Source organism: Kitasatospora sp. NPDC087314 (genome assembly GCF_044744365.1).
In the GTDB taxonomy this organism is placed as follows: Bacteria; Actinomycetota; Actinomycetes; order Streptomycetales; family Streptomycetaceae; genus Kitasatospora.
Genome location: NZ_JBIUYE010000002.1, coordinates 234,149 through 290,811 on the forward strand (window position 1 = coordinate 234,149; position 56,663 = coordinate 290,811).

The 56,663-nt window shown below is 73.4% G+C and carries 46 protein-coding genes (2 of these 46 running past the window's edge); 15 read left to right on the forward strand and 31 right to left on the reverse strand.

Annotation, left to right across the window (positions count from 1 at the left end):
* The 3 genes from ACIO5E_RS04900 to ACIO5E_RS04910 form a co-directional block, all read right to left on the reverse strand.
* Positions 1–585: the 5' portion of a DUF4865 family protein gene (locus ACIO5E_RS04900; protein WP_400663883.1), read on the reverse strand. The gene continues 12 nt to the left of window position 1, outside the view; 585 of the gene's 597 nt are visible here — the first part of the coding sequence; it begins with the start codon at positions 583–585; its stop codon lies beyond the left edge, outside the window.
* Positions 586–704: 119 nt separating this feature from the next.
* On the reverse strand, positions 705–1,271 hold the full coding sequence (locus ACIO5E_RS04905) for a TetR family transcriptional regulator C-terminal domain-containing protein (RefSeq protein WP_400663884.1): 567 nt from the start codon (positions 1,269–1,271) through the stop codon (positions 705–707).
* Positions 1,272–1,478: 207 nt separating this feature from the next.
* On the reverse strand, positions 1,479–2,498 hold the full coding sequence (locus ACIO5E_RS04910; RefSeq protein WP_400663886.1) for an LLM class flavin-dependent oxidoreductase: 1,020 nt from the start codon (positions 2,496–2,498) through the stop codon (positions 1,479–1,481).
* Positions 2,499–2,943: 445 nt separating this feature from the next.
* Here ACIO5E_RS04910 and ACIO5E_RS04915 point away from each other — a divergent pair, with 445 nt between their 5' ends.
* Positions 2,944–3,933: an aldo/keto reductase gene (locus tag ACIO5E_RS04915; protein WP_400663887.1), complete on the forward strand. Its 990-nt coding sequence runs from the start codon at positions 2,944–2,946 to the stop codon at positions 3,931–3,933.
* Between the two features lie 132 nt (positions 3,934–4,065).
* Here ACIO5E_RS04915 and ACIO5E_RS04920 read toward each other — a convergent pair whose 3' ends face one another.
* The 6 genes from ACIO5E_RS04920 to ACIO5E_RS04945 form a co-directional block, all read right to left on the reverse strand.
* Positions 4,066–5,139 (reverse strand): LLM class flavin-dependent oxidoreductase, encoded by a 1,074-nt coding sequence (locus ACIO5E_RS04920; protein ID WP_400663889.1) that lies wholly within the window; start codon positions 5,137–5,139, stop codon positions 4,066–4,068.
* Positions 5,140–5,142: 3 nt separating this feature from the next.
* Positions 5,143–6,048, reverse strand: coding sequence for an ABC transporter substrate-binding protein (locus ACIO5E_RS04925; protein ID WP_400663891.1), 906 nt, complete (start codon positions 6,046–6,048; stop codon positions 5,143–5,145).
* Between the two features lie 63 nt (positions 6,049–6,111).
* Positions 6,112–6,858: an ABC transporter ATP-binding protein gene (locus ACIO5E_RS04930; RefSeq protein ID WP_400663893.1), complete on the reverse strand. Its 747-nt coding sequence runs from the start codon at positions 6,856–6,858 to the stop codon at positions 6,112–6,114.
* Entirely contained in the window at positions 6,855–7,721 is an 867-nt protein-coding gene (locus tag ACIO5E_RS04935; RefSeq protein ID WP_400663894.1) for an ABC transporter permease, read from the reverse strand. The genes ACIO5E_RS04930 and ACIO5E_RS04935 overlap by 4 nt, the downstream gene beginning before the upstream one ends.
* Positions 7,718–8,746: an NrtA/SsuA/CpmA family ABC transporter substrate-binding protein gene (locus ACIO5E_RS04940; protein WP_400663895.1), complete on the reverse strand. Its 1,029-nt coding sequence runs from the start codon at positions 8,744–8,746 to the stop codon at positions 7,718–7,720. The genes ACIO5E_RS04935 and ACIO5E_RS04940 overlap by 4 nt, the downstream gene beginning before the upstream one ends.
* 208 nt (positions 8,747–8,954) lie before the next feature.
* On the reverse strand, positions 8,955–9,977 hold the full coding sequence (locus ACIO5E_RS04945; protein WP_400663897.1) for an ABC transporter substrate-binding protein: 1,023 nt from the start codon (positions 9,975–9,977) through the stop codon (positions 8,955–8,957).
* 433 nt (positions 9,978–10,410) lie between these two features.
* Here ACIO5E_RS04945 and ACIO5E_RS04950 point away from each other — a divergent pair, with 433 nt between their 5' ends.
* Positions 10,411–11,193 (forward strand): IclR family transcriptional regulator, encoded by a 783-nt coding sequence (locus ACIO5E_RS04950; RefSeq protein ID WP_400663899.1) that lies wholly within the window; start codon positions 10,411–10,413, stop codon positions 11,191–11,193.
* A 94-nt stretch (positions 11,194–11,287) separates the two neighbouring features.
* On the opposite strand, the gene ACIO5E_RS04955 is transcribed toward ACIO5E_RS04950, so the two are convergent.
* From ACIO5E_RS04955 to ACIO5E_RS04975, 5 genes are all read right to left on the reverse strand, one after another.
* Positions 11,288–12,145 carry a winged helix-turn-helix domain-containing protein gene (locus tag ACIO5E_RS04955; protein WP_400663901.1) on the reverse strand — a complete coding sequence of 286 codons (858 nt, stop codon included), beginning with the start codon at positions 12,143–12,145 and terminating at the stop codon, positions 11,288–11,290.
* A 961-nt stretch (positions 12,146–13,106) separates the two neighbouring features.
* Positions 13,107–13,733 carry a GTP-binding protein gene (locus ACIO5E_RS04960; protein ID WP_400663903.1) on the reverse strand — a complete coding sequence of 209 codons (627 nt, stop codon included), beginning with the start codon at positions 13,731–13,733 and terminating at the stop codon, positions 13,107–13,109.
* On the reverse strand, positions 13,723–14,154 hold the full coding sequence (locus ACIO5E_RS04965; RefSeq protein ID WP_400663905.1) for a DUF742 domain-containing protein: 432 nt from the start codon (positions 14,152–14,154) through the stop codon (positions 13,723–13,725). The genes ACIO5E_RS04960 and ACIO5E_RS04965 overlap by 11 nt, the downstream gene beginning before the upstream one ends.
* Positions 14,155–14,351: 197 nt before the next feature.
* A complete protein-coding gene (locus ACIO5E_RS04970) occupies positions 14,352–14,771 on the reverse strand; it encodes a roadblock/LC7 domain-containing protein (RefSeq protein ID WP_063349983.1) in 420 nt (139 codons plus the stop codon).
* Positions 14,768–17,611 (reverse strand): nitrate- and nitrite sensing domain-containing protein, encoded by a 2,844-nt coding sequence (locus ACIO5E_RS04975; RefSeq protein ID WP_400663907.1) that lies wholly within the window; start codon positions 17,609–17,611, stop codon positions 14,768–14,770. The genes ACIO5E_RS04970 and ACIO5E_RS04975 overlap by 4 nt, the downstream gene beginning before the upstream one ends.
* 516 nt (positions 17,612–18,127) lie before the next feature.
* Here ACIO5E_RS04975 and ACIO5E_RS04980 point away from each other — a divergent pair.
* From ACIO5E_RS04980 to ACIO5E_RS04990, 3 genes are all read left to right on the forward strand, one after another.
* A complete protein-coding gene (locus ACIO5E_RS04980) occupies positions 18,128–20,020 on the forward strand; it encodes an AMP-dependent synthetase/ligase (protein WP_400663908.1) in 1,893 nt (630 codons plus the stop codon).
* A 301-nt stretch (positions 20,021–20,321) separates the two neighbouring features.
* A complete protein-coding gene (locus ACIO5E_RS04985) occupies positions 20,322–21,473 on the forward strand; it encodes a polysaccharide deacetylase family protein (RefSeq protein WP_400663910.1) in 1,152 nt (383 codons plus the stop codon).
* 433 nt (positions 21,474–21,906) lie between these two features.
* A complete protein-coding gene (locus tag ACIO5E_RS04990; protein ID WP_400663912.1) occupies positions 21,907–22,869 on the forward strand; it encodes a nitroreductase/quinone reductase family protein in 963 nt (320 codons plus the stop codon).
* Positions 22,870–23,021: 152 nt separating this feature from the next.
* On the opposite strand, the gene ACIO5E_RS04995 is transcribed toward ACIO5E_RS04990, so the two are convergent.
* From ACIO5E_RS04995 to ACIO5E_RS05005, 3 genes are all read right to left on the reverse strand, one after another.
* Positions 23,022–23,816 (reverse strand): SGNH/GDSL hydrolase family protein, encoded by a 795-nt coding sequence (locus ACIO5E_RS04995; RefSeq protein WP_400663913.1) that lies wholly within the window; start codon positions 23,814–23,816, stop codon positions 23,022–23,024.
* Between the two features lie 513 nt (positions 23,817–24,329).
* Positions 24,330–24,998, reverse strand: a complete 669-nt coding sequence (locus ACIO5E_RS05000; protein ID WP_400663915.1) for a hypothetical protein — start codon at positions 24,996–24,998, stop codon at positions 24,330–24,332.
* A 204-nt stretch (positions 24,999–25,202) separates the two neighbouring features.
* Positions 25,203–26,102 carry a hypothetical protein gene (locus tag ACIO5E_RS05005; RefSeq protein ID WP_400663917.1) on the reverse strand — a complete coding sequence of 300 codons (900 nt, stop codon included), beginning with the start codon at positions 26,100–26,102 and terminating at the stop codon, positions 25,203–25,205.
* A 497-nt stretch (positions 26,103–26,599) separates the two neighbouring features.
* On the opposite strand from ACIO5E_RS05005, the gene ACIO5E_RS05010 reads away from it, so the two are divergent.
* Together ACIO5E_RS05010 and ACIO5E_RS05015 are read left to right on the forward strand one after the other, a co-directional pair.
* Entirely contained in the window at positions 26,600–27,769 is a 1,170-nt protein-coding gene (locus ACIO5E_RS05010; protein ID WP_400663919.1) for an exonuclease SbcCD subunit D, read from the forward strand.
* Entirely contained in the window at positions 27,766–30,801 is a 3,036-nt protein-coding gene (locus tag ACIO5E_RS05015; RefSeq protein WP_400663921.1) for an AAA family ATPase, read from the forward strand. Before ACIO5E_RS05010 ends, ACIO5E_RS05015 begins: the two co-directional genes overlap by 4 nt.
* Positions 30,802–30,859: 58 nt before the next feature.
* Here ACIO5E_RS05015 and ACIO5E_RS05020 read toward each other — a convergent pair whose 3' ends face one another.
* On the reverse strand, positions 30,860–31,078 hold the full coding sequence (locus tag ACIO5E_RS05020; protein ID WP_400663922.1) for a hypothetical protein: 219 nt from the start codon (positions 31,076–31,078) through the stop codon (positions 30,860–30,862).
* Between the two features lie 56 nt (positions 31,079–31,134).
* The gene (locus tag ACIO5E_RS05025; protein ID WP_400663924.1) at positions 31,135–32,163 is read right to left on the reverse strand and encodes a TetR/AcrR family transcriptional regulator C-terminal domain-containing protein; all 1,029 of its coding nucleotides are present in this window, start codon (positions 32,161–32,163) and stop codon (positions 31,135–31,137) included.
* A gap of 211 nt (positions 32,164–32,374) precedes the next feature.
* Between ACIO5E_RS05025 and ACIO5E_RS05030 the strand changes: the two genes are divergently transcribed.
* Together ACIO5E_RS05030 and ACIO5E_RS05035 are read left to right on the forward strand one after the other, a co-directional pair.
* Entirely contained in the window at positions 32,375–33,508 is a 1,134-nt protein-coding gene (locus ACIO5E_RS05030) for an FAD-dependent monooxygenase (protein WP_400663925.1), read from the forward strand.
* Between the two features lie 81 nt (positions 33,509–33,589).
* Positions 33,590–34,165 carry a DUF1990 family protein gene (locus ACIO5E_RS05035; protein ID WP_400663928.1) on the forward strand — a complete coding sequence of 192 codons (576 nt, stop codon included), beginning with the start codon at positions 33,590–33,592 and terminating at the stop codon, positions 34,163–34,165.
* A gap of 31 nt (positions 34,166–34,196) precedes the next feature.
* Here the strand turns inward: ACIO5E_RS05035 and ACIO5E_RS05040 are convergent, their stop codons facing one another.
* Both ACIO5E_RS05040 and ACIO5E_RS05045 read right to left on the reverse strand, forming a co-directional pair.
* Positions 34,197–34,643 (reverse strand): YjbQ family protein, encoded by a 447-nt coding sequence (locus ACIO5E_RS05040; RefSeq protein WP_400663930.1) that lies wholly within the window; start codon positions 34,641–34,643, stop codon positions 34,197–34,199.
* A 202-nt stretch (positions 34,644–34,845) separates the two neighbouring features.
* Positions 34,846–35,112: a hypothetical protein gene (locus ACIO5E_RS05045; RefSeq protein WP_280681189.1), complete on the reverse strand. Its 267-nt coding sequence runs from the start codon at positions 35,110–35,112 to the stop codon at positions 34,846–34,848.
* 749 nt (positions 35,113–35,861) lie between these two features.
* Here ACIO5E_RS05045 and ACIO5E_RS05050 point away from each other — a divergent pair.
* Complete coding sequence (locus ACIO5E_RS05050; RefSeq protein WP_400663931.1) at positions 35,862–38,060, forward strand: CDP-glycerol glycerophosphotransferase family protein; 2,199 nt, start codon at positions 35,862–35,864, stop codon at positions 38,058–38,060.
* Positions 38,061–38,194: 134 nt separating this feature from the next.
* On the opposite strand, the gene ACIO5E_RS05055 is transcribed toward ACIO5E_RS05050, so the two are convergent.
* Positions 38,195–38,407: an EF-hand domain-containing protein gene (locus ACIO5E_RS05055; RefSeq protein WP_280681185.1), complete on the reverse strand. Its 213-nt coding sequence runs from the start codon at positions 38,405–38,407 to the stop codon at positions 38,195–38,197.
* 175 nt (positions 38,408–38,582) lie between these two features.
* Between ACIO5E_RS05055 and ACIO5E_RS05060 the strand changes: the two genes are divergently transcribed.
* Entirely contained in the window at positions 38,583–39,251 is a 669-nt protein-coding gene (locus ACIO5E_RS05060) for a lysophospholipid acyltransferase family protein (RefSeq protein ID WP_400663933.1), read from the forward strand.
* 52 nt (positions 39,252–39,303) lie between these two features.
* Here ACIO5E_RS05060 and ACIO5E_RS05065 read toward each other — a convergent pair whose 3' ends face one another.
* From ACIO5E_RS05065 to ACIO5E_RS05080, 4 genes are all read right to left on the reverse strand, one after another.
* Positions 39,304–41,145: an ABC transporter ATP-binding protein gene (locus tag ACIO5E_RS05065; protein ID WP_400663935.1), complete on the reverse strand. Its 1,842-nt coding sequence runs from the start codon at positions 41,143–41,145 to the stop codon at positions 39,304–39,306.
* Positions 41,146–41,357: 212 nt separating this feature from the next.
* Positions 41,358–42,131: an SDR family NAD(P)-dependent oxidoreductase gene (locus ACIO5E_RS05070; protein WP_400663936.1), complete on the reverse strand. Its 774-nt coding sequence runs from the start codon at positions 42,129–42,131 to the stop codon at positions 41,358–41,360.
* A 126-nt stretch (positions 42,132–42,257) separates the two neighbouring features.
* Positions 42,258–42,938, reverse strand: coding sequence for an alpha/beta fold hydrolase (locus tag ACIO5E_RS05075; protein WP_400664426.1), 681 nt, complete (start codon positions 42,936–42,938; stop codon positions 42,258–42,260).
* A 73-nt stretch (positions 42,939–43,011) separates the two neighbouring features.
* Entirely contained in the window at positions 43,012–43,608 is a 597-nt protein-coding gene (locus ACIO5E_RS05080; protein WP_400664428.1) for a LysE family translocator, read from the reverse strand.
* Between the two features lie 211 nt (positions 43,609–43,819).
* On the opposite strand from ACIO5E_RS05080, the gene ACIO5E_RS05085 reads away from it, so the two are divergent.
* Complete coding sequence (locus ACIO5E_RS05085) at positions 43,820–45,184, forward strand: PLP-dependent aminotransferase family protein (protein WP_400663938.1); 1,365 nt, start codon at positions 43,820–43,822, stop codon at positions 45,182–45,184.
* Positions 45,185–45,328: 144 nt separating this feature from the next.
* Here the strand turns inward: ACIO5E_RS05085 and ACIO5E_RS05090 are convergent, their stop codons facing one another.
* Genes ACIO5E_RS05090 through ACIO5E_RS05100 form a run of 3 tightly spaced genes read right to left on the reverse strand, consistent with a single transcriptional unit; the run spans position 45,329 to position 48,773 of the window.
* Positions 45,329–46,234, reverse strand: a complete 906-nt coding sequence (locus tag ACIO5E_RS05090) for an SDR family oxidoreductase (protein ID WP_280681174.1) — start codon at positions 46,232–46,234, stop codon at positions 45,329–45,331.
* Complete coding sequence (locus ACIO5E_RS05095; RefSeq protein WP_400663940.1) at positions 46,231–47,211, reverse strand: alpha/beta fold hydrolase; 981 nt, start codon at positions 47,209–47,211, stop codon at positions 46,231–46,233. The genes ACIO5E_RS05090 and ACIO5E_RS05095 overlap by 4 nt, the downstream gene beginning before the upstream one ends.
* The gene (locus tag ACIO5E_RS05100; protein ID WP_400663942.1) at positions 47,208–48,773 is read right to left on the reverse strand and encodes a flavin-containing monooxygenase; all 1,566 of its coding nucleotides are present in this window, start codon (positions 48,771–48,773) and stop codon (positions 47,208–47,210) included. The genes ACIO5E_RS05095 and ACIO5E_RS05100 overlap by 4 nt, the downstream gene beginning before the upstream one ends.
* Before the next feature lie 188 nt (positions 48,774–48,961).
* Between ACIO5E_RS05100 and ACIO5E_RS05105 the strand changes: the two genes are divergently transcribed.
* The 3 genes from ACIO5E_RS05105 (at position 48,962) to ACIO5E_RS05115 (ending at position 51,822) form a co-directional block, all read left to right on the forward strand.
* Positions 48,962–49,750: a MerR family transcriptional regulator gene (locus ACIO5E_RS05105; protein WP_400663944.1), complete on the forward strand. Its 789-nt coding sequence runs from the start codon at positions 48,962–48,964 to the stop codon at positions 49,748–49,750.
* Between the two features lie 58 nt (positions 49,751–49,808).
* Positions 49,809–50,804 carry an ABC transporter substrate-binding protein gene (locus ACIO5E_RS05110; protein WP_400663946.1) on the forward strand — a complete coding sequence of 332 codons (996 nt, stop codon included), beginning with the start codon at positions 49,809–49,811 and terminating at the stop codon, positions 50,802–50,804.
* Between the two features lie 301 nt (positions 50,805–51,105).
* The gene (locus tag ACIO5E_RS05115) at positions 51,106–51,822 is read left to right on the forward strand and encodes a hypothetical protein (protein WP_400663948.1); all 717 of its coding nucleotides are present in this window, start codon (positions 51,106–51,108) and stop codon (positions 51,820–51,822) included.
* On the opposite strand, the gene ACIO5E_RS05120 is transcribed toward ACIO5E_RS05115, so the two are convergent.
* Positions 51,815–53,452: a M4 family metallopeptidase gene (locus ACIO5E_RS05120; protein WP_400663949.1), complete on the reverse strand. Its 1,638-nt coding sequence runs from the start codon at positions 53,450–53,452 to the stop codon at positions 51,815–51,817. The two genes, ACIO5E_RS05115 and ACIO5E_RS05120, sit on opposite strands and share 8 nt — an antisense overlap.
* 695 nt (positions 53,453–54,147) lie before the next feature.
* A protein-coding gene (locus ACIO5E_RS05125) for an ABC transporter permease (protein WP_400663950.1) crosses the window boundary here: on the reverse strand, positions 54,148–56,663 show its 3' portion. Its footprint extends 58 nt past the window's final position; 2,516 of the gene's 2,574 nt are visible here — the last part of the coding sequence; its start codon lies beyond the right edge, outside the window; it ends in the stop codon at positions 54,148–54,150.

Here is a 56,663-nt window from a genome sequence, read left to right on the forward strand (position 1 = left end):
GCCGCTGGGCAGCCGGTCGAGTTCGGGACGGGACAGGTGCAGCACCTGGTAGCGGGTGCCGGGCGCGTCATCCGGGGCCGGGCCCTGCCAGAGGGCGAACCGGAGCAGCTCCCAGCGGTACGGGTCCACCGCGACGGCCGCAGTGTGCAGGGCGGGGTGCACCGGGAACCCGGCGAGGGCCTGCTCGACCGCCTCGGCGGGATCGGCGTCCTCGGGGAGCCGGACGGTGTGGCGGGTGGCGGTGGTCGCGGGAGCGTCCGGCGCAGCGCCCCGGGCCGGACCGCTGCCGTGGGCCAGACCGGCGCCGAGCCAGTGCCGGACGGCAGGGCGGCCGAAGTCCGCGCTCAAGCCGCGAAAGCCCGAGCCCCAGAGGAAGCCGTTCATGCCCTCGGCGGTCCGCCAGAGGTAGAACGGCGCGTACTGGTTGACGGGCGACCCCTCGTGGCCGCGCTCGCGGACCAGGTACGCCTTGAGCCCGAGGCCGGGGTAGGCGTCCAGGAGACGGCCCTTGTCGGCGACGCGTTTGCGGATGATCCCCATGTCGTAGGCGGCGGGGAGGGTGATCTCGTACTGCATGGCGTGCACGGCGGGTCTCCTCGGTGGTCGGATCCTCGGGAGGTCGGGCGGCGCGCGGTAAGGCGCAGTGCAGCGCGATACGGCGCAGGTCCGGCGCGGGACGGCGCTGGATGGCGCGGTCCGGCGCGTCAGGCCGTACGGTGCGCGGCGAGCAGGCCGAGGGCGCCGCGCACGGCCTGTTCGAAGGGCTCGGCCCGGCCGGCCGCGCGGGCCAGGACGTAGCCGCCCTGGACGACGGCGACCACGGCCGCGGCGGTGTCGACCGGGTCGACTCCAGGCACGAGTTCGCCGGCGGCCTGACCCTCGGCCACCAGTTCGGCGATCCGGTCGCGCAGCCAGTCGAAGGTCTCCTCGACGGGGGCGCGCAGCCCGGGGTCGGCGATGACGTCCGGGTCCTGGGCCATCCGGCCGATCCGGCAGCCGCGCAGCACGTCGCGGTCACGGAGCAGATAGGCGGCGATGCGGTCGTACGCCGTGCCGGGGGCGGACAGGTCGGCCGCGGCCACGCCTCTCAGCTGCTCGGCGCTGCGGCGCAGGGCGGTGGCGGCGAGGTCGGACTTGCCGGTGAAGTGGTGGTACATGCTGCCCTGGCCGACACCGGCGCGCTGCTGGATGGCCTTGGGGCTGGTGCCGACGTAGCCGCGCTCCCAGAGGAGTGCCTGGGTGCTCTCGATGAGGCGGTCCTGGGTGGTCATACGGATCACTGTACATACCAGTAGGTACAGAAGGCCAGGGGTCACCCGGCTTCGACCGGGGCGCGGGGTGGGCCGACCCCGCCCGGGGGGACGGCCAAGGGCCGTGCGCCGCCCCCCGGCGGCCACGGCCCTTGCCCGCTCGTCTCCCCCTCCCCACCGGCCGCCACTCCACCGCGACCGGTGGCGCGCGTCACGTCGGGCGGGCGCTCACGGCAGCTCGCGCCGGACCACCGGGGCGACCTCGGCGGCGAACAGCTCCAACTGCTCCCGCTGCGCCCCCTCCGTCAACGCGTCGACTCCGATGCCGACCACCTCGTTGCCGAAGGCCTCGTGATAGCGGTGGATCTTCTCGACCACCTGCTGCGGGCTCCCGACCAGGGCCGACCCGTGCTCCAGCGCGTCCTCCAATGACGTGAACGGGGACTTGTTGTGCCGGCCGGCCGCCGAGTCGAACATCGCGTTCCAGTACGGACGGAAGCCCTCGACCGCGTCCTGCGAACGCTTGGCGACGTACAGCCCGCCGAAACTCGCGCCCACCCGGGCGTCCCTCGGGTCGCGGCCGTAGTGCACCCAGCGTTCGCGGTAGTGCTCCACCAGGGAGCGGTACTTGGCCAGCGGGTGGAAGGAGTTGGCGGAGAAGAGCGGATCGCCGTAGCGGGCGGCGAGGTCGGTCGACTGCGTACTGGTCGCGCTGCCGTGCCACACCGGAATCGGATCCTGGAGCGGGCGCGGAGAGACGGCCGCGTCCTTGAGCGGCGGACGTGTCGAGCCCTCCCAGGTCACCCGCTCCTCACTCCAAAGCCGCCGCAGCAGCTCGTAGTTCTCGGCGAGCGCGTCCCACTGGCGCTCCTCGGGGAGGCCGAACAGGTCGAAGTGGCGCGGGTCGTTGCCCTTGCCGATGATCAACTCGATCCGACCACCGGAGAGTTGGTCGAGCAGGGCGTAGTCCTCCGCGACCCGGACCGGGTCCAGGATGCTCAACACCGTCACCGTGGTGAACAGTCGGATGGCGGAGGTGCGGGCCGCGATCGCGCTGAGCAGCACCGGCGGCGCCGGGGAGAGGAACGGCGCACCGTGCCGCTCCCCCACGCCGTAGCCGTCGTAGCCGAGTTGCTCGGCCGCGACCGCCTGGTCGATGACGTTCCGCAGCTTCTCCTGCGGGGTGCGCTGGACGCCGGTCACGGGATCGGGGCCGTTGGCGACGAGGGACGAGACGGTGAACCGCACGGCGGTCTCCTTGGGGGGCGCTCGATGGGATCTCGGCACGGAACCCCGGCCCGCGAGGCGCGGACACGGCTGCCGAGGGGCGGGACGGCGGCCCGCGGGGAGCGCCGCGCTACGGGCTGCGCTCCTGCGGGCGGCACCGGGAGGGGATCGCGGCGGAGCGGCTCTGGGGCGGCGTCAGCGCGAGGTGCTGCGGCGGTGGCGACAACAGCGGGGCGCGGCGGCGGTGACGGCGGTCGGGATTCCAGCGGTGCCGGAGGTTGTGACGGCGGCAATGACGGCGGCGGTACCGGCGGTCGCGGTCGTGGTGACAGCCCGGACGGTCATCGCGCCTGCCCCTTCGCCTCGCAGTTCGCCTCGCACGCGTACGATCCTCCGCGAGCATAGGCACCGGTCAGAAACGGGGCAAGGGCTTGATCCACCGGCGGTGGCTGGCAAGATGTCCGGCATGAGCTACCTCGCCGCGGATGACCGCTATGCCTCGATGACCTACCGGAAGGCCGGCCGCAGCGGCGTTCAGCTGCCGGCCGTCTCGCTCGGTCTCTGGCACAACTTCGGTGACGCCCAGCCGCTGGAGGTCCAGCGCGCGGTGCTGCGCCGCGCCTTCGACCGGGGCATCACCCACTTCGACCTCGCGAACAACTACGGCCCGCCGTACGGCAGCGCCGAGCGCAACTTCGGCTACCTGTTCGCCCAGGATTTCCGCCCGTACCGCGACGAGCTGTTCATCGCCAGCAAGGCCGGCTGGGACATGTGGCCCGGCCCGTACGGCAACGGCGGCAGCCGCAAGTACCTGCTGGCCAGCCTGGACCAGTCGCTGGGCCGGATGGGGCTGGACTACGTCGACGTCTTCTACTCCCACCGCTACGACCCGGACACCCCGCTCGAGGAGACGATGGGCGCGCTGGACAGCGCGGTCCGCTCGGGCAAGGCGCTGTACGCGGCGATCTCCAACTACCCGGCGGAGCAGCACCGGGAGGCGGTGGCGATCCTGCGCGAGCTGGGCACGCCGGTGCTGCTGAACCAGTCCGCGTACTCGATCCTCAACCGGTACGTCGAGGAGGGCGTGCTGGACGCGGTGGGCGAGACCCAGACCAGCCTGATCGCCTACTCGCCGCTCGCCCAGGGACTGCTGACGGACCGCTACCTGTCGGGCGAGGTGCCGGCCGGCTCGCGGATGTCGGTCGGGCGGTTCCTGACCGAGGAGGCGCTCACCGGACCGAAGCTGGAGCAGCTGCGGGCGCTCAACAAGGTCGCCGAGCGCCGCGGTCAGACCCTGGCCCAGCTCGCGCTGTGCTGGGTGCTGCGCGATCCGCGGGTGGTCTCGGTGATCATCGGCGCGAGCAGCGTCGCCCAGCTGGACCAGAACATCGACGCGCTCGTGGGCGGCCCGCTGACCGAGGAGGAGCTGGCGGAGATCGACCGGCTCAGCCGCTGAGCGGGGAGCGCCGGAGGCGGGTGGACGGCTGACAAATGACAGCTGACAGATTTCATCATCTGTCAGCTGTCATTTGTTAGCTGTTAGCTGTTAGCTGTCAGCCGGTAATGGTCAGCCGGCGGCCGGTGGCCGTCAGCGGCGGATGCCCAGGGCGGGCAGAACCGTCTCTGCCACGCGGTGAGCCTCCTCCAGCAAAGGGTTGCCGGAGAGGATGAAGGTGTCGACGCCCAGCGACTCGAACTCCTGCAGCCGCTCGATCACCTGGGCCGTGGAGCCGACCACCGCCGTACCTGGGCCGGGACGGAACAGGCTCATCCCCGGCCAGAGGTTCGGGTAGGCCTCCAGCTCCCGGGCCCGCGCGGGCACCTTGCCGCCGTGCTGGCGGAACTGCCGCTGCCAGCCGACCCCGTCCTCCCCCTTGGCGCCGCCCAGCTGCCGGGCGTACGTGGCCTCGCTGGTGACGTCGAGCAGGCGGTCGGCGGCCGCCCAGGCCTCGTCCTCGGTGTCACGGACGATCAGGTGCAGCCGAAGCCCGATCCGCAGGCTCCGGCCGTGGGCGGCGGCCCGATTCCGGACCAGGTCCAGCTTCTCCTTGAGCAGGTGCGGCGGCTCGCCCCAGGTCAGGTAGACGTCCACGTGCTCGGCGGCCATCTCGATGCCGGCCGCCGAACTTCCGCCGAACCAGAGCGGGATACCGCCCGGCTGGACCGGCGCCAGCTCCCGCAGGCTCGCACCGGCGTTCTTCAGCTCGTAGAACTCGCCCTTGTGGTCGAAGACTTCGCCGGCCGTCAGGCGCTTGATGATCGACCAGTACTCGGCGCTGAGCCGGTAGCGGTCGTCGTGCTCGACGTCCAGGCCGTACTCGCGCAGTTGCGCGGTCGAGCCGTTGACCACGTTGAACCGCAGCCGGCCGCCGTGCAGACGATCGAAGCTGAGCGCCATCTTCGCCAGCAAGGTCGGCGAGACCAACCCGGGGTGGACGGCCAGCAGCGGCTTGAACTCCGGGGTGGTGGCCGCCGCCAGCGCGCTGCCGAGCGTCCACACGTCGTACAGGTCGGTCGCGAGCAGGGCGCCGCCGTAGCCCAACCGCTCGACGCTGCCCGCCAGTTGCTGAAGGTAGCGGAGGTCCACCGGGCGTCGGCCGGCCGGCTCCCACGGGTAGTGGCCCTCGCGCGGGATGATGTACCAGAGGACTTCGGAGGCCACGGCTCAGACCGCCTTGGCGAGCGCGGCGGCCACCGAGGCCTCCAGCTCGGGCAGATGGGCGTCGGCGACGGTCAGCGCCCGGTCGATGAACCCGACCCCGCGGAAGATGTCCGCGGCCTCCTGCTGCTCGGCGATGAACCCGGCGGTGGCGGGCTCCAGTTGCCACGGCAGTGCCTCCAGCGCGGTCTGCCAGTCGCCGGCCGAGCCGCCCAGCTGCTCCGCCGCGATCGCGGCCGCCTCGGCCGGGTGGGCGGCCACCCAGGCGTCCGCCCGGCGCAGCGCGGTGGCGATCGCGGCGACCACCTCGGGGCGCCCGGTCGCGAAGTCGCGGCGGGTGAAGAACACCGAGCGGTCGGCGACGACGTCGCCGGTGCGGATCAGCTCGCGAAAGCCGCCGCTGCGGCGGGCGGCGGCGAGTTCGGCGCCCTGGGCGATCCACCCCGCGATCTCACCGTCGCGCAGGCGCTGCGCCTGGTCCTCCTCGGCCGCCGGGCGCACCGGAGTGATGTCCTCGGCATACGAAAGTCCCTGCGTGTGCAGGGCCTTGGCGAGCAGGTGGGTCTGCCAGGATCCGATGCCGAGCACGACGGTGCCGCCCTTGAGGTCCGCCACCGTCCGAACCGGGCCGGTGTCCAGCACCAGCAGGGCGCCGTGGTCGGGGCGGGGCGCGGAGACCGCCGCGTACACCAGGTCGTGGCCGGCCGCCTGGGCGGTGACCGGCGGGGTCGAACCCGTGCCGCCGAAGTCGATGGTGCCGTCGGCGAGCAGCGCGCCGGTGCGGGTGCCGTCGGAGTAGTGGTGGAAGGCGCCGGTCTCGCCGAGCGGGACCAACTCCTCGTCCAGGTAGGGCAGGCGGGCGAGGTAGTAGAGCGAGGGGTTGCTGGCGTGGACGCCGAGGGTCACGGTCATCTATTCAACTCCGTTGGTGCGGGCGGTGGTTGCTTCGGAAGGGATCGGTGGGCGGCGGACGGATCAGTGGACGCCGAGGTCGCCGAGCAGTCGGCGGCGCAGGTCGGCGAAGGCCGGGTCGGCGGGGTCGCGGGGGTGGTCGACGGTGACCGGTTCGTCGCGCACGAGCAGGCCGTCGCGCAGGACGGCGACGCGGTCGGCGAGCCGGACGGCCTCCTCCACGTCGTGGGTGACCAGGAGCACGGCGGGACGGTGGCGGCGGACCAGGTCGCCGACCAGGTCCTGCATGCGCAGTCGGGTGAGCGCGTCCAGCGCGGCGAACGGCTCGTCGAGCAGCAGCAGTTGGGGTTCGCTGACGAGCGCCCGAGCGAGGGCGACACGCTGCGCCTCGCCGCCCGAGAGAGTGGCCGGCCAGGCGTCCGCGTGCTTCTCCAGGCCGACCTCGGCGAGCGCCTGGAGTCCGGTCTCCCGGGTCGCGGCGCCGCGCGGCAGGCCGACCGTGACGTTGGCCAGCACCCGCTTGGACGGGACGAGTCGGGGCTCCTGGAAGACCACCGTACGGACCGGCGGAACGAGCACCGTGCCCTCGTCGGCCTGGTCGAGCGCGCCGAGGATGCGCAGCAGGGTGGTCTTGCCGGTGCCGCTGGCGCCCAACAGGGCGACGAACTCGCCTCGGGCGATGGAGAGATCGACGCCGTCGAGGACGGCCCGGGCGCCGAACACCCGGCGCAGGCCGCGTAGATGGACCGCCGGGGTGGTGTCCGTGGACGTAGCGGTCGTGGACGTGGCGGTCGTGGACGTGGTGCTCATCGGGCTGCTCCCTGGACGGCCTGGCGCCACGGCATCAGGAGGCGTTCCAGGACCCGGACGACGGCGTCGGCGGTGAGGCCGAGCAGTCCGTAGATCAGGATGCAGACGGCGAGGATGTCGGTGCGCGAGTAGTTCTGCGCCTGGGCCATCAAGTACCCGATCCCCTCGGTGGAGTTGATCTCCTCGGCGGCGATCAGGGCGATCACGCTGAGCGTCATGGACAGGCGCAGCCCCGACAGCAGGGCGGGCAGCGCGCCGGGCAGGACGACGGTGCGCACGATGGCCCAGCGGCCGAGCCCGAAGCTGCGCATCGCCTCGACCAGCTTGCGGTCGGTGTTGCGGACGCCGCCGGAGGTGGACACGTACATCGGGAAGCTGGTGGCGACGCCGATCAGGGCGACCTTCGCGGTCTCGGTGATACCGAACCACACCATGAACAACGGCACCAGCGCCAGGAACGGGACGGTGCGCAGTACCTGGATCGCGGAGTCGAGCAGCTCCTCGCCGAGCCTGGTGAAGCCGGTGACCACGCCGAGCACCAGCCCGGTGGTGGCGCCGAAGAACAGGCCGAGGCCGGCCCGGGTGAGGGAGACGCCGAGGGCGTCGGTGAGCTGGCCATTGCCCCACAACTCGCCGACGGCTTCGGCGACCTGGGCGGGCGAGGCGAGGACGTCCTGGGTGAGGGCGCCGGTGGCGGAGGCGAGTGCCCAGCCGCCGAGCAGGGCGAGCGGGCCCAGGGTGCGCAGGATCACGGCGAGGGCGCGCGGGCGGGGCCTGGACCGTCTGGTGTGCGGGGTGACCAGTCCGGCGTCGAGGGCGGCTCGGGTGTCGTCGGTGGTGCGTTCGGGGGCGGCCGTGGTCACTTGGCACCGTCCCCGAGCTTGTTGATGTCGATCAGGTAGGGCTTGACGTCCACGAGCTGCTTGGTGACCTTCTGATCGGCGAAGAACCGGGCGACGGTGCCGAAGCGGGCGGTGTCGGCGTCGGTGATGGCGTCCGCGGCGGCGCCCTGCCCACTGACGTTCACCGCGATGTCCTTCTCGGCGGGGGTGACGGCGGTCGGACCGGAGTCGGTGAAGACGTTGAGGTAGGCGGCCGGGTCGGCCTTCTCCTTGAGGCCGTTCTCGCGCAGGTAGGTGTAGAAGGTCTTGACCACCTCGGGGTGCTTGTCGGCGAAGCCGTTGCGCACGGCCCAGACGGCGTAGTTGTCGGAGCCGACCTCCTTGCCGTTGACCAGGAAGTGAGCCCCGGCGTTGGCGATGGCGGGCGTGGAGAAGGTGTTCCAGGTCGCCCAGGCGTCCACCTGGCCGGAGTTGAAGACGCCGGCCGTCTGATCGGCGCGCAGGTAGACCCGTTCGACCTTGTCGGCCGGGACGCCGTTCTTCTCCAGTGCCTTGAGCAGCAGGTACTCGGCGGTACCCCCCTGGGCCACGGCGACCTTGCGGCCGACCAGGTCCTGGACGGTCTTGATGGGCGAGTCGTTCTTCACCAGGATCCCCTCGCCGACGCCGTCGGGCGCGGTCTGGGCGAACAGCTTGAAGCCGGGCTTCTGGGCGAGCGCGGCCAAGGCCGAGGTGATCGAGCCCTGGGCGACGTCCAGTTGGTCGGCGGAGAGGGCCTGCGCGGCGGGGGCGAACGGGCCGGCGCTGCCGGTCCAGGCGACCTTGGCGTGGACGGCGGCTAGGGCCTTGTCCAGCGATCCGTCCTTCTTGCCACGGGCGAGGAACCCGTTGTTCCCGGGGTCCGGCAGGCGGAGCACCACGTCGGCCTTACCGCCGGCCCCGCCGTCGGCGGAGTCCTTGGCCCCGTCGGTGGACGAGCCGCAGGCGGCCAGTGCGGTGGAGGCGAGCAGCGCGGTGGCGGCGAGGGCGAGGCGGGAGGTGTTCACGGTGGTCTCCAAACGAAGGACAGGTGACAGCTGACAACTTTCAAAATCTGTTATCTGAAATCTGAAATCTGTCCGCTGAAATCTGTTAGTTGTGGTCTGTCGGCCGGCTGGAGGCGCAGGGCCGCCGCAAGCCGGACCAGGTGCCGCGAGCAGGCGGAGCCGGACACCGGGAGCAGGCCGGGCCGGGCACCGCCGACCGGCCCGGTGCTCAGCCGCCAGCCGTGGCGCGGCGCCGTTCGCGGAGCAGCTCGTGGGCGGCGCGCAGCGGCTCCGGGTCGGCCCAGGTGCGGATGTCGACCGGGGCGGCGAGGAATCCCCGCTCTCCGAGGAATCGTTCCTGCTGCGCCAGCAGTGCCAGGCGCTCCGCCGAGAGGTCCAGGTGCAGCGTGCGGTGACTGCCCGGTGCGTACGCCCCGGCCACGCCCTCGGCGCCCGCGCCGGTCTCGGCCTGCAGGATCCGCACCACCTCCGCCGGGTGCTCGGCCGCCCAGCCGGCGGCCTCCAGCAGCACAACGAGGAAGCGGGCGACCAGTTCCGGCTGCTCGTCCAGCAGCCGCTGGTGGACGGTGACCGGTCGGGGTGTCCCGTTGTTGACCCGGAACCGGCGTTCCGGCGCGGCGTCCAGTTCCACGGCCACCTCCGCCCCGATCCGGCGGGCCGCCTCGACGGCCAGCGCCCCCTTCACGTACACGGCATCCACCACGCCGTCCCGCAGCGCGGCCAGTTCGGCGGCCCACTGCCCGCCGCCGGGGGCGCCGGGGACGTCGACCAGTTCGGCGTCGTCCAGGGTGAGTCCGGCGAGGCTCAGGGCGCCGCGGAAGCCGGCCAGGGCCATGGCCCTCCAGAAGTCGATGCCGATCTCATGATGTGGGATCGCCAGCCGCAGACCGCGCAGCTGGTCGGGCCCGGTCACGCCGCTGCCGGCCCGGACCAGGACCACCTGGCGCTCCTCGATCCAGGTGAGGCCGATCAGCCGGGTCTCCTCGCCCCGCGAACGGGCCCACAGCGCCGGAACGTTGCCGCCCTCGCGGAACAGGCCGGTGAGCGCGTGGGTGTAGTGATGGTCGGCGGCCACCTCCGGCGGGGCGTCCTGGAGCGAGCGGACGGCGATCCCGTCTGCGGCGAACTCGCGTGCGAGCCACCCCTGGTCGGCGGCGATCCCGGTGGCGGTGGGCACCGGGCAGCGGGTGAACCAGAGGGTGTCGGGGACACTGGGGGAACGGCTGGGCACGGTGCGGTCCTCTACGGAGGGCTTCGGCGGGCGCCGGAAGGCTGCGGGGCTGGGCACGCCACACGGGTCACGGGGCCCGGGACGTCGGGGAGTTGAGCGATGCGGACACGCCGGAACGTACGGCGCGAGGGGAGCGTCAGCGACAACACGCGCAGGAGGCGAGGCACCGGTGGGTCGTCACGGCGTCGCTCCTTCCTGCGGGTTGCGGGTTGGGGGTTGCGGCGGTGCGCCGGACGGGCTCGTCCGGCGCGATGTGAGGAGCGTTCCACGCCGGACGAGTCGGGGGCAAGGTTTTGCCACATGGTGGGATCACTTGTTCATCAACGCCATTCCATTGCAACGTCGTCGACATAATCCCGCAGCACTCGCTGCCCTACGCTGAGACTCCTCACCGGTGGTCCAGCCGGATTCCCGAACCGAAACGCGAGGTGCCATGGCCGAGGCCGCCACCGCCGTCCAGAGCCCGCCGGCCGGTGCGCAGGCCGTCCAGCGCGCGCTGGGGCTGCTGCACTGTTTCCACGACAACGGCCCCGACCTGAGCGCCTCCGACCTGGCCCGCCGAATGGACCTCTCGGTCTCCACCGCGCACCGGCTGGCCCGGACGCTGGTCAGCGCCGGTTTCCTGGAGCAGGACGAGCAGACCGCGCGCTACCGGCTCGGCCCGGCGGTCGCCGAACTCGGCCAACTCACCTTCCATCAGCGCGGGCTGCACCTCGCCGCACCCGAGCTGGACCGGCTGTCCCGACGTACCGGCGCGACCGCCGACCTCGCGATCCGCAGCGGTCCGCACGCGGTGATCCTGGTGGGGGCCTCCGTCCGCCCGGACACCGGTCTCGGCTTGCGCCGGCCGCTGCACTCCACGGCGCTCGGCAAGGTGCTGCTGGCCTGGCCGCGCCCGGGCGAGCCGACGGTGTCGGCGCTCGGTCCGCTGCCGTCGTTCACCGACCGGACGATCACCGAACCGGCGCTGCTCGACGAGGAGTTGGCGAAGGTCCGGTCCGCCGGGCACGCGCTCAACGACGGCGAGTCGGCCGCCGGGGTGCGGACGGTGGCCGTGCCCGTCCTGGACGGCGCGGGGCAGGCCCGGTTCGCGCTCGCGGTGCGCTCGACCCCGGCACACCTGACCGACGACCGCCTGGACTGGTTCCTCGGCCACGCCCGCGCCTGCGCCGACGCACTCACCGTCCTGCTGCTGCCTCCCGATCAACGCGCATGACCGACCGTCAAATCCGACCGTCAAACCAGCGCAGCGGACCGCCCGTTCCACGAGAGAACGGGCGGTCCGCTGAGACCGGGCGGCCGAGGGCCGATCAGCTGGCCGGGGTGTACTTGTAGCCGACCCGGCGGACCGTCACGATGGTGTCGCGGTAGGCCGGTCCGAGCTTGCGGCGCAGCCGGGCGACGTGCACGTCGACCGTGCGGCCGTCGCCGACGTGCCCGTAGCCCCACACCGCCGAGACCAGGTGGTCCCGGGTGTGCACCCGCTGCGGGTGTTCGGTGAGGTGCGCGAGCAGCTCGAACTCCAGGTACGTGAGGTCGAGCAGCCGCCCGTCGACGTAGGCGTTGCGCCGCTCGGTGTCGACGGCGATCCCGCGCCCGGCCGGGCGGACCGGACGGACGCCGACGGGCGCGGGCACACCGCCCGGCACACCAGCGGGCGCACCGCCGGGCACGCCCGAGGGTCCGCCGAGGGAGGAGCCAGTGGAGGCACCGCTGGCCACCGCCGCCGGAGCGGCCGCCACCACCGGGCTGTCGGCCGGCACGAGCACCAGGTACCCGACCATCGGACTCCCGGTGGAGCCGCCGAACTGCGTGCCGTACTGGGCGAGTAGACCCTGCGGCAGCGCGCCCTGCGGCAAGGCGGCGACGACGGTCGCCCCCTCGGGCAGCGCGGCGAGCAGGGCCTGCGGAGCCGGCGGGAGGAGCGCCCCCGGCTGGGGCACGACTCCCGCGCCCGCCGGACGGGACGGGACCGCGTGGGAGGGCCGGACCGGAGCGCCGGGCCATCGTTCCGCGGCCGGCGCGCCGTGCGAGTGCGGGGAGGCGGAGGAGCCCGGAGCGCCGGCGGTGCCGGGGCCGGCCGGGATGACGCCGGGGACCGAGCGGACCGCGCGCAGGTGCGGGGTCGCGGTGGGCAGGGGCAGGGTGGCGGTGGAAGAGGAAGACATGGTGTGCCGCTCATTTCGCGCGTGACGGACGGGGTGGAGTCGTCTGCGCGTCGACCGGGCGTGCTGCGGGGCTGATCCGGAATCAGCCTGCGGAGGGCCGGGACGCGCTGGGCGAGCCCGGACACGTCTGATCGAACAGGTGCGGCTGCCGGGACGGCCAGAACGGCTCAAGGTCGAGGCGACCCTGGTGGCTGTCCCCGGCGCGGTTCGCGCGCCCGTTCCACCCCCTGGCCAGTCCACCGGCGCACACCGCGGAGGCCGCCCCGGTCGTGCGGGGACGGCCGGCGATGCCGGGGGCGGGGCTGGTGCAGGCGATGTTCACTGGTGGTCTCTCCGCGAGGCGGGGCCGGATGGGCGGTCGCGGGCGCGCCGGATGGGGCGACTCCGCTACGGCCCGGTCGACGGGATTGACGGTGCGTCGGACGGCGGCCTGGTGGGCCGGGAGCGTCGGGGACGAACCGGGAAGGGGCCGGCCGGTCAGCGACAACAGGCGCTGCAGATCAGCGCCTGGTCGATGTAGCGGCGGACGGTGAGTACCGGCGTGACGGGGGCGGGATCGGTGGTGGCGCGTCGCTGGCCGACGGTCATCCTGCTGCCCTCCCCCTGGTTCTGTGCGACGGCGCGCCGTCGTCGGTGCGCGCCTGCGTGAACGGAACGTTTCCGGCCCTCCCGACGGCATGGCCGGGCGGCCTTCGTGCCCAGAGCCTTCCACGCCGCGCCGGTCTAGGCAACCTTCAGCGCGCCGAACGTCCGGGATGCGGACAGTCGAATGAGACGTCGGTCGGGTCAAAGGCTCTGTGGAGCCTCTGCGCGGGTGCAGTGCCCGGCCGATGCGCGACCATTCGCGGCCGGGTACGGCCCGAGCGCAGCCGGGGTACGGCCGGGGACGACCGGCGCACGGCCGGGGTACGGTCGGCGCACGACCGGCGCATGACTCGGGCGGAGGCCGGACAATACTCCGTCAGGTCCGGGCCGGGGCGCGGTTGCGACGGGCGGCGGCGTGCTCGACGAGTGCGACCAGGAGGTCCTTCCCGTCCTCCCGCAGGCGCGCGTCGCACAGCAGTACGGGGATGTCCGGGTCGAGGTCGAGGGCGTCCCGGACCTCGTCCGGGGCGAACCGCTCGGTGCCGTCGAAGCAGTTCACCGCGACCACGAACGGGATGCCGCGCTGTTCGAAGAAGTCGACCGAGGGGAAGCAGTCGGCCAGCCGCCGGGTGTCCGCGAGCACCAGCGCGCCGAGCGCGCCACGCGCCAACTCGTCCCAGACGAACCAGAACCGGTCCTGCCCGGGCGTGCCGAACAGGTAGAGCGCGAGTCCGGGCCGCAGGTCGATCCGGCCGAAGTCCATCGCCACGGTGGTGGTCCGCTTCGTTTCCACGCCCGAGGTGTCGTCGACCGGGCGGCCCAGTTCGCTGAGCTCCTCCTCGGTGCGCAGCGGCCGGATCTCGCTCACCGAGCCGACCAGCGTGGTCTTGCCCGCGCCGAAGCCGCCCGCCACCAGGATCTTCACCGCGACGGCCGGACCGCCGCGCCAGCGCGGGTCGTTGGCGCGGCCGCCCGGGGTAGCGCCGTCATGGTCAGAGCGCACGGAGTCCATTGATCACGTCTCGCAGCAGGCGCTCGTCCGGCAGCTCGGCGAGCGGAACGGGTCGGGTGACGCTGATCAGCTCGGCGTCGTAGAGGTCGCCGAGCAGCACCCGGACGACGCTGACCGGCAGGTCGGTGTAGGAGCCCAGTTCGGCGACGGACAGCGGCTCGCGGCGGCACCAGGCCAGGATGGTCTGGTGCTCCGGGTCGAGGACGTGCGCGGGCACGGCCCCCGCGTTCGGCCCGGGCTCGGCGGCGGTGATCAGCGAGATCAGGTCGAACAGGCCCTCCTCGACCGGCCGGGTGCGGCCGCGGGTCATCGAGTAGAGCCGCACCACCGGGCCGGCCTCGTCGTCGAACCAGCGGTCGTCGACCGGGGCGCGCGGGCGGAACGAGTCGGCCTCGGGAGCGTCCTGACCCATCTGTTCCGTCCCCGACACCGCCGACACTCCCGACACGCCCGATGCCGCCGACGACTCCGAGCCCCCCGAAGCCCCCGGCGCGTCCGCACCGACCGACGCCTCGGATCCGGACGGCGCGGACGGCGTGGGCAGCCCGGAGGGCCCGTCCGGCCCGGGCCGCCCCGCCGCCTCCGCCTTCGGATCCGTCATCGGACCGCTCATCTCCCCGGCGGGGCGGCTTCGGTGCGCGGCTCGGCGGCCAGGTGCTCGCCGACCCGCTTGACCAGCAGCGCCATCTCGTAGGCGATCTGGCCGATGTCCGCCTCGGCCTCGCTCAGGACGGCCAGGCAGCTGCCGTCGCCGGCGGCCGTGATGAACAGGAACGCCTCATCCAGCTCCACCATGGTCTGGCGGACCCCGCCGACCTTGAAGTGCCCGCCGGCGCCCTTGGCCAGGCTGTGGAACCCGGCCGCGACGGCGGCGAGGTGCTCGGCGTCCTCGCGGTCGAGGTCTCGGGAGGCGCCGGTGGCCAGGCCGTCGCTGGAGAGGATCACCGCGTGCCGCAGGGCCGCGACGCGTCCCACCAGGTCGTCGAGGAGCCAGTTGAGGTCCCCGGACGGCTGCGTCGAAGTGGTCATGAATCAGTTCCTTCCGCTGAAGCGGGTGGTGCGGGTGGTGCAGATGCTGCAGGTGGTACGGGTGCCGGGTTCAGCCGGACCGGCTGGCCGGGCGGCACCCGGCGGGCGAGCGACGCCCGGGCACCGTCCGACGGCGCGGGCAGCGCCGCCGGGGCGGGGGCCGGGCTGATCGCCCGCCGGGACGGGTCCGGCGGCTGCCAGGCGGGTACGGCGGCGGGCCGGGCGCTCGCCGGGGCCGCCGCCGGGGCGGCGCCGCGCCCGCGGGTGAAACCGCGCTGGAAGGAGGCGAAGGTGGCCCGCGCCTCCTCGGGCGAGCGCTCGCGCGCCCGCTCCGCGTCCCGGGCCTCCCGGGCGGCCACGGCGGCCCGGCCCTCGGGCCCGGTGTCCGCACGCTCCCGGAGGCGTTCCTTCAACTGCTCCTTGAGCTGCGGTGCGAGGTTCGCCTGCCGGACCCGCCGGGGCAGGCCGCCCGGGGTCCGCGGGGCGGCGTCCACCGGCGCGTCCGTGGGCGCGTCCACGAAGGCGGCCTCGGCGCCCGCCGACTCGTCGCGGCGGTGCCGCCCCGTCCCCGGCGCGGCCTCGCCGTTCCGGGACGGCGAGGAGGGCGCGGACGGCGCCGGCACCAGCACCGGCCCGCCCTTGGTCCGCGCGGCCCGTCGCGGCAGCCCGCCGGCCGTCCGGCCCGGTTCGGGCGCGGACGGCCGGGGACCGCCGCTGCCCTGCTGCCGTCCACCGTCCTCCGCCTCGGCCCCGTCCCCTGCCTCGGCCCCGGACCCGACGCCCGAGCCGGCGGCGCCCCGGGACACGCCGTCCACCCCGCCACGGTCCGCCCCGACGCCGCCGCCTCCTGCGCCCGCGAGCGAGGGCACGGCGACCAGGTCGCGCTGCCCGCGCCGGGCCGGAGCGGACCGCTGTCCGGCGGGCGGCGGCTCGGGCAGGCCGTCCGGCGCCTCGGCGAGCAGTTCGCGCGGGATCAGCACCACCGCCGTCGTCCCCCCGTACGGGGACGGGCGAAGGTGCACCCGGATGCCGTGCCGCCGGGCCAGCCGGCTGACCACGAACAGGCCCAACCGGTCGGTGTCGGCCAGGTCGAACTCCTGCTCCACGGCGAGGCGTTCGTTGGTCTCGGCGAGCAGCTGCTCGCTCAGGCCGAGCCCGCGGTCGTCGATCTCCAGCGCGAAGCCGTGCGCCACCACCTCACCCTGGACGGTGACCTGGGTGCTCGGCGGGGAGAACACCGCCGCGTTCTCGACGAGTTCGGCGATCAGGTGGGTGACGTCCGCGACGGCGCTGCCGAGCAGGCCGGTGCCGGGGAAGGGCCGGACGATCACCCGGGCGTAGTCCTCGACCTCGCCGACCGCCGCGCGGACCACGTCCACCATCCGGACCGGCTTGCGCCAGGCGCGCCCGGGCGAGCCGCCGGCGAGGATGATCAGGCCCTCGGCGTGGCGGCGCATGCGGGTGGTGAGGTGGTCGACCTTGAAGAGGTCCGCCAGTTCGGTCGGGTCCTCGGTGCGGCGTTCCATGGTGTCGAGCAGGGTGAGCTGGCGGTGCAGCAGCACCTGGCTGCGCCGGGCCAGGTTGACGAACACCGCCGAGACACCGCGCCGCAGTTCGGCCTGTTCGACGGCGGCCTCGACGGCGGCCCGCTGGACCGCGTTGAAGGCCTGCCCCACCTGGCCGATCTCGGCCGGCCCGAACCGCAGCTCGGGCGCCTCGGCCGCGACGTCCACCGCCTCGCCACGGCGCAGCCGCAGCATGACGGAGGGCAGCCGGGTGCCGGCCAGCTCGTTGGCCTCGTTGCGCAGCCCGATCAGTTCGCGGGCCAGGCCCCGTCCGATCCGGAAGGAGATCATCACCGACAGGACGACCGCGATCAGGCCGATCACACCGGCGATTCCGCCGCGCCAGAGTGCTCCGATCGCGGCGGACCGCTCACGCTCGCCGATCCCGTTGGCGATCCGGGAGTTGATCGCGGTGAGGTCGCCGAGCGCCCGGTCGGCGGTCTCCCGCCAGGAGTCGCCGTTGATCGCCTGGGCGACCCGGTCGGGGCCGCCGGCGCCGACGAAGTCCGCCTCGGCGCGGGCCAGCGCCGACCAGGCCTCGCCTCCGCGCAAGGCGGCGTAGTCGGCCTGGTCGGCGGGTTCGAGTTCGGCGATGTAGACGGTGAACAGGGCCTGCTGGTTGTGCAGGGCGTCCAGCGCGACCTGGTACTGCTCGGCGGTGGGCTTGGCGGTGCCGCCGCGCAGGCCCTCCATCGCCGCGTCCTCCTGGGCGAGGTACTCGCGGGCGCGCACCAGCTCGATCAGGATCGTCCCCCGGCGCGGGAGTTGGCCGGTCTGCCGGGCGACGTAGGCGGACCGGAAGCCGAACACCGGCTTGACCAGGTCGCTGTACTGCCCCAGCGCGAACTCCCAGTTGAGCGCGGAGCGGCCGACCTGGGCGCGCAGCGGTTCGATCTGGTCGGCGGCGGCGAGGATCTGCAGGAAGCGGCCGCGCTGCGCGGTGGAGAGCTTGCCGCCGACGTGGTCCTTCTTCTGTCGCAGGACGTCGAGGCTGCGGTCGGTGGCGGCCTTGGCGTGGTTGAAGACGTCCACGGCGACCTGCGAGTTCGGGTCGGCCAGGCGCTGGACGGCCGCGCGGCGCTCGTTCTGCAGGTCGGTGGCGTACTGGTCGACCGGGGTCCCGAACTCCTTGTACGTACGGCTGATCTCCAGCTGGCCCCAGACGTCTCCGGTGGTGGCGAAGGTCGCGTACACCCACAGTGCGGTGAGCGCGACGATGGGCACCAGGAGCAGCGCGATGATCTTCGCGCGGATCGAGCTGCTGCGCAGACGCATGGAGTCCTCGGTCGGGAAGTGCCAGGCGCGGACGGGGAGCGGATGGGGGGAGCCGCGGGGCTCGGCGGAGCGGGATTCGGGGCGGGTCGCGGGAGTGGATTCGAGGCGGCGTTCGGGACTGGGTTCGGAGCTGGTCGGCGTGGATCGTACGTCGTCGGATCGGGCGCGGCCAGGAGGCCCCCGGCCGCAGGTCTGCGAGAGCCTACTACGCCCTGACCACTCGTTCGAGGGTCGAACCGGTCCACTTCCCCGGCTTGCCCCGCACACGTCAGGATCGGGTCCCGGTCGCCGTCGACCCGTGTCCGGATCATCCGCCGGCGCCCGGTTTGCCCCGGCCACCGAACGTCCGCAGTTCCTCCCCCGGGACGACACCTTTCGTGGGGAGCGGTGCCGATCTCGTCGCGCCACGGCCACAACCCTGGGCAGTGGCAGGCCGATCCGATAGTTTCGCTCCACCTGCGCGGCCCGGCAGCGCCGGCGCAGGCAGTGCGGCCGCGAGAGGCGAACGGGGGGAACGTGCGCGAGTTCACCACCCCCGCCGTGGCCGGGCCCGAGGCCACCGGAGGACTCGCCGACTCGCTGTACGACACCGCCGAACGCACCCCGGACCTGGTGCAACTGGTCCGCCGCACCCGCCCCGCGGGCCCCGTCGGCCCGGCCCGCCCCGGCGGCCCCGGCGGCCCCGGCGACCTCGCCGGCTCACCGGACGAGTGGCAGGGCGTCACCGCGCGTGAGTTCCGCGACGAGGTGCTCGCCCTCGCCAAGGGCCTGCTCACCCGGGGCGTGCGCTACGGCGACCGGGTCGCGCTGATGTCCCGCACCCGCTACGAGTGGACGCTGTTCGACTACGCGCTCTGGTCGATAGGCGCGATCACCGTCCCGGTCTACCCGACGGCGGCGGCCGAACAGGTGCGCTGGATCCTCGCCGAGACCCAGGCGGTGGCCTGCCTGGTCGAGGACGAGGACGCCGCGATGACGGTCGGCGCGGTCTGCGACGCGCTACCCGATCTCACCGGCATCTGGCAGTTGGACCGCGACTGCGTCGCCGCGATCACCGAGGACGGCCACGGCGTGCCCGACTCGCTGGTGCACCGCCAGCGCCTCGGCGTCGCGGCCGGGAACATCGCCACCGTCATCTACACCTCGGGCACCACCGGCCGCCCCAAGGGCTGCCTGATCACCCACGCCAACCTGGCCGCCGAGGCCGACGCGCTGCTCGGCGGCTGGCGGGAGGCCTTCCACGACACCGGCGGCGGCCAGCCGTCCACCCTGCTGTTCCTGCCGCTGGCCCACGTCTACGGGCGGGTGGTGCAGATCGCGGCGATCCGCGGCGGCTTCCGGATCGGGCACATCCCCGAGGTCTCCACCGAGGCGCTGCTGCCCGCGCTGGAGTCCTTCCGGCCGACCTTCCTGCACGTCGTCCCGTACGTCTTCGAGAAGATCTTCCAGCAGGCCCGGCAAGCCGCCGAGGACGCCGGTCGCGGCGAACTCTTCGAGCAGGCCCGGCAGGTGGCCGTCGACTGGGCCGCCGCCCGGGAGCAGAAGGCGTTCGGCCGCGGCCCCGGCCCCGGCCCGAAGCTACGGCTGCGCCACCTCGCCTACGAGCGGACCGTCTACCAGCGGCTGCGGGCCGTACTCGGCGGCCGGGTGCGCAGCGTGATGTGCGGCGGCTCCTCGCTGCGCCGCGAACTCGGCCTCTTCTTCACCGGTGCCGGCCTCCAGCTGTACGAGGGCTACGGGCTGACCGAGACCTCCGCCGCGATCACCGCGAACCCGGTCGGACGGCAGAAGCCCGGCACGGTCGGGCAGCCGCTGCCGGGCTCGTCGGTGGCCCTCGCCGACGACGGCGAGGTGTGGGTGCGCGGCGGCTCCGTCTTCGGCGGGTACCTCAACCACCCGCGGTGCACGGCGGAGTCGCTGATCGACGGCTGGTTCGCGACGGGCGACCTGGGCCGGCTGGACGAGGACGGCTACCTGACCATCACCGGCCGCAAGAAGGACCTGATCGTCACCAGCAGCGGCAAGAACCTGGCCCCGGCGGCACTGGAGGAGCGGGTGGCGGCGCATCCGCTGGTCTCCCAGTGCCTGGTGGTGGGCGACGACCGCCCGTACGTGGCCGCGCTGATCACGCTCGACCCGGCGGCGCTGGCGCACTGGCTGAAGACGCGCGGGCGGGAGCAGCTGGACCCGTGGGCGGTGCTGGCGGACGAGCAGCTGCACGCCGAGGTCCAGCGCGCGGTGGCGGCGGCGAACACGGCGGTGTCCCGGGCCGAGTCGATCCGCGCGTTCCGGCTGCTGCCACGGGAGTTCAGCCAGGAGCAGGGTCTGCTGACGCCTTCCTTGAAGCTGCGCCGGGCGGCGATCGCCGAGTACTACGCCGAGGACGTCGCGGAGTTGTACGTCCCCTGACCCGCGGGGCCGTCCGCCCCCTGCCCCACCCTCCTCGGGGTGCCGAACCGTACCGCCCCTGACGAACCGTCTTGTCCCTTTTGCCGCAGGAGCGGTGGGCGTCGCTTCACCGGCCGTTCCCTTGACGGGCCGATTGGTCCAGTCCATTGTTTCTCCTCGGTCCGAGTGCGGCGCACCATCCGCTCCCGCCCCTCCGGGAGCGCCCCGGTTCCACGGTCCCGATTCCACGGCCCCGGTTCCAGGGTCCCGATTCCGCCACGCCCTCCCCACGGGCGTGTCCCCCACACGCAGGAGTCCTCTCGTGTCGATATCCACGCGCCTGTCCGCGCTGGCCGCCTCCGTCGCGCTGCTCACCGCCTTCACCGCCCCGGCGGCCTCCGCCGGCCCCGAGCCTGCCCCGGCCGGCGGACCGAGCAGCCAGAGCGGCCCGAGCGTCAACCTGGCCACCAATCCGGGCTTCGAACTGCCCGCCCCGAACCTCGCCGACTGGGGCGCCGTCCCCGGCTGGAGCTGCACCGGAGGCCCCGCCGAGGCGGCCGTCACCATCGGCGCCGCGCACTCCGGCACCTCCGCGCTCACCGTCACCCCGGCGAACGCCGACTCCACCGGCGAGTGCGCGCAGACCGTGGCCGTCCAGCCCGACACCACCTACACCGCCTCGGCCTGGGTCCGTGGCGCCTTCGTCCACCTGGGCGCCACCGGCACCGGTCGGGACGTCGCCCCGGCCTGGACCGAGACCACCGGCGGCGGCTGGCAGCAGCTGACCACCCGGTTCACCACCGGCCCGAGTGCGCACAGCGTCCGGCTGTACGTCCACGGCTGGTACCAGCAGGGCCCGTTCTCGGTCGACGACGTCCGGGTGGACGGCCCGGCACCCGCCCCGGCGATGGCCGCCGGATCCGTGCCCACCAGCGACAAGGTCGTCTTCTTCACCGTCGACGACGGGTGGCAGCGCACCCCGGAGGCGGAGAAGTTCATCGCCGACCACCGGCTGCCTATCACCGCCTTCCCGCTGCCGATGCCGGCCGGCACCGACCCCGGCTTCTTCCAGCGCGTCACGACCGTGCCCGGCTCCTCGATCCAGGACCACAGCGTCTCCCACACCGACCTCACCACGCTCCCGCAGACGCAGCAGCAGGTCGAGATCTGCGACGCCCGTGACGCCGTGACCCGCCTCTTCGGCACCGCGCCGGCGGTCTTCCGCTCGCCGTACTTCGCCTGGAACGCCGACACCTTGCGGGCCGCCGCCAACTGCGGCATCCGGACCGTGCTCACCGCCGACGCGGACTTCAGCTGGGGCGCGTCCAACATCTGGCACCCGGGCACCCTGCAGCCGGGCGACGTCGTGCTGATGCACTGGACCGACACCCTGGCCACCGACCTCCAGCGCGCCCTCGCCGCCGCCGACGCGGCCGGACTCAAGCCGGCCGGGCTGGCCGACTACCTGCGCTGACGCCCCGACGCGGGCCCGACGCGCCGCCGTCACCGGGGCAACGGCGGCGCGTCGGGTACGCAGAGCGGTGCCGGTACGTGAAGCGGCGCCCGTGGTGGGCCCGGGCGGCGGTCCGCTCGGCGGCGTGGTCGTGGTCGAGGTCGACGATACGGCCCACGACGGCCTCCACTCGCGTCCGTTCGTGATCTTGCTCGTTGACAGGGTGTCCGCGGCGCGGCTCTAATGGGGGCGTGCAGCGCGGCGTCGGCCACAGAGCAGTGGGCCGGCCGGCAGCCGAGCCGGCACCTTTCCCGAGGGACGACGCGCGATGATCACTTTCTCCGCTGCCCTGATCTGACGTAGGCGGTCACCGCGGTGTCCGCGTGCGCGCCCATGCACCGCGTGTGGCCGTGACTCCCAAACCCTGCAGGAGACTCCACCCACACGTATGTCCATGTCCACGAACCCTGTCGGCCACGTCGACCGTCCCGACGACTCCGACCACTCCAACCGTCCCGACCACATCGACCGCCCCAACCACGCCAATCAGTTCAACCAGAACGTCATCGAGGAGTTCCGTGCCAACGGCGGGCGGGTCGGTGGCCCGTTCGAGGGCGGCGACCTGCTGCTGCTCACCACCGCCGGGGCCCGTTCAGGACGGCCGCACACCGTGCCCCTCGGGTACGTCCGGGCGGAGGGGCTGCTCCTGGTCATCGCCTCGGCGGCCGGGGCGCCGGAGCATCCCCAGTGGTACCGCAACCTGCTCGCCCGGCCGGTGGTCCGGGTCGAACTCGGCACCGAGGCGTTCGACGTGATCGCCGTACCGGCCGAAGGCGCCCGCCGGGAACGGCTGTTCGCGGCCGTCGTCCGGCAGGCGCCCGGGTACGGCGACTACCAGGCGAGCACCGGGCGCGAGCTGCCGGTGGTGGTGCTGGAACGGCCCGAGACGCCCGAGTTCGAGGTGCGCAGCCTCGCCGACAAGCTGCTGGAGGCGCACACCTGGCTGCGCGCGCAGCTGCGCCACGTCCGGGAGGAGGCGAACGCGCACGTCCCGGGCCGCCCGGCCGGGCTCGGGCTCCAACTGCGCCAGCACTGCCTCGCCTTCTGCGAGGGGCTGACCCACCACCACACCGGTGAGGACGCCGCGATCTTCCCCGCGCTGGGGCGCAACCACCCGGAGCTGGCCGAGGTGCTGGCGCAGCTGGCCGAGCAGCATCTGGCCATCGGGCGGATCAAGGACGAGCTGGTGGCCCTGCTGGCCGGGATCGAGGTCACCGAACCGGACCGGCTCCGGGCCGAGTTGGACCAGATGTCGGCCGAACTGGAGGCACACCTCGACTACGAGGAGGCGGAACTGCTGCCGACGCTCGCCGGGATCCCGTTCCCGCCGGTCCGGCCCGGCCCGTCGGGGGGCTGAGACGTGCGAAGGCCGTCGGCCCCTCCCCGTGCTCGGGGAGGGGCCGACGGCCGCGTGTCCGCGTGTCCGCATGGCGCTGCGGCGGTGTGGCAGTGCGGCAGTGCGGCGGCGTGGCGGCGTAACCACCCGGCCGGTGCGCCGACGCCGAGCCGTTACGACTGGGTGAAGACCGGGAGGTAGCCACCGGACTGGCCGGCGGCCTTCGGGTGGTAGCTCTCGTCGACCGGCAGGGTGGTGCTGTTGAGCCAGGTGGTCAGCGAGCCGCAGATCTCGTGCTCGGTGAAGATGCTGCGCACGTCACCGAAGCTGAAGCCGGCGTTGGCGACCCGCTTGGCGATGACGTCGTCCAGCGCGTCGGCGGCGCCGTTGATCGCGGCGCGCTTGGTGTCGCCGATGCCGAGGATGCAGCTGCCGCCGATCTTGTAGAGGTGCGGGTAACCCAGCACCACGACGTGGGCGTTCGGGGCCTTGGCGTGGATCGCCGAGTACACCTTGTCCAGCTGGGCGGGCAGGGTGTTGCGGGCGTAGGACTGGGCCGCGCTGACGGCGCTGAGGCAGGCGCTGTCCGAGTCCAGCACGCAGGTCTTCATGGTGTCGGCGAAGCCGGCGTCGTTGCCGCCGACCGAGAGGCTGACCAGCGTGGTGCTGGAGCTCAGCGCGGAGATCTGGTTGAGCACGTCCCCGGTTCTGGCGCCGGAACAGGCGACGAAGGAGAAGGAGGACGGCGAGTGCGCGTTCTTCCACAGGTACGGGTACGCGTTGGTGCTCCGCTTGCAGCTACCGCTGTCGCTCAGGTAGCTGCCGGCGCCGACACCGGCGGAGTAGGAGTCCCCGAGGGCGACATAGTTGACACCGGCCGCGTTCGCGGATGACGCGGTGAAGAGCGTCGTGAGAGTGAGGAGAGCCGCTATCGCGGCGACAGACAGGGCACGAGCTGGGCGGAGCATGACACCTCCTGGTGTGGCACTGGTCACAGAAGGAATACCAGGCAGTAGGTGAACCGGGAAGCGGTCATGCCAAGGACATTGACGGACCGTCTGACAACGCAAAAGTGAACCACCGGACACAGGGCGAGAGTTGGCGCTGGTCAGCGCCGGTGTACGCCGATGGGCGTCGGTCATCGCGCGTAGACAGTGGTCGGCGAAAAAGTCAGCAAGTGGTCAGTCGGCGGTCAGAGCGCGGCCAGGACACCGTCACGGCCAGGACACCGGCGCGACCCCCACACCGTCGGGCCTGCCGGTGGAGTCGGGTGGTTTCGGCGCACGCGGCCCCCGGCTCGCGGCCCGAATCCCTGACCACCGATCAGGCGGATGGCCGCGAGGCCGCTCGGCTGCACCCCGCTGGACTACCCGAGGCCCGGGCGAACACGCCGCCCCGGACACGCCGTCTCGGGCCCACCACCCCGAACGCGCCGCATGCCGGGCGACCGTCGCCGATCCGCCCGGCCGCCCCTCGTCGGGCTACCCGAGGCTCGGGCGGGACTCGCTGGGCCGATGCTCACTCGAGTGGGCGGCGTCCGGATAGACGGCGCCGGGGAAGACCACACAACCCTCCACCGGCAGTTCCTCGATCGTCTCGTTCGCGGCGACGGGCACGCCGAGCCTGCGGGAGGCGGTGGCGACCGCCGCCCGGGCCTGGCGCAGCCCGGCCGCGCCCCAGCCCAGCAGTTCGACGGCGAGCCCGGGCGCGACCAGCAGCCGCCGGTAGTGCCGACCGGAGGCCGGGTCGGGCACGGACCGACCGACCGACCGCAGCGCCGCCGCCATCCGGACCCGCGCGCACTCGTGCCCGCCGTTCGCCGAGCCGACCCGGTCGTAGAGGTAACCGAGGTAGTACGGCCGGCCGATCACGGCCTGGGCCTCCTCGGCCGCCTCACGGGCCAGGGTGGAGGACGGATCCCCGGCGTCCTCCGGCTCCAGCGAGCCGCCGGGGAGCGAGCAGATCCCGTCCCTGGGGTTGACCAGGGTCAGCACCCGCCCGTCCGGGGCGAACAGCCACCCCCACGACTGCTTCACCGGCAGCCCGTCGGGCACCTCCTCGCCCGGCCGCCACGGCCACCCCGCGGTGGGACGCCGGCGCACCCTGCCGAGCAGCTCGGCGATCTCCGCGCTGTACTCGATCCGGCTCATGCGTCCCCCTCTCGGTGTCGGGCTCGCCGGACCGGTGGTGCGCGGGACTGACCTGCGGGGCACGGTACGGAGCGGAGCGGCCGGAGCGGCGGCGTGGGGAACCGCACGCTCCTGCTGTTGATCTTCTCCGAATCTTCCCCGAACAGGCGGTCGATGAACAGTCCCCAGCGCCGCATGGTGGACGCGAGGGCGGAAACCCCCTGGTCACCCCAGCCGCCCACCTCCCTCCCCCGGCCCAGCGAAGCCGGGCAGCGGGAAGCCCGGTCGCGGGACCACCCCGGGCGGGAAGGGCAGACCGCGCGCGGCGTCGTCGGCCAGCTCGTCGAAGACCTCGTGGACGGTCATCGGCCGCAACCGCCCGTCGGCCAGCGCCCAACCGCGCACCCACGGCCCGTCGGACGCCGAGGCCCCGGGCGCTGCGGCCGGGGACACCGCGGCCCCGGACGCCGGAACGCCCGGATCGCCGTGGAGCAGCAGCGCCCCCGCCCCGCCGGCGGCCACGCCCGCCGCCAGCGTGACGCAGAACGCCTCGGTGTCCCGCCCGGTGGCGTACAGGCCGCCCGCCTCCACGCAGACGTCCACCGCCGAGGTGAGCTCCTCGCCGTCCTCCGGACCGTGGCAACGCAGCGTCAGCAGGTGACAGCCCTCCCCCGCACCCTCGGCCAGCGCGAGGTAGGCGGACGTCACGTACCCCATCACCGCCGCCAGTCGCCGCTCCCCGCCCGGATCGTCGCCGACCGCCTCCAGCAGGGCCGCGCCGGCGACGGACATCCGCACCCGCGCCCGGTGGTCGTCCAGCAGGGCCGGGAGCAACTCGGCCAGCGGCTCCCCCGTGTAGACGAAGGGCTCCCCGGCCAGCTCCGGATCCCCCGCGTACGCGACCCGGGCGGCGGGCGCCCGGGTATCGAGGCCGAGCGCCGTGCAGTAGTCCTCGTAGTCACCCGCCTCCAGGACCCGCAGGTGCACCTCCAGGCCCTGCCCGTGCAGGGCTCTCAGCTGCTTCTCCACCCACCGCAGGTACTCCTGGTGGCCGAGCCGGCCGAACAGCCCGTACCGCGCGAGCCCGGCGAAGTCGGCGGCGGCCGCCGCCAGCGCGACCGCCACCGGCTGCGGCGGCGGAGCGCCCCGGACCCGCCCTCCGCGCCGCCCCCGCGCACCCGGCCCGCCCGCACGGCCACCCGGCGGCCGGTCGCCACCCGGCGGCCGGGCCCCGCCGGGACCGCCCGACCCACCGCCCGACCCACCGTCCACCCCTCCGCCCGGCCCGGGCCTCCGCCCGGCACGCAGCAGCACCCGCCGACGGACCCGCGACCACCCGAGCACACCGGCGCCCCCGCAGGCCCGACCGCCCCCGAGACCCCCGCAGCCCTCCGAAACCCCGAAGCCCGCACCACCCAACGACCACACCCGCATGGTTCCTCCCACCCGCTCGCCCAGCACCGGACACCGCCGACCGCTCCGACCCGGAGTCGCCGACAGCGAGGAACATACACAGAGCCACTGACAATCCACCCCGAGTAATCGAACACCCGTCGCCCCGGGACGCCCGGGGCGACGGGTCCGGGCGGGATTGTCAGTGACGGACGTTAGGGTCGGGAACCATGCGACTGCTGCATACCTCCGACTGGCATCTCGGCCGCTCCTTCCACCGGGAGAGCCTGCACGACGCCCAGCGCGCCTTCCTGGACCACCTGGTGGACGTGGTCCGGGCCGAGCGCGTGGACGCCGTGCTGGTCGCCGGGGACGTGTACGACCGGGCGCTGCCGGGCCTGGAGGCGGTCGCCCTGTTCGACGACGTGCTGCACCGGCTGGCGGAGCTGGGCGTGCCGACGGTGTTCATCAGCGGCAACCACGACTCGGCCCGCCGCCTCGGCGTCGGCGCCGGGCTGATCGGCCGGGCCGGCATCCACCTGCGCACCGACCCGGGCGAGTGCGCCACCCCGGTACTGCTGGCGGACCAGCACGGGCCGGTGGCGGTCTACGGGCTGCCGTACCTGGAGCCGACGCTGGTGCGCGAGCGGTTCGGGCTGGAGCGCGGCGGGCACGCGGCGGTGCTCGGCGCGGCGATGGACCGGGTCCGGGTCGATCTCGCGGCCCGCCCGGCCGGCACCCGCGCGGTGGTGCTGGCGCACGCCTTCGTCACCGGCGGCACGGCGAGCGACAGCGAGCGGGACATCGCGGTCGGCGGCGTCGCCTCGGTGCCCGCCGCGGTCTTCGACGGCGTGCACTACGCCGCGCTCGGCCACCTGCACGGCTGCCAGACCCTCGCCCCGCACCTGCGCTACAGCGGCTCGCCGCTCGCCTACTCCTTCTCCGAGGTGAACCAGCGCAAGACCATGTGGCTGGTCGACCTCGCGGCCGACGGCTCGGTCACCGCCGAGCGGGTCGACTGCCCGCAGCCGCGCCCGCTCGCCACCCTGCGCGACACCCTCGACGCGCTGCTCAGCGCGGACGAGTACGCGCCGTACGAGCAGGCCTGGGTGCAGGCCACGCTGACGGACGCGGCCCGCCCGAGCGAGCCGATGGAGCAGCTGCGCCGCCGCTTCCCGCACACCCTCCAACTGCTCTTCGACCCCGAGGAGAGCGAGGCCGAACCCTCCCGGTCGTACGCGGCCAGGGTCAGCGGTCGGGCCGACCTGGAGATCGCGGAGGGCTTCCTGCGGCACGTGCGCCCCGGCGCCGAGCCGGAGCAGGACGAACTGGGCTGGCTGCGCGCCGGGTTCGAGAGCGTCCGGGAGACCACCGACCGGAAGGCGGACCTGCCCCGATGAGGCTGCACCGGCTCACCGTCAGCGCCTTCGGCCCGTTCGCGGGCAGCGAGAGCGTCGACTTCGACGCGCTCGCCGCCGGCGGCCTGTTCCTGCTGCGCGGCGCCACCGGCGCGGGCAAGAGCAGCGTGCTGGACGCGGTCTGCTTCGCCCTCTACGGCGACGTCCCCGGCACCCGGCGGGCCAACCGGCTGCGCAGCGACCACGCCGACCCGCGCAGGCTGACCGAGGTCCGGCTGGAGCTGACGCTCGGCGGGCGGCGGCTGCAGATCACCCGGCTGCCGGAGCAGCGGCGGCCGAAGAAGGTCGGCACCGGCACCACCGTCGAGCGGCCGCAGACCCTGCTGCGCGAGTGGGCCGCCGACGCGGGGGACGGCACGCCCGGCTGGCGCGCGGTGAGCAAGTCGCACCAGGAGGCCGGAGAGGAGATCCACCGGCTGATCGGCATGAACCGGGAGCAGTTCTGCCAGGTCGTGCTGCTGCCGCAGGGCGACTTCGCCCGCTTCCTCAAGGCCGACTCGGAGGAGCGCGGCAAGCTGCTGCGGCGGCTGTTCGACACCGAGCGGTTCCAGCACGTCGAGGCGTGGCTCGCGGAGCAGCGGCGCACCCAGGAGGCCGCCGTCCAGGCCGGCCGGCGCCGCCTGCGGGATCTCGCCAGCAAGGCCGAGCAGGCGGCGGGGCCCGCCGCCGAGCCCGCCGAGGACTGGGTGCCGGCCGAGGAGGACGCCGCCGACCTGACCGCCGGGGTGCTCGGCTGGGCGGCGATCCTGCGCAGCGGCGCGGCCGAGCAGTTCGCCGTCGCCGAGGAGGCGCTGGCGGGCGCCGAGGAGGCGCAGCGCGCCGCCCAGGGCGGGCGGGCGGCCGCCGAGGAGCTGGCCGGGCGCCAACGCCGCCACCGGCAGGCGGTGCTCCAGGCCGACCGGTTGGCCGCGTTCGAGTCGGAGGCGGCCCGGGACGGGCGGCGGCTGGCGGCGGCGCAGGCGGCGGTCGGGGTGGAGTCCGCGCTGCGGTTGCGCGAGGGCGCGGCCGACGCGCACCGGCGCGGCCAGGAGGCCGAGCGCCGGTACCGCGAGGCGCTGGCCGGCGCGGGCGGCGAGGGCCCGGCGCTGGCCGAGGCCGGGGCCACCAAACTCGCCGAGGCCGAGCGGGGCCTGCGGGCCGAACTGGTCCGGCTGGAGGCGGCCCGGACGGAGGAGCGGCGCTGCGCCGAACTCGCCCGCGAGCAGCGGAGCCTGGACGAGGAGCGCCGGCAGGCCGACGAGCTCGCCGAGGAGGCCGAGGAGTGGTTGGCCGAGTACGACGAACGGCTCAGCGGCCTCCAGGAGCAGCACACCGGGGCCCGGGCCGCGGGCGCGCTCGTCGAGCAACTGGACGGCCGGCGGGCCGAGTTGACCGCCCGGCTGGACGCCGCCCGGGAGCGCGACGGCCTGCGGGCCGAGATCGCCGTCGCCGAGCCGCGCGTCATCACCCTGCGCACCGCCGCGCTGGACGCCCGCGAGCAGAGCCTCGGCCTGCGCGAGCGGCGGCTGACGGGCATGGCCGCCGAGTTGGCCGAGCAGTTGCGCGCGGGCGAGGCGTGCCGGGTCTGCGGTTCGCCCGAGCACCCGGCGCCCGCCGAAGCGGCCGACGGCCGGGTCGGCGCCGACGACGAGGAGCGCGCGCGCCGGGCCCAGGCCGCCGCCGAACAGGCCTGGAGCACGGCCGACCAGGCCCTCACCGCACTGCGGGTCCGCGAGGCCACCGCCGCCGGGGCGGCCGGGCCGGAGGGCGCCGACGCGCTCGCGGGGACCCTCGCCGAGCTGGACCGCGAGCACCGCGAGGCGCTGCACGCGGCGGAGGGGCTCGGCCGGGTCGAGCGGGAGATCGCCCGGCTGTCGGCCGACCAGGACCGCCGGCTCGCCGAGCTGCGTGAGGCCCGGGAGCGCGCCGCCGTCCGCACCGACCGGCTCCAGGCGCTCCACCTCGAACAGCGCGAACTCGCCGAACGGGTGGCCGCCGCCCGGGGCGGGGCGGTCTCCGTCGCCGCGCGGGCGGCTGCGCTGGAGCGGCTAGTCGAGCAGGTCGCCGCCGCGGCCGAGGCCTCCCGGGCCGGCTCGCAGACACTGGCCCGGCTCGGGGACGCCGAGGACGAGCTGGCCGAGGCCGCCTCCGCCGCGGGCTTCCCGAGCCCCGACGAGGCCCTGGCCGTGCTGCTCCCCCGTGCGGAGCGCGAGCGGCTGGAGGCCCGGCTGGAGCGGCACCGCGTGGAGTCCGCCGCCGTCCGGCACGAGCTCGCGCTGCCCGAACTGGCCGAGGCCGCGTCCCGTCCGCCGGCCGACCTGTCCGCCGCCGCGGCCGCGCTCGGCGCCGCCACCGACCGGCTGGGCCGGGCGCACGCCGCCCGGTCGGCGGCCGGCGAGCGGTGCGCGGCGCTGGCCGCAATCGGGCGGCAACTGGCCGACCTCGCCGCCGAACTGGCCCCGGCGCTGGCCCGGTACGGGCGGATCAACCGGCTCGCCGCGCTGGCCGCCGGCACCTCCACCGAGAACCGGCTCCGGATGCGCCTGGAGTCGTACGTCCTGGCGGCCCGGCTGGAGCAGGTCGCGGCGGCGGCCAGCGACCGGCTGGTCCGGATGTCCGGCGGCCGCTACACCCTGGTGCACAGCGACGACCGGGGCACCGGCAACAAGCGCTCCGGACTGGCCCTGCGCGTGGTCGACGCCTGGACGGGCACCGAGCGGGACACCGCGACGCTCTCCGGGGGCGAGGGCTTCTTCGCCTCCCTCGCCCTGGCCCTGGGACTGGCCGACGTGGTCACCGACGAGGCCGGCGGCATGCCGCTGGACACCCTGTTCATCGACGAGGGCTTCGGCACCCTCGACGAGCAGTCCCTGGAGGAGGTGATGGACGTCCTCGACGGCCTGCGCGAGCGCGACCGGGCGGTCGGCATCGTCAGCCACGTCGCCGACCTGCGCAGCCGCATCCCGGCACAGCTGCTGGTCCGCAAGGGCCGCCACGGCTCGACCCTCGCCCTGGCCGGCCGGGAGGACGCCTAGCACCCAGCACCCAGCACCAGCCGGTCCGGTCCGGTCCGGTCAGAGCAGAGCAGACCGATCAGCCCGAGCAGGCGATGCGCTGGGCCTGCTGCCAGGCGCAGACCGGGCAGAGGGTGCTGCCCGGCCGGTCGACGGGCAGTTCGGTCGGTTCCCCGCACAGCACGCAGTCGGCCCGCGGCCCGGTCGACGCCGGATCGCGCACCAGCGCCGCCTGCGCCCCGTCGCCGGAGGCGAGCTCGCACACCGCCGCGTCCTCGTTCGTCGCGCTGTCGCTCATGCCGCCTTCCTACTCCGTCTCCCGCCCCCGCCGCAAGGCGGTACCGGTGGCCCCCGTCAGCGCCCCGCCTCCTGCCCGGCCTCCTCGATCATGGCCGCGACACCGTCCAGGAGCGGGCGCAGCCCGAAGGCGAACAGGGTGTCCAGGTCGAGGTCGTAGCCGTTGCCCTTGCCGAAGCTGCCGGCGACGCGGGCGAACACGGGGTAGCGGGTGCCCGAGACGATCGCCGCCATGGCCGGTCCCTGGCTGTCCATCCACTGGTCCCCGGTCAGGCCGGTGCCGGCCTCGGCCTGGGACTCCCGTTCCAGGTGGACGGCGATCCCCTGGACATAGCAGTAGAGCAGGACATGCAGGTCGAGCATGGTCTCCGGGGCGAGACCGTGGCCGTCCAACGCGGCGAGCGCCCACTCAGCGTGCACCATCAGGGCGGGCAGCATCAGCGGGCGGGTCAGAGCGCCGACCTGCGCGAGCCAAGGGTGCCGGCGGTAGATCCGCCACAACGTGTGCGCGCCGAGTTCCAGCCTCGCCCGCCACGGCCCCGACGGGTCGGCCGGGTAGCCCTCCTCGCCGAACACCGAGTCCGCCATCAGGAGCACCAGGTCGTCCTTGCCGCCGACGTACCGGTAGGGGGACATCGCGGCGACGCCGAGCCGGGCCGCGACGCTGCGCATGGACAGCGCGGCGAGCCCTTCGCCGTCGGCGATCTCGACGGCGACCCGGACGATCCGCTCCCTGGTCAGCTCGGCGGACGAGGGGGCCGGCGGGTCGGCCGGCCGGCGCCGGAGCGCCTTCGCGGTGGCGGAGCCCGGTGCGGAGCCCGACGCGGAGCCGGCCGCGATGCCGGGGCCTGCGTCGCTGCCGCTGGCCACCACGGTGCCGACCCGGGGCCTGGTCTCGACCAACCCCTCCAGCCGCAGTGTGGTGAGGACCTTGGTGGCGGTGGCGAGCGCGACGTTCCACTCGCGGGCGATCTGGCGGGTCGAGGGCACCCGCCCGCCGGGGGCGAGCGTGCCGTCGGCGATGCGCCGCCCGATCTCGTCGGCGATGCGCCGGTACGGCGGGGCGGGCTCGGGCTTCGAGGCCATGTGCTGCCGGCTCCCTCACGGACTGCGGATCATTTTCGGCGGGCGCCGAACCTGTACTAGCTCAGATCCTACCAGCGGACTTGTCCACAAGCCGGTCCATGCACTAGCTCAGCAACGGAAAAACTGCACTTGGCAGCCCTGAACGTACGCCGTACATTCAAGGCGCTTACGGCGTACAGGCCGAGCGGCACACCGACCCGAGGGGGCTCCCATGAAGACCATGCCGAAAACCATGCCGACGACCGTGCTCGTCTCCGGCGGCGGCATCGCGGGCTCCGCGCTCGCCTGCCTGCTGAGCCGCCGGGGCCTCGCCGTGACGGTCGTCGAGCGCGCGCCCGGCCTGCGCCGTGGCGGCCAGGCCGTCGACATCCGCGGCGCCGCACTCGGTGTGATCGAGCGGTTGGGCCTGCTGGAGCAGGCCCGCGCCCACCGCACCCGGATGCGCGGGATGTCCGTGCTCGACGCCGACGGCCGGGAGATCCACCGCTCCACCGAACACACCTTCAGCAGCGGGCGGCTCGACAGCGACGACATCGAGCTGCTGCGCGAGGACCTCGTCCGCCTCCTGCACGAACGGGCGGCGGCCGATGCCGAGTTCGTGTTCGGGGACGCCGTCACCGCGCTCGACGAGGACGAGGACGGCGTCCTGGTCGACTTCGAGCACCGCGCCCCGCGCCGCTTCGACCTGGTCGTGGGGGCCGACGGCCTGCACTCGGCCGTGCGCCGCCTGGCCTTCGGGCCCGAGGAGAGCTTCACCCGCCACCTCGGGATGCACCTGGCGATCTTCAGCGCGGACAACTTCCTGGCCCTGGAGGACTGGCAGCTGTGGCTGCGGGACGGCGAGGCCGGCTACGGCGTCTACCCGGTGCGCGACAACTCGCAGCTCCGGGTCACCTTCGGCTTCGCGGCCGAACCCCTGCCCACCGACCGGCGTGATCCCGAGGCGCAGAAGCAGCTCGTCGCCGAACGGATGGCGGCGCTGCGCTGGGAGACCCCGAGGCTGCTGAAGGCCCTGCACGAGGCGCCCGACCTCTACTGCGACGCGATGGCGCAGATCCACCTGGACCGCTGGTCACAGGGCCGGACCGTCCTGCTCGGGGACGCCGGCTACTGCGCCTCCCCGCTGTCCGGCCAGGGGACCAGCCTCGCCCTGGTCGGCGCCCACGTCCTCGCCGACGCCCTCGCCCGGGCCGACGACGACCACCAGGGCGCCTTCGCCCGGTACGAACGGCGGCTGCGCCCGTTCGTCGAGCTCAACCAGGCGCTGGCGACCGAGAATCCGGGTGGGCCGGCCTCCGAGGCCTCCGTCGAACGCGCCAAGAACGCCATCGCACTGGACGACTGAACGCCCCCCCCGGGCCCCCACCCGGCCAAACCCCACCGCCCGGCCGACGCCGGCCTGGCGGCGTGGGACTACGGTGGGCGGATGGCCAGCGATCTTCAGCGGCGACTGAACGCCGCCCGCGACGCCGGGTTCTCCTACCCCGAGATGGGCGCGACCCTCGGCGGGCGGCTGCCGGACGGGTATGCGCACCTGCGGCGACGGGTGTACCTGGGACACGGGGCGCAGGTGTTGGAGCGGGCCGGGCGGTACGTGCTCGGCTGGGGCTGCCAGCTGGGCACCGGCTTCGCCGTGTACCCGCACGGGCCGGCCGAGGCGGGGGCGACGGTGCTGCTGCGACTGAGCCTGCCGGGCGGCCGGTGGCCGCGGCTGGTGATCCCGTGCCGGGTGGTGTGGACGCTCGACGATCCGGGCCGGATCGGCTTCGCGTACGGCACCCTCCCCGGGCACCCGGAGTGCGGCGAGGAGGCGTTCCTGGTGTCCATGGACGCCGACGGCGGGGTGTGGTTCGAGGTGTCCGCGTTCTCCAGGCTGGCCGCCTGGTACGCGCGGCTGGGCCGACCGGTCGCGCTGCTCTGCCAGCACCTGGCGATCGAGCGCTACCTGGCCGCGGTGGCCGCCGCCGTCGCCGACCCCGCCGCCGACCCCGCCGCCGAGTAGGGCGTCCGGTCGGTCGAGCGCCCGTCCGGGGTCAGCCGAGGAAGGACAGCCGGACGGTCCGGCGCGGGTTGTCCCCGTTGGTGTCGATCAGCACCACGGACTGCCAGATGCCGAGCGCCAGTTGGCCGCCGATCACCGGCAGGGTGGCGTGCGGGGCGACCAGGCCGGGCACCACGTGGTCCCGCCCGTGGCCGGGGCTGCCGTGCCGGTGGCGCCAGCGGTCGTCGGCGGGGAGCAGCTCGCGCAGGGTGTCGAGGAAGTCGTCGTCACTGCCGGAGCCGGTCTCCAGGACGGCGATCCCGGCGGTGGCGTGCGGGACGAAGACGTTGAGCAGGCCGTCGCGACCGGCTGCCCGGTCGGTGAGGAACGCGGCGCAGCGGTCGGTGATGTCGAGCGCGACCTCGCGGCTGCCGGTGGTGATCTCGAGGGTGGTGGTCTGGAAGGGGCCCGGGTGGGTGGAGTGGGTGTTGTCCGCCATGGCGCCATCCTCACCCACGCCGGGGGGCCTCGCGCAGCACCTCGCGGACTCCGCTTGCCAGGGAGGCAAACTGCACTAGGGTGAAAGGTTCAGACCAAAGTAGCCGGGGCGGGGTGGGCGGGCGCAGGTCAGGGGCCCGCGCACACCGAAGCCCCGGCGGTCCGTGTGGTCCGCCGGGGTACGGGTCCAGCAGGTGAGCGGGTTAGCCGCGACTGCCGAAGAGGCTTCGCCGCAGCCGACGCAGTGGCGCCAGCAGCGACACCCGCACGTGGCGGCGCCTGGCCGTCGGAGCGCTCTCGCCGCGCGGCGTCAGCTCTCTTATCAACCCGAGCGCCTCGGCGGTGTCCACCGCCGAGAGTGCGGGCGCGCCGAGCACGGCCAGGTGTCGGTCGATCCGACGGCCGGTCGTGCCGACACCGCACTGGATCGCCGGCACGCGGGGCCGAGTCCGCACTTGCATGTGTTCCATCAGTTTCCCACCCCTACGAGGCGCCAGGGCCGTGAGGCGAAGACTATCCGCGATGGACGGCCTTCGCGCAACCGTCCTTGGTGTTGTGCCACCGTATCGTGCGGCGTCAACTGACGATGCACCAGGGGCCACCAGGCCGGTCACGACTAGGCATCAATGATGGTGCACGACCGGCCATCCGTCAGCAGGACCCGGAGCGCGGACCCGGCGCCCGGTGGCCCGGTGCACGCCCGGCGCACGGGGTTTCACGGGCGGCCCGGTGGTCGCACCGGCCACAGCGGCGATCGCGGCGACGGAGGCGGCACGGACCCGGCCGCGGATATAGGGGACGGCTCCCGGTCGTCGACAAAGCGACCGGTCGACTCGGCCACGCTTCATGAAGTGAACACATCCGAGGGATTGACTCCCGGGATTCCTCCAAGCAATATCTGTGAGAACGTGCTCATGCCGGATCGCACCCAGGCATGTGTTCGAGTGATGAAGAACTCCGGCTCCTGCGAGCCACTGCTCGGCCGCCTCGACGCTGCGGTGGCCAGGCTCGCGAGGTGCCCGGACCGGCGGCCGGCCGTAGAGGGTCGGCCGGGCCGCCACCAGGCTGCCGGTGCCACCCCGCTCGGGGCCCGGCACCGGCGGCTCCGGGTCCGGAGCCCCGCCCCCGGGGCGGCCGATCGCCCCGCCGACGCCCGCCAGGCGCCCCCTCCCCGACGTCCCCGCAGGTCGGACCCGGTGGATCGGTAGACTCGGCCAGCGTGCCCCTCCTCCTCAGCATCGTGCTCCCGGTCCACGGCGTGGCGCGGTTCCTGCCGCGCTGCCTCGACTCGATCCTCGGCGACACCCCCGCCTCGGAGACCCGTTTCGAGGTGATCGCGGTCGACGACCTCTCCCCCGACGGCTGCGGCGCCGTCCTGGACGCGTACGCGGCCCGCGACCCCCGGCTGCGGGTCCTGCACCTCACCGAGAACCAGGGCCTCGGCGGCGCCCGCACCGCCGCCCTGCCGCAGGTGCGCGGCGAGTACGTCTGGTTCGTGGACAGCGACGACTGGCTGCCCGAGCAGACGGTCGGCACGGTCCTGGACGAACTGGAGCGGGAGCGCGCACGCGAGACGCCCGCCGACGTCCTGCTGACCGGCTTCACCCACGTCTACCCGGACGGCGGCACCGAGCCCAACCCCTGGCGCCACGTGCTGGCCGACTCCCCGCTGGTCGAGGGCTGCACGCTGGCCGAGCACCCGGCGCTGTTCCAGACCGTGATGTCGGTGTGGAACAAGGTGTTCCGCCGCGCCTTCCTGGAGGGCCTCGGTGTCTCCTTCGGCCGCGGCTACTACGAGGACATCTCGGTCACCTACCCCGCGCTGCTGGCCGCCGAGCGGCTGCGCTACCTCGACCGCCCCTGCTACTTCTACCGGCGCGGCCGGGACGGCGCGATCACCGCCACCGCCTCCCCCAAGCACGCCGACGTGTTCGCCCAGTACGACGCGATCTTCGCCTTCCTGGACCGCCCGGACCGCCCCGGCCAGCCCGTCCCGGACGCGCTGCGCACCCTGGTCTTCGAGCGGACCGTCCGACAGGCGCTGAACGTCTACGACACCCCCGGGCTGGTCCCCGCCGACCGGCGCAAGGACTTCTTCCGCCAGATCGCCCGGCACTTCGCCGGCCACCGCCCGGCCGGCTACCGCTACCCCGGCGGCGTGCGCGGCGTGCAGTACCGGCTGGCCGCGCGCGGCGCCCGGATCGCGTACGCGGAGCTGCGCCGCACCGGGCGACTGCCGGGCGAACTCAAGCGCGGGGCACGGGCGGTGGCGCCCGCGGTGAGGAAGGGCGTGCGCAGCGGCGCCAGGTTCACCGCGTACAACGCCTTCCGCCGGCTGCCGCTGGACGAGCACCTGGCGGTCTACGCGGCGTACTGGCACCGGGGTTACGCCTGCAGCCCGGCGGCGATCTACGAGAAGGCGCGGGAACTGGCGCCACAGATCCGGGGCGTGTGGGTGGTGGAGAACCGCGCCCAGGCCGCGACCATACCGCCCGGCGTGCCGTACGTGATCGTCAACACCCCCGCCTACCTGAAGGCGATGGCGACCGCCAAGTACTTCGTCAACAACGTCAACTTCCCGCGCACGATGGCGAAGCGGCCGGGCACGGTCCACGTGCAGACCCAGCACGGCACCCCGCTCAAGGCGATGGGCATGGACCTGCGCGAGCGCCCCGAGGCCGCCGAGGGGATGGACTTCGACCGGCTCCAGGAGGCCATCGACCGCTGGGACTTCCTGGTCTCCTCCAACCCGCACACCAGCGAGCACTTCGCCCGCGCCTTCCCCGGCCGGTACGAGATGCTGGACACCGGCTACCCGCGCAACGACCGGCTGGCCAACGCCGCACCGGCGGAGGTGCGCGCCATGCGCGAACGGTTCGGACTGCGGCCCGGCACCACCGCCGTGCTGTACGCCCCGACCCACCGCGGGGACCAGGGCGGCTACGTGCCGCTGCTGGACGTACGGGAGTTGGCCCGCCGGCTGGGCCCGGACTTCACCCTGCTGGTGCGCACGCACTACTTCCACACCGGCGGCCCGGGCGACCTGGCGGCGGACGAGGGCTCGGCCGCGATCGTGGACGTCTCGGCCCACCCGACCGTGGAGGACCTCTACCTCGCGGCGGACGCGCTGGTGACGGACTACTCGTCGATGATGTTCGACTACGCGGTGCTGGACCGGCCGGTCGTGGTCTTCGCACCGGATTGGGAGGAGTACCAGCGGGTGCGCGGCGTCTACTTCGACCTGTTCGCGGAGCCGCCGGGGGCGGTCACGGTGGACGCGGACGGGCTGGCGAAGGCGCTGCTGGCGGGCGATCCGGAGCCGGCCGCGCGGGCGCGGTTCCGGGCGAGGTTCTGCCCGTGGGACGACGGCGGGGCGGCGGAGCGGGTGGTGCGCCGGGTGTTCCCGGTGGAGTCCTGACGCGGGGACGCGCGGGGTCCTGACGCGAGGGGTTCCTGACGCGGGGGTCCTGACACGTCGGTACCAGGGGCCCTCGCGGGCCTCCGAACGGGGCCGGCGCCGCCGGTACGGCGACCGGCCCCGTCGACGCGGACTCAGCGCCGGCGGGCGGCCAGGAACTCCGCGAAGGTCAGCACGCCGTCGTGGTCGGTGTCCATGGTGTGGATCAGCGCCTCGGCCATCGAGATCGTCACGTCGTGGTCGCCCATCTCGTTGGCGACCAGCGCGTACTCGGCCGGGGTGATCTTGCCGTCGCCGTCCTTGTCGAAGCGGTCGAACATGGCCTTGATCGCCTCAGTGGTCTCCATCGTGCCCTCCTGGTACTGCGGGGTTGTGCTCGGTTCGGACGGCCGTACCCTACCCGGCCGTGGTGCGCGCCACGGTCGGCGGGAGTGGACGGGCGCGGGGGTGGGTGTCGTAGTCTGCGGATCTGATTGCAGGCCCGGGCTCCTCCCGGGCGATCGTTCGTCCAGGGAGGGAACCATGCTCGATCTCGCCACCAGGCTGGTGCTGAAACCCGTCTCGCGCGGTATCTGGCGGCCGGTCATCGAGGGTGCCGAGAACGTGCCGCGCAAGGGCGGGGTCATCCTGGCCAGCAACCACCTGTCCTTCATCGACAGCGTGGTGATCCCGCTCACCACCCCGCGCCGGGTCCACTTCCTCGCCAAGGCCGAGTACTTCACCGGGACGGGGCTCAAGGGCCGGCTGTCCAAGGGCTTCTTCGAGGCGATCGGCGCGGTGCCGGTCGAGCGCGGCACCTACCGTTCCGCTCAGGCCTCGCTGGAGTCCGCGCTGGAGATCCTGGAGGACGGCAAGGCCTTCGGCATCTACCCCGAGGGCACCCGGTCGCTGGACGGCCGGCTCTACCGGGGCAAGACCGGCGTCGCCTGGCTGGCGCTCACCGCGGGCGTGCCGGTGGTGCCGGTGGCGCTGGAGGGGCCCGAGCAGATCCTGCCGGTGGGCAAGCGCGTGCCGCGGATCAAGACGGTGACCGTCCGGTTCGGCGAGCCGCTGCACTTCGACGGGTTGCACGGGCAGGCCCGTTCGCTGAAGGCCCGTCGGCAGGTGACCGACGAGGTGATGGCGGCGATCCAGCGGCTCTCCGGCCAGGAGGTCGTGGAGAGCTACAACGAGGTGCCGAAGGCCGCGTAGGCGCGGCCGCTCGCACCTGCCCGACCACGACGACCGCCCGCGAGGCGGCCGCTCACACGTGCCCGAGCACGGCCGGCTCCGGTGTGGCGGCGGCCGACTCCGGCGCCTCCCGGCGCAGCAGCGCCGCGTAGCGGCCGTCCAGCTCCACCAGTTCCTCGTGGGTCCCGAGTTCGACGACCTCGCCGTGGTCGAGGACGGCGATCTGGTCGGCGGCCCGGACGGTGGAGAGCCGGTGCGCGATGGTGATGGTGGTGCGGCCGGCGGCCAGGGTGTCCACGGCCTGCTGGACGGCGTGTTCGGTGCGGTTGTCCAGCGCGCTGGTGGCCTCGTCGAGGATGAGCACCGGCGGGTTGCGCAGGATCGTACGGGCGAGCGCGAGGCGCTGCTTCTCGCCGCCGGAGAAGCGGTAGCCGCGCTCGCCGACCAGGGTGTCGTAGCCGTCCGGCAGGGCGGCGATGGTCTCGTGGACCTGCGCGGCCCGGGCGGCCTCGACCAGTTCGGCGTCGGTGGCCTCCGGCCTGGCGAAGCGCAGGTTCTCGGCGACCGAGGCGTGGAAGAGGTAGGTCTCCTGGGAGACCACCCCGACCGCGCGGGCCAGCGTGTCGAAGGACAGGTCGCGCACGTCCACGCCGTCGATGGTGACCCGGCCGCCGGTGACGTCGTACAGCCTGGGGACGAGGTAGCTGAGCGTGGTCTTGCCGGAGCCCGTCTCTCCGACCACGGCCAGTGAACTCCCGGCCGGGACCTTGAGTTCGACGCCGGAGAGGGTGGGCCGCTCCTGCGCGGGGTCGTAGCGGAAGTCGACGTCCTCGAAGCGGACCTCGCCGCGGATGTCGGTCAGGGTGAGCGGCTTCGGCGGCTCGGCGATCTCCACCGGCAGGTCGAGGTACTCGAAGATGCGCTGGAAGAGCGCGAGCGAGGTCTGCACGTCCACGCCGGTGGAGAGCAGGCTGACGGTCGGGCGGAACAGGCCCTGCTGGAGGGTCACGAAGGCGACCAGGGTGCCGACCGAGACGATCGGCGCGCCGCCCGCGGCGGACAGGCCCGCCGCCCAGTAGATCACCGCGGGCATCGCGGCCATCACGATCTGGATGGTGTTCATCCGCCAGCGCCCCGCCATGCTGGCCCGGACTTCGAGGTCGGCCAGCAGGTCGGACTGCCCGGTGAACTCCCGGGCCAGCGAGTCGGAGCGGCCCATCGTGCGGCCGAGCAGGATGCCGCTGACGGACAGCGACTCCTGGACGGCCGAGCTCATCGCGGCCAGCTGCTTCTGCCGCTCGGTGGTGATCTTCTTGCGCTCGTTGCCGACCCGGCGGCTGATCCAGACGAACACCGGGAGCAGCAGCAGCGAGACGACGGTGAGCCGCCAGTCGAGCGCGACCATGGCGGCCACGGAGGCGATCACGGCGGTGAAGTTGGAGACCAGGCTGGTCGCGGTGGACGTCACCGTGGACTGCATGCCGCCGATGTCGTTGGCGATCCGGGACTGCACCTCGCCGGTGCGGGTGCGGGTGAAGAAGGCCAGCGACTGCCGCTGCAGGTGGCCGTAGACCGCGGTGCGCAGGTCGTGCATGACACGCTGGCCGACGGTGGTGGAGATCAGCGTCTGCAGGACGTTGAAGATGCTGTTCACCACGGCCGCGAGCACCATGCCGAGCGCGAGCAGGCTGAGCAGCCCGGTACGGCCCTGCGGGATGGCGGTGTCCAGCACGGCCTTGAGCAGGAACGGCGAGACCACCGACACGACGGCCGAGGCGGCGACCAGCAGGCCGACGACGGTGAGGCGGCCCGCGTAGGGCCGGAAGAGTGCCAGGATTCGCCGCCACTGGGCCGGTGGGCGGGGCTCGCCCTGGGCTCGTTCGGGCGGCGTCCAGTCGATGGCGGTGGGCCTCAAGGGCGGACCTCCGTGGGTCGGGCGGTCGGGCGGCCGCCAGCATAGCGAGCATAGCTCATAGTTAGACTAGCTAATAGTGAGGGCTGCTCTATTCCCTGTCGTCCCTCACTGCTCTCCGCCACTGCCCGCGACTCCTCGCCGTGCGTCACCGTCCCGCACCGTCCGGTGCCGTCCGGCGCTCTACGCGCCGCGGCCGCCCGACCGACCTCGTGTCAGTTCGTCCGGTAGCTGCGCGCCGCCTTCGAGGACAGACCCCCGAGCCTGCCGGACGGCAGCAGCCGGGCCAGGGCGACCACGGCCTTGTAACGCTTGCCCGGCACGGACAACGAGCGACCCCGGGCCAGGTCGCGCATCGCCTCCTCCACCACCCGCTCGGCCGACAGCCAGGACCACGCCGGGATGTTGCCGGTGCCCATGCCGGCCCGCTCGTGGAACTCCGTCCGGGTGAAGCCCGGGCAGAGCGCCATCATCCGCACCCCGGTGCCGCCGAGGTCGCGCAGCACGCCCTGGGTGAAGCTCACCACCCAGGCCTTGCTCGCCCCGTACGTGCCGCGCGGCAGGAACGCCGCCACCGAGGCGACGTTCACGACCGCGCCCCTCCCGCGCTCGCGCATCCCCGGCAGAGCGGCCGTGGTCAGCCGCAGGATCGCCTCGACGTGGACCTTCAGCATGTCGAGCTCGTCCTTCAGCGGGACGGTGAGGAAGGCGCCCTTGTTGCCGAAACCGGCGTTGTTGACGAGCAGGTCCACCGGACGGTCGGAATCGGCGAGCCGGGTCTCGACGGCCGCGATGCCCTCGTCGGTGGCGAGGTCGGCGGTCAGCACCTCCACCTCGATGCCGAACCTCCCGCCCAGGTCGGCGGCGGCGCGCTCCAGGCGCCCGGTGTCCCGGGCCACCAGGACGAGCTGGTAGCCGCTACGGGCGAGCCGGCGTGCGAACGCGGCTCCGATGCCGGCGGTCGCGCCGGTGATCAAGGCTGTGGTCATGCCCCGACGGTACCGACTCGCTGCAGCCACGCCCACACCGAGTGCAACATCCGTGCCCGGCCGGGCCTGCCTGGACGTGGGATCACACATGGCCGCGTGAAGGAGCCGTGCCGGTCCGTGATGGCTTCAGGGTGCCGGCTGGTGTTCGGGGGTGAGGAATCCCTGGACGATCGCGTTGAACGCGTGTGGCGCCGTCACGGGCAGAAGGTGGCCTGCGTGCGGAACGACGATCAAGTGGGCTCCCGGGATGGTCGCCGAGGTCCGGCGGGCGTCCGGCAGGCTGGCGCGATCCCGCTGACCGCACAGCACGAGCGTGGGTGCGGCGATCCGCTGAAGCACGTCGGAGAGGTCGCTCGCCTCCAGGGCGTCCAGCACGTCGATCCACGCGCCGCGATGGGGAAGGTCGGAGATCGCCCGGACCAGCCAGCCAGGGCGACGTCGTCCGCTCCGGAGTTGCCGCGGCGACGTCTTGCCCGGTGCGATCTCAGGACCGCCGGACAGCACCAGCCGCGCAACGAGGTCCGGGTGCTCAGCTGTGACTCGTGCCGCCACGATCGCCCCGAGGGAATGGCCGCACAGGTGCACCGGCCCTAGTTGTTGAGCGATCTCAGCAACGGATTCGACTGCCGCCGCCATGCTGAACGGACCTGGCGTGCCGCTGAACCCAGGCAGATCAGGGGCAACGACATGAAAGCGACCGGACATTGCTTCCATCTGACGTCGCCACATGCGTGCGCCTCGGCCAGCGCCGTGCACCAAGACCAATGCCGGAGCCTCAGCGTCACCGGCTTCCCGAACATGCATCATGATCACAAGATGGCACCATCGCCGCCTCCAGGCCAGACCAGTCCCAAGCCGGTGAACCTTCTCGGTCACAGCACTAGGCGGCGACGGCCTTGGCGCGGTCGGTGGCGATGTGAACGGCGAGGCCGCCGAGGACCGTTCCCATGGCGTAGCGCTGGATCCGCAACCAGCCCGGGCGGCGGTTCAGGAAGGAGGCGATGCCGCCCGCGCCCACCGCGATCAGCCCGTTGACGGTGACCGCCACCACGATCTGGGTCAGGCCCAGCACCAGGCTCTGCGCCGCGACGTGACCGCGCTCGGGTGCCACGAACTGGGGCAGCAGCGAGATGTACATGATGGCGATCTTGGGGTTGAGCAGACAGGTCAGGAAGCCCATCGCGAACAGCCTGCGCGGCGGGTCCGGCGGCAGCTGCTGCGGGGCGAACACCGCCGTACCGCCCGGGCGGACGGCCTTCCAGGCCAGCCACAGCAGGTACCCGGCGCCGGCCAGCTTGATCGCGGTGTAGAGGGCGGGCACCACCGAGAACACGGCGGCCACGCCCGCCGTCACCGCGGCCAGGTAGACCAGGAAGCCGGCCGCGACCCCGGTCAGCGACAGCAGCCCGGCGCGGCGGCCCTGGGCGATCGACCGGGAGACCAGGTAGATCATGTTGGGCCCCGGCGACAGCACCATGCCGAGCGCCACGGCGGCGACCCCGAGCACGGCGTGCCCGTCCACGGCGGATACGGCCGATCCGGCGGATCCGGCCGATCCGGCGGGGCCGGCGGCTACGGCGAGGGTCAGTGCTTCCATGCCAGGAGGCTAGGGCCGGTATCGATCTCAATGCAATGATGACTTTGCACTCGGTGCAATCCTGTCAAGTTGCATGGAGAGATGCCCGTCGATGGACGACTACCGCCTGATCGCCGACGAGATCGCCGCCGCCATCACGGGCGGGCGGCTGCGACCGGGCCAGCAACTGCCCACTCAGCGCGCGTTCGCCCGCAGCCGGGGCATCGCCAACTCCACGGCGGGACGTGTCTACCGGGAACTGGCCCGACGCGGGCTGACCACCGGGGAGGTCGGACGCGGCACCTTCGTCAGGGCCGGACACGGGGCTGGCGGCGGGGCGGGCGGCGGGGCGGGCGGCGACCGGGTGGCGCTCGCCGAACCGGCCGGTGCGCCGGTGGACCTGGAGCTCAACTACCCCGCCGTCCCCCAGCTGTCCGGGCTACTGGCCACCGCACTGGCGCCACTGCTACGGGCGGACGCGCTGGGCGCCGCGCTCGCGCCGGTGGGCGCGGCCGGGACGGGCGCGGCCCGGCAGGCGTTCGCGGAGCTGGTGTCGGACGGATCCCGGGAGGTCGCCGGGGAGGAGCTGCTGTTCGCGGGCAATGGTCGGCAGGCCATCGCCGCGGCGCTGTCCGCCCTGGTGCCGCCCGGTCACCGGCTCGGGGTGGAGGCGCTGACCTATCCGGTGGTCAAGGCAGTCGCCCAGCGGCTGGGCATCACACTCGTGCCGCTGGCCGTGGACGAGCACGGGCTGCTGCCCGACGTCGTGGCCGCCGCCCATCGGACCGCTCCGCTGCGCGCCGTCTACGTCCAGCCGCGACTGCAGAACCCGCTCGGCGGGAGCCTGCCGTACGAGCGGACGGCCGCCCTCGCCGAGGAGCTGCGCCGGCTCGACCTGTGGGCCGTGGAGGATGCGATCTGGTCCTTCCTGCGCCCCGAGTCGACCGCGCTCGCAGCCCTCGCACCGGAGCGCACCGTCCTCGTCGACAGCCTCTCCAAACGGCTCGCACCCGGACTGACCACCGGGTTCGCGGTCGTCCCGGCCGCGCTGCGCGAGCGGGTGGCCGGCGCGCTGCGCTCGGGTGGCTGGGCGCCCAGCGGGTTCGCCCTGGAGGCGGCCGTGCGCTGGATCGGGGACGGCACCCTCGCCGCGGTCGCGACGGCCAAGCGCGCCGACGCGACGGCCCGCCAGCAGTTGGCGCGCGAGGTGCTGGCGGGGCAGCGGGTCCGGGCCGACCCGTGCTCGTACTACCTGTGGTGGGAGCTTCCGGCGACCTGGCGGGCGGAGACCTTCGTCGCGGCGGCGGCGCGCGCCGGCATCGCGGTCACGCCTGCGGCCGCGTTCGCCGCCGACCCCCGGCGCTCCCCGTCCGCCGTCCGGGTCGCCCTGGCCTCGCCGCCGCTACCCGTCCTGAGCCGGGCGCTGGAGACGCTCGCGCGGATCGCGCGGGGGGCGGCGGAGGAGTGGGTGGAGTGACGGGGGCGGGCGGGCGAGTGAGCGGGCGGAGCACCGACGGCCGGCAGCCGACGGGCAACAAGTAACAGATGACAGATGTTGAAATCTGTCATCTGTTACCTGTTTGCTGAAATCTGTCGGCTGTCGACCGTCCGCCGCCGGCCGTCAGCGGCCCGCGTCGCTCCGGCCACCCCGCACGGCCGTGTCCGCGGCTCCGCCGGCGCCGACGGCACGCAGGCGGGAGGCGGCGGTGGCGGCGAGCTGGGGGGCGATCCGGGCGACATCGCGGGAGCCGACCGCCGCGATCAGGCTCGGCAACAGCCAGCGGACCGGCTGCATGCCGCGCAACCAGGCCTGGGCGTAGACATGGGCCGACCGGCGGGCGATCCCGGCCACGATCCGCTCCACCGCCGGCTCCAGCGGGTAGGTCTTGTTGGCCGGCCACGGCAGTCGGGTCCGCATCTGCTTGAGCACGGTGTCCTCGTCGGCGCCGCGCACCATGTCGGTGTCGGTCCAACTCAAGTACCCCACACCGACCTTGACACCCTGATAGGCGACTTCGGCCCGGAGCGAGTGGGCGAAGGCCTCCACCCCTGACTTACTGGCACAGTACGCACTCATCAGCGGCGCGGGCGTCAGCGCGGCGAGTGAGGCGATCTGCAGCAGGTACCCGCGACTTTCGGCGAGGGCGGGCAAGAAGGCCCTGGCCGTGGCGACGCTGCCGAGCAAGTTGACCTCGATGACCCGACTGAACGCCCGGTGGTCGCTGTCCGTCAACGGCCCGCCGATGGCGATGCCGGCGTTGGCGACCACGGCGTCGATCCGGCCGTAGTGCTCCTTGATCCGGCCGGCGGCGTCGCTGAGCGCGTCGAGGTCGGTGACGTCCACCTCCCAGCTGGTCGCGGCCGCACCGCACTGCGCCGCGACGGCCTTGAGTTCGTCCGGTTCCAGCCCGAGGAGAGCGACCTTGGCCCCGCGCCGGGCGAGCGTTCGGGCCAGCGACGCGCCGACCCCGCGGGCGGCCCCGGTGACGACGACGACCTGTGCGGACAACGGCGGAATGGCGTTCATGCGACGGCGTTCCTCTCGGAGGCGGAGGCAGCGGCAGGAGCGGGGATGGACATGGGGACGGAAGCGGCGGGCAGGTACGCGGCGGCCATCCGGTGGATCTCGGCGGCGACCTCCACCGGCCGCTCCAGCGGCGCCATGTGGCCGACCCCGGGAAGAAGCAACAGGCCTTGCGCGTCCGCGAGTTCGGCGACGATGCGGTGTGCGTGCACCGGCGGCGTCAGCCGGTCCGCAGTGCCGACCACGACGGCGGTCGGCGCGGCGAGCCGGGCGAGTCCGGCGTGGACGTCCAGGCGGTCGAGGACGCCCGCCCAGTTGGCGCGGACGACGGTCGGACAGGCGTGCACGATGCGGGCCGTCGCCTCGACCTGCCCGGCCGACGAACCAGGGCCCATCGTGGCGTACTTGAGCGCGACGCGGCTGGCCGGCGAGACCGGACCGAGCGGCAGCCGGGAGCGCAGCAGCTGCCGGTGCAGGAAGCGGCGCAGCCGCGGGGAGCGCACCGCCTCGGGCAGTACGGCGAGTTCGGCCACCAGCTCGCCCGGCCCGGTGGAGACCAGGACGGCGGCGGCGGTGCGGTCGGCGATCTCGGGGCGGCCACCGGCGGCCATGATGGTCATCCCGCCCATGCTGTGCCCGGCGAGTACGGCCCGCTCCCCCACCGGGACGGTCCGGGCGAGGACGGCGGAGAGGTCCTCGGCCAGCGCCCGGGTGGAGTAGCGGGCGCGGCTCGGCGGGATCTCGCTGTGCCCGTGGCCGCGCTGGTCGTAGGCCACCACCCGGTAATGGTCGGCGAGTTGGCGTATCACCGGTGCCCAGAAGGCGGTTGAGCAGGTCCAGCCGTGGGCGAGCACGACCGTCGGCGCCCCGGGCTGGCCGTGGACCTCGACGTGCAGCCGGATCCCGTCCGCCGAGCGGACGCTCAACTCCTCGACGGGCGCTGGTGCGACGTACTCGGCGGGCAGCGTGACGGCCCTCACGCGGACACCTCCTGGGTGGTACGGGCGGCGACGCCCTGTCCGGCACGCATGATCAGCTCGTACTCGCCGAGGTCGACCTTGCGGGTGGCGCGGCGGAACGCCGTGGTGGAGCCGGGCCAGAGCACGGTGTTCTTGCCGTTCGGGTCCAGGTACCAGCTGCGGCAGCCGCCGGTGGTCCAGACGGTGCGGTCCATCCGGTGCTGCAGTTCGAGGTTCCACTGCCGCTGGGCCCGGGCAGTGGGCTGCATCGCGGTGGCGCCGATCGATCCGAGCGTGGTCAGCGCGTCGATCAGGTAGTTGAGTTGGGACTCGATCATGAGGATCATCGAGCTGTTGCCGAGGCCGGTGTTGGGGCCGATCACGAAGAACAGGTTCGGGAAGCCGTGCACGGTCGAGCCGCGCAGTGCCTCCATCCCGTCCTTCCACTCCTCGGCCAGGCTGGTGCCGTCGGCGCCGAACACCCGGGCCCCGATGGGCATGTCGGTGACGTGGAAGCCGGTGCCGAAGACGATGGCGTCCACCTCGTGCTCGCTGCCGTCGGCGGCGACCAGGGTGGAGCCGCGCAGTTCGCGCAGGCCGGAGGCGACGACCTCGGTGTTGGCCGCGGCGAGCGCCGGGTAGTAGGTGTTGCTGAGCAGGATCCGCTTGCAGCCGATCCGGTAGTCCGGGGTGAGCTTGGCGCGCAGGGCCGGGTCGGACACGCCCTGGGCGATGTGGCGTTCGGCGATTTGCTGGACCACGCGCAGCAGCCCGGGGCGGCGCACGAAGGCGTCCACCTGGAGCTCGCGGAGCGCGAACAGGGTGCCGCGGCGGATGGTGCCGGTCAGCGGCAGACGACTGTGCAGCCACTTCTCCAGCTGGCTGATCTCGCGGTCACGGCGCGGCAGGACCCACGCCGGGGTACGCTGAAAGATCGTCAACTTGCCGACCTGTGGCTGAATCGACGGGATGATCTGGGCGGCGGAGGCGCCGGTGCCGACGATCGCGACCCGCTTGCCGGTCAGGTCGTAGTCGTGGTCCCAGCGGGAGGAGTGGAACACCTTGCCGGGGAAGGCGTCGAGCCCCGGCAGGTCGGGGATCTGCGGGTCGGCGAGCGGCCCGGCGGCGGAGACCACGGCGTCGGCGGTCCACTGACCGGCCGAGGTGGTGATCCGCCAACGGGTCTGTTCGACCTCCCAACGGGCCTCCAGCACTTCGGTGTTGAACCGCAGGTGCGGGCGCAGGCCGAAGACGGTGGCGACCTTCTCCAGGTATGCGCGGATGTCCGGCTGGCCGGAGAAGCTGCGCGGCCACTCGGGGTTGGGCGCGAAGGAGAAGGAGTAGAGGTGGGAGGGCACATCGCAGGCGCAGCCGGGGTAGCTGTTGTCGCGCCAGGTGCCGCCGACCGAGTCCGCGCGCTCCAGGACGACGAAGTCGGTGATCCCGGCGCGGCGCAGCCGGACCGCGGCGCCGAGGCCGCCGAAGCCGGAGCCGATCACCGCCACCCGGACGTGCGGGACGGCCTCGTCCGCCGTCGGGGCGCCGGACGTGCCGGAGCGGGGGCGCTTGCTGCTGGATGCCATGCGGCCTCCTCGTGAGGGTGGGGCGGTGATCTTCGCGCTGCCGTTCCGGTACTGCCCCCGGGGCGGCCCCGGGAGCCCGCCAATCGCGCCAGTAATCACTGGCATGATGGGCAGGGTAGTCCTTGCTGACACCGGATGGAAGAAGCACGACCGCCCGGATTCCGGGAGCCTTCGGAGGTGACGGACCTATGCTGATCGCCGTGGACAAGGTCAGAGCTGCTGCGGGCGACAGAAAACGCGAGTACCGGGTGGAGGAACTGGCCGAGGCGGCCGGCATCACCACCCGGACACTGCGCTTCTACCGCGAGCGCAAACTGCTCCAGCCACCCCGCAAGGAGGGCCGGATCGCCTGGTACGGCGAGGAGCACCTGGCCCGACTGCGGATGATCGGCGAGCTGCTGGAACGCGGCCACACCCTGGGCGGAATCGCCGAACTGATCGGCGCCGGCGAGAGCGGACGGGACGTCGCCGAGCTGATCGGACTGGAGGCGGCCATCGTCGCCCCCTGGTCGGACGAGACCCCGGTGCGCCTGGACTGGGACGAACTCAAGGCCGTCTTCGGCGACCAACTCACCGAGGAGAACACCGCCGAGTCGATCACCCAGGGCTACATCACGATCGAGGACGACGGGATCACCCACGTCAGCCGCCGCCTGATGGACGCCACCACCGCACTCGTCGCCGAGGGCGTGCCGCTGTCGGTGGTGCTGGACGCCAGCCGGCGCACCCGGGAGCACGTGGACGCCATCGCCGAGATCTTCATCGACGTGGTCAGCGAGCACCTGCTCGGCGCCCTCGCCGCCGACACCCCGCTGCCGCCCGGCGAGGCGGGCCGGCTCACCGAACGCATCCTGCGGGTGAGGCCGCTGGCCCGTACGGTCGTCGACGCCCAGTTCGCCCTCGCGATGGACCGGCGGGTGCACGCCGAGTACGACGAACTGCTGCGCCAGCGACGGGAGAACGGTACCGAGGCGTAGCCGCCCCAGCGGGCGGGCAGGGATTCCCGCGCCCTGCCCGCCCGTTGGAGGAGCCGCGATGCCCAGACCCCTCAGCCGCCGCGCCGCACTCGGCCTCGCCGCCGGGCTCGCCCCGGGTCTCGCGCTCGCCGCCTGCGGCTCGAACTCCGCCGGGCGGTCGGCCGGTTCGGCTGACGGGCGCAGCGGGGCCGACGGGAGCGGCAGGGCCGGCGCCCGGACCGTCCGACACGCGCGCGGCGAAAGCACCGTACCGGCACGGGCCACCCGGGTGGTGACGCTGGACACCGACGCGCTGGACTCGGTGGTCACCCTCGGTCTCACGCCGGTCGGCGCGACCACGGTCACCGAGGGCGCACCCTTCCCCGGCTACCTGCCCGCCGACCGACTGGCCGGGACGAAGGCCGTCGGCGCCATCGGGCAGCCCAACCTGGAGGCGATCGCGGCGCTGCGGCCGGACCTGATCCTGAGCAACCAGGTGCGCGACGACAAGCGGTACGACGAACTGTCGAAGATCGCGCCGACTGTGCTGTCCAAGACCACCGGGCCGACCTGGAAGGAGAACGTCCGGCTGCACGCCGAGGCGACGGGCCGGCAGACGGAGGCCGAGGCGGCGGACGCGGCGCACCGGGCGAAGGCACGGGACCTGGTCACCGCGCTCGGCGGCCCGACCAAGGCCGCCGCCACCCGCGTCGAGATGGCGCGCTTCCTGGCGGGCGGGCCGACCAGGCTGTACCTCAACGACACCTTTGTCGGCTCGTTGTTCAAGGACCTCGGGCTCGGCCGACCCGCCAACCAGGACAAGCCCGGGTTCTCGGTCGAGATCAGCCCCGAGCAGGTGGACCAGGCGGCGGCCGACGTCATCTTCTACTCCGTCTACGGGGACGCGGCCAAGTCCGACCACGGCAAGATCACCGACGGCGCGCTGTGGAAGAACCTGGACGCCGTCCGCAACGGCCGGGTGTTCCAGGTGGACGACAATCTGTGGATGCTCGGAATCGGCTACACCGGGGCCGCCCTGATCCTGGACCAGATCCGCAAGGATCTCGCGCCCTGAGGCGGCGGGCCCGGCGGCACGCGGACAGGTGACGGCGGACAGACGGCACCGGACAGATGGCAGCGAACAGATAACAGATGTTGAAATCTGTCATCTGTTATCTGTCCGCCGCCACCCCGCCCCCGTTGTCCACTCCTCCAACCCCACCCCGCCCCGCCCCCCACGCCCCTGGCCGATCCGCCGATTACCCGCCCCCTCGCCCCGCCCCTACCGTCGAGACTCACCCGCAGGACGCTGTCGCCTGGTCGGGCCGGTGACGGGAGGCAGGCGCCCGCACCGGCTCCGCGTGGGGGTCGTACCGATGTCCGTGGTCGTGAAGTTCCGTACGGCGGCGCAGCTGACCGGTGGCCGGGTACTGCTGTGGTCGCTGCTCGGCCGGCTGCCCAATGCGATGAGCCCGATCGGCACCCTGCTGCTGGTGAGCCGGAACACCGACAGTGTGTGGCGCGGCTCCCTGGTGGCCGGCGCGCTGGCCTGCGGTCAGGCGGTCGGCGGTCCGCTGGTGGGCCGGCTGGCGGACCGGCGCGAACAGCGGACCGACGCTGACCCCGCCGTGGGCCTCCTCGGGGTGGCGGTCGCACCGCAGCTGATCACGATGTTCGGCCTGGCCGAACGGACGGTGCCGACCGTCCGACTGGGTGAGGCGATGGCGGCGCTGGTCAGCGCGTTGATCCTGGCACAGTCGGCGGGCACCTTCCTGGGCGGCCGGGCCACCACGCACTTCGGGCCCGCCGCGCCGTTCGCGATCACCGCCGGCGCGGCGGCGTCCTCCCTGCTGCTCGCCGCCTGCACCGCGACCGAGCAGCGCTACCGCCGCCGCACCCCCACCGCCCAGACCATCCAGACCATCGAGGCCGTCGAGGCCGTCGAGGCCGTCGAGACCGCACCCATCACCCCGGGCGGCCACACACATGACGGCGGGGGCGACGGTGGTCCGCACACCGTCGCCCCCGCCGCGCGGCCCTGCCGGCCGGCACCCACGGATCGGCAGGGCCCCACTCAGGCGGGTGTCAGTTGACGTTGACCGCCGTCCAGGTGGCCGCGACCGCGTTGTACTCGGCGCTGCCGTTGCCGTACAGGTCCGCCGCCGCGCTGAGGGTGCCCGCCCGGGCGCCCGCGTAGTCGGTGGTGGAGGTGAAGTAGACGGTCAGCGCGCGGTACCAGATCTGCGCGGCCTTGTCCCGGCCGATGCCGGCGAGCGTCGAACCGTCGGACGTCGGGCTGTTGTAGTCGAACCCGTTGATGCTCTTCGCGCCGCTGCCCTCGGACAGCAGGTAGAAGAAGTGGTTCGCCACGCCCGACGAGTAGTGCACGTCCAGGTTGCCCACGTCGGCGGACCAGGAGTCGGCGGACTGGCCGTCCTTGCTCGGCTGGTCCATGTAGCGCAGCGGGCTGCCGTCACCGCGCAGGTTGATCAGCTCGCCGATCCAGTAGTTCGGCGGGTTGGAGGGCAGGTTGGCGTACCACTCGACCATCGTGCCCATGATGTCGGAGGTGGCCTCGTTGAGGCCGCCGGACTCACCCGAGTAGTTGAGGTTCGCCGTGGCGGCGGTGACGCCGTGGCTCATCTCGTGACCGGCCACGTCGATCTCGGTGAGCGGGGCGGCGTCGCCGTTGCCGTCGCCGTAGGACATGCAGAAGCAGCTGTCGTCCCAGAAGGCGTTGACGTAGTTGGAGCCGTAGTGGACGCGGCTGGCGGCGCCGACGCCGTCGTTGCGGATGCCGTTGCGCCCGAAGGTGTTCTTGTAGAAGTCCCAGGTGGTGGCGGCTCCGAACTGGGCGTCCACGGCGGCGGATTCGCGGTTGCCGGCGGTGCCGTCGCCGAAGCTGTTGGAGGTGTTGGCGAACAGCGAGCCGTTGCCCGAGGTCCCGTTGTTCATGTCGCTGGTGGACTGGCCGCCGCGGCTGTCGTCCTTCAGCGAGTAGCTGGAGCCGTTCTGCGCGGTGGTGAGCGGCACCTGGCCGACGAACACGCCCTTGCCGGTGCCGGCGGCGGTCTGGATCTTCTCGTGGGTGGACAGCACCTTGCCGGTGGCGGCGTCGGTGACGAGCACCTGGTTGCTCGGGGTGCCGTCGGCGCGCACGCCCTCGACGGTGGTCCGGTACGCCAGGCGCGGGTTGCCGTCGCTCGCCCAGACCACCAGCTCGGCCTTGCCGGTCTGGTGGACATCGGCCAGCGGGGACTCGTCGGCGTCGACGGTGACCCCGACGGTGGCCTGGACCGCGCCGGTGGCCTGCGTGGCGGCCTTGTCGGCCGGGATCTGCGGGGTCAGGCTCGGCAGCGCGATCCTGGCGGAGACCGCCTTGTCGACCGACTTGACCGAGCCGTCGGCCTTCTGGTGGACCACCAGGTCGCCGCCGAGCACCGGCAGGCCGGCGTAGGTGCGCTCGAAGCGCAGGTGCCGGGTGCCGTCCTTGTCCACCACGGCGTCCTTGGCGACGAGCTTCTCCTGGCCACCGAGGGAGAGTGCCTTGGCGAGCGGGCCGGACTGGCCGCCGGCCAGCGCGAGCACGGCAGCGTGCTGGTGGTCGGCCTGAGTCTGGAGGCCGGCGACGGGGCTGGCCTGGGCGGCGGTGCTCACCTGGATCACACCGGTCAGCAGGGCGGTGGCCGAGAGTACGGCGACGGCCGCGAGCTTTCGCTTCACGTACGAGTCCTTCCGGGAAACCGCGTGTGGACGCGGTCGCGCCGCGTTCCGGGGGCCGGGGTCGGCACCTGTGGGGCGGAATGGGCGCTGACGTGCTGAAACCCCGGGCGGTCGAGCGGCGGGCCACCAAGGGGTGGGGGTGGGGGCTACCGTCGGGGCTAGCCAAAAGCATGACAATCCATCAGGTGAATTGACAGGTCTCCATCAGCTATTGGCCAGGTCCCGCCAGCCCGAAGGGGCTCTCAAGTGGGCGACAAAACCGGGCAATTCACCCCGTCTTGCAGAGGGTTACCACCCGAACCACGACCGACCACCTGCGCCGACGTCCGATCGGCCATCGAACGCCCAATCCGGGCGCGGCGCCGTGTGTGGCCAAATCGACTTTTACATCCCTGTAGAACTTCCCATACGGATTCTTGACATCCACTTGGCGAGGTCCCGCCACCTGCCGCCCTTGTCCACTGCCGAGGCGTCTGCTAGCGGCGCCGGACGGCGTGTTCGCCCGACTCCTCACCGCAGTCGGCGAGTTGGACACGGCAGCCGGGGGCACCCGCGAAGCCGCCAGCCCCCCCCCGGCCCCCGCCGCGAAGCCCTCCGCCGCGAAGCGAAAGGGCAAGGCGGCTGGGCGCGGCCGGGCACCACACGGCACCAGCGCTCACGGTCCCGTAGCACGCCGGTGCGAGTCCGCCCCCGCGCTACTGCGCGTTGATCGCCCGCAGCATGTTCAGGCGGGCCGCCCGCCGGGCCGGCCAGACCGCCGCCAGCACCCCGATCGCCGGGCCGATCAGCAGGAACAGGCCGAGCCGCGCCCAGGGCAGCACGATCTCGTACTGCGGCAGCGAGGTTCGGGACAGGCTGCCGCACGCCCAGGCCAGGAAGATCCCCGTGCCGATGCCCAGGACCGCACCGAACAGCGAGATCACCACCGATTCCAGGCGCACCATCTGCTTGACGCCCTTGTTGTCGAGGCCGATCGCGCGCAACAGCCCGATCTCCCGGGTCCGTTCGAAGACCGACATGGCCAGGGTGTTGATGACGCCGAGCACTCCGATGGCGACGGTCATGCCGAGCAGGCCGTACATCATGTTGAGCATCGTGTCGATCAGGCCGGACTGCGCCTTCGTCAACTGGTCCTGGTTCTGCACCTGGAGGAGCGGGCTGTTGCCGAGGGCCTGGCGGATGTCCTGGTCGAGTCCGCTCGTGTGCCGGCCGGGCGCGGCCTTGACCAGAATGCTGTCGAGCTTCCCTCCGTTCGCGTACGGCAGGACGTCGGCCAGGGTGCCCAGGGCGTCGCCGACGACGCGGGTCTGCCGGTAGACGCCGACGACGGTCAGCTCCTTCGTGTCGTGGCCGAAGCCCGGCGTGCCCTGGAAGGTGTCGCCCTTCGACAGGCCGGTGGTCTTGGCCACCTTGTCGGAGAGCGCGATCCTGCCGGGGCCGACGTCCGCGAGCGAGCCGCTGCTGAACTCCAGGTCGGAGACCTGCCCGAGCCGCTGCGGGTCCGCGCCGGTGAACGAGGCGAACCTGCCCCCCGCGCGCAGGGTCGAGGAGGCGACGGGCGCGGCCTGCGCGACGCCCGGGACTTCGGCGACCTTCGCGGCGAGTGCGGGGTCGATGCCGCCGAAGGCGGCGTTGGACACCTTGTAGTCCGCGGTCAGGCCCCGCACCGCCGCGTCCTTGAGGGCGGCGTTCATGGAGTTGCCGGTCACGCTCAGGCCCGTGATCAGGGTGAGCCCGATCATCAGGGCGGAGGCGGTGGCGGCGGTGCGGCGCGGGTTGCGCAGCGCGTTCTCCCTGGCGAGCTTGCCGCTGACGCCGAAGAGCCGGGTGGTGGCCGCCCCCGCGAGCCGGATCAGCGGCCGGGACAGCAGCGGTGCGATCACGATCATGCCGGTCAACGTGAGCACCGAGCCGAGTCCGGCGGCATAGAGGTTGCTGTCGGATCCGTTCCTCTGTGTGGAGACGTACAGCAGGGGGAGGACACCGGCGCCGGTGAGCAGCCCGCCGAGGCTGTTGCGGAGCGCCATGCCGCGCTTGGGCGGCGCCTGGTCGACGGTGCTCAGCGCCTCCACCGGCGCGACCTTCGCGGCCTTGCGGGACGGCAGCCAGGCGGCGAGCACGGTGATGCCGACGCCGACCACCAGGGCCCGGAGGAGCGTGTCCGCGGAGATGACCAGGGGGCCGTCCGGCAGGCTCAGGCCGGTCGCGTCGAGGAGCGGCCGGAGGGCGGTCGCGATACCGACGCCGATGGCGAATCCGGCCGCGGTGGCAGCGAGTCCGAGGAGCGCGGCCTCGATGAGGATCGCGCGGACGACCTGGCGCCGCAGGGCCCCGATGGCGCGCAGCAGCGCGGTCTCACGGCTTCGCTGGGCGATCAGCATGGTGAAGGTGTTGGTGATGATGAAGGCGCCGACGAACAGCGAGATCGCGGCGAAGCCGAGGAGCATCCGGGTGAGCTCCTTGGTGTCCTCGGCGATCCGCTCCGCCTGCTCGCGCGCGAGCTGGGCTCCGCTGGTGACCGTGATGCCCTTGGCGGGCAGCAGCTCGCGGATCGTGTCGGCGAGCGCCTGGTTGTCGGTGCCGGGTGCGGAGCCGACGGCCAGTTCGTCGAACCGGCCCGGCTGCAGGAAGAGCTGCTGTGCGGTCCTGGTGTCGAAGAGCGCGAGGCTGCCACCCGCCCTCACCCGCGGGTCGTCGGTGTCGACGGTGCCGACCAGCTTCTTGGTGAGGGTGGGGCCGTCGGTGGCGAAGCGGACGGAGTCACCGATGGCGTAGCCGGCCTTCTCGGCGGTACGGCGGTCCAGGGCGATCTCCTCACCGGTGGTGGGGCCGTGTCCGGCACTGACGGGGAAGCGGCTGTCCCGGTCGCCGTTCGGTGTGTCCGGTGAGTAGTTGGTGGCCAGGTTCTGCCAGTTGCTGTCGGCGTTCAGCGGTCGGCCGTCCTTGGCGGCCAGGGTGGCGCTGCCGTTGACGGTGGAGCGCACGGACGTGACGCCGGGCACGGCGCGGACCTTCTCGGCGAGATCACCGGTGAGCGCCGTGGACACGCCGTCGTCCGCCTCGCGGTCGGAGTTCCGCCGGGACTCGGCCTGTACGGACACGGCGACGTCCTTGAGGCTCCTGGCGGAGGCGCCGCGAAGGGCCTCGGTGACGGTGTCGCCGAAGACGAGCGTGCCGGAGACGAAGGCGACGCCGAGCATGATCGCGAGGG

Excerpts from the sequence above, each read along its gene's own strand:
- ACIO5E_RS05000 (WP_400663915.1), bottom strand. The coding sequence starts at position 24,998 with ATGAGCCGGATCGAGTACAGCGCGGAGATCGCCGAGCTGCTCGGCAGG.
- ACIO5E_RS05075 (WP_400664426.1), bottom strand. The coding sequence starts at position 42,938 with ATGATGCATGTTCGGGAAGCCGGTGACGCTGAGGCTCCGGCATTGGTC.
- ACIO5E_RS05060 (WP_400663933.1), top strand. The coding sequence starts at position 38,583 with ATGCTCGATCTCGCCACCAGGCTGGTGCTGAAACCCGTCTCGCGCGGT.
- ACIO5E_RS05115 (WP_400663948.1), top strand. The coding sequence starts at position 51,106 with ATGTCCGTGGTCGTGAAGTTCCGTACGGCGGCGCAGCTGACCGGTGGC.
- ACIO5E_RS05105 (WP_400663944.1), top strand. The coding sequence starts at position 48,962 with ATGCTGATCGCCGTGGACAAGGTCAGAGCTGCTGCGGGCGACAGAAAA.
- ACIO5E_RS05090 (WP_280681174.1), bottom strand. The coding sequence starts at position 46,234 with ATGAACGCCATTCCGCCGTTGTCCGCACAGGTCGTCGTCGTCACCGGG.
- ACIO5E_RS04975 (WP_400663907.1), bottom strand. The coding sequence starts at position 17,611 with ATGCGTCTGCGCAGCAGCTCGATCCGCGCGAAGATCATCGCGCTGCTC.
- ACIO5E_RS05080 (WP_400664428.1), bottom strand. The coding sequence starts at position 43,608 with ATGGTGCTGTCGCCGGGGCCCAACATGATCTACCTGGTCTCCCGGTCG.
- ACIO5E_RS05110 (WP_400663946.1), top strand. The coding sequence starts at position 49,809 with ATGCCCAGACCCCTCAGCCGCCGCGCCGCACTCGGCCTCGCCGCCGGG.
- ACIO5E_RS04930 (WP_400663893.1), bottom strand. The coding sequence starts at position 6,858 with ATGAGCACCACGTCCACGACCGCCACGTCCACGACCGCTACGTCCACG.
- ACIO5E_RS04950 (WP_400663899.1), top strand. The coding sequence starts at position 10,411 with ATGGCCGAGGCCGCCACCGCCGTCCAGAGCCCGCCGGCCGGTGCGCAG.
- ACIO5E_RS04990 (WP_400663912.1), top strand. The coding sequence starts at position 21,907 with ATGTCCACGAACCCTGTCGGCCACGTCGACCGTCCCGACGACTCCGAC.
- ACIO5E_RS05030 (WP_400663925.1), top strand. The coding sequence starts at position 32,375 with ATGAAGACCATGCCGAAAACCATGCCGACGACCGTGCTCGTCTCCGGC.
- ACIO5E_RS04995 (WP_400663913.1), bottom strand. The coding sequence starts at position 23,816 with ATGCTCCGCCCAGCTCGTGCCCTGTCTGTCGCCGCGATAGCGGCTCTC.
- ACIO5E_RS05035 (WP_400663928.1), top strand. The coding sequence starts at position 33,590 with ATGGCCAGCGATCTTCAGCGGCGACTGAACGCCGCCCGCGACGCCGGG.
- ACIO5E_RS05085 (WP_400663938.1), top strand. The coding sequence starts at position 43,820 with ATGGACGACTACCGCCTGATCGCCGACGAGATCGCCGCCGCCATCACG.
- ACIO5E_RS04955 (WP_400663901.1), bottom strand. The coding sequence starts at position 12,145 with ATGTCTTCCTCTTCCACCGCCACCCTGCCCCTGCCCACCGCGACCCCG.
- ACIO5E_RS04970 (WP_063349983.1), bottom strand. The coding sequence starts at position 14,771 with ATGACCACTTCGACGCAGCCGTCCGGGGACCTCAACTGGCTCCTCGAC.
- ACIO5E_RS04925 (WP_400663891.1), bottom strand. The coding sequence starts at position 6,048 with ATGACCGTGACCCTCGGCGTCCACGCCAGCAACCCCTCGCTCTACTAC.
- ACIO5E_RS04915 (WP_400663887.1), top strand. The coding sequence starts at position 2,944 with ATGAGCTACCTCGCCGCGGATGACCGCTATGCCTCGATGACCTACCGG.
- ACIO5E_RS05045 (WP_280681189.1), bottom strand. The coding sequence starts at position 35,112 with ATGGAACACATGCAAGTGCGGACTCGGCCCCGCGTGCCGGCGATCCAG.
- ACIO5E_RS05020 (WP_400663922.1), bottom strand. The coding sequence starts at position 31,078 with ATGAGCGACAGCGCGACGAACGAGGACGCGGCGGTGTGCGAGCTCGCC.
- ACIO5E_RS05010 (WP_400663919.1), top strand. The coding sequence starts at position 26,600 with ATGCGACTGCTGCATACCTCCGACTGGCATCTCGGCCGCTCCTTCCAC.
- ACIO5E_RS05040 (WP_400663930.1), bottom strand. The coding sequence starts at position 34,643 with ATGGCGGACAACACCCACTCCACCCACCCGGGCCCCTTCCAGACCACC.
- ACIO5E_RS05070 (WP_400663936.1), bottom strand. The coding sequence starts at position 42,131 with ATGACCACAGCCTTGATCACCGGCGCGACCGCCGGCATCGGAGCCGCG.
- ACIO5E_RS05055 (WP_280681185.1), bottom strand. The coding sequence starts at position 38,407 with ATGGAGACCACTGAGGCGATCAAGGCCATGTTCGACCGCTTCGACAAG.
- ACIO5E_RS04965 (WP_400663905.1), bottom strand. The coding sequence starts at position 14,154 with ATGGGTCAGGACGCTCCCGAGGCCGACTCGTTCCGCCCGCGCGCCCCG.
- ACIO5E_RS05015 (WP_400663921.1), top strand. The coding sequence starts at position 27,766 with ATGAGGCTGCACCGGCTCACCGTCAGCGCCTTCGGCCCGTTCGCGGGC.
- ACIO5E_RS05025 (WP_400663924.1), bottom strand. The coding sequence starts at position 32,163 with ATGGCCTCGAAGCCCGAGCCCGCCCCGCCGTACCGGCGCATCGCCGAC.
- ACIO5E_RS04905 (WP_400663884.1), bottom strand. The coding sequence starts at position 1,271 with ATGACCACCCAGGACCGCCTCATCGAGAGCACCCAGGCACTCCTCTGG.
- ACIO5E_RS05100 (WP_400663942.1), bottom strand. The coding sequence starts at position 48,773 with ATGGCATCCAGCAGCAAGCGCCCCCGCTCCGGCACGTCCGGCGCCCCG.